Here is a 57671-nt window from a genome sequence, read left to right as displayed (position 1 = left end):
AACGGCGAGAAGAAGGTAAACGCGTGGCCGGTATGCGCCAGCGCTAACGCCAGCGTCGACGACAGGCCGGAGTAGTTCGAAATAAACGCGAACGCCAGCACCATGCCGATGGAGTAAATCGGCAGCATCAGCTCTTTAATCGTCGCCGCAAAGGTCTGCACCGCGGCGGCAGGCTTCATGCGCAGCCACACTACGGAAAGGATAGCGGCAAACAGGATGGCCGTGCCGGTGGCTGAGAACCAGTCGAACTTAAACACTGCCGCATATGGCGTGGCGTCGTGCACCACCGGTGGCATACGGGCGACCATTTTGTCGAGGAACGGCACGGAGATATTAATCACCATGTCGTACAGCGCGCCGCCCGGGGCGAACAGGGCTTTAAAAGGCGGAATGCTCCACAGCGTCACGGTGGCGGTCAGGAACAGGAACGGTGACCATGCGCGCACAATCTGTCCGGCGGTATAGCCGGTGCGCGCCAGAGTCTGATCCACATGTGAGGCACCCATATCGGCAAAGCGGAAGATGCGCACCGGCTGCCAGCGTTTCAGGAACAGCGTCAGACAGACCAGCGACACCAGGGAAGAGATGATGTCCGGCAGTTCCGGGCCGAGGAAGTTGGAGCTGAGATACTGGGCAATGGCGAACGAACCGCCCGCTACCATCACCGCAGGCCAGGTCTCCTTCACGCCGCGCCAGCCGTCCATAATCGCCATGATCCAGAACAGCACGATAATGGTCAGGAACGGCAGCTGGCGACCTACCATCTGGCCGATCTCGAAGCTGTCCAGCCCGGTCACCTGGCCCGCCACCAGAATCGGAATGCCCATCGCGCCAAACGCCACCGGGGCGGTGTTCACAATCAGGCACAGGCCAGCGGCATACAGCGGGTTAAAGCCCAGCCCGACCAGCAGAGCGGCGGTGATCGCCACCGGCGCGCCAAATCCTGCCGCCCCTTCAAGGAACGCCCCGAAGGAGAAACCGACAATCAGCATCTGTAAACGCTGGTCCGGTGTAATAGAGAGAATCGACGAGCGAATAATGTCGAACTGCCCGGTTTTGACCGAGATTTTGTAGACAAAGACGGCGGCGATGATGATCCACGCAATCGGCCACAGGCCGTAGAAGAAACCATACACCACGGAGGCCAGCGCGCGATCGACCGGCATTTTATAGAAGAACAGCGCCACCAGCAGGGCGATGGCAACGGTGTACGTTGCGGCAAGGTAGCCCTTCAGCTTGAGCTTTATCAGCGCAAAGAAGAAGAACAGGATCGGTAGCGATGCGATCAGGCTCGACAGCCAGATATTCCCGGCCGGATCGTAGTTTTGTTGCCAGAGGCTCATGCAGGTCTCCTGAGGACCACACAGGTGTTCGTCGGGTGAGTCTCTGCTCATCTCAGCGTCACACTTAGTGTAAAAGTGGTCCATCCAATATTGTGATGTAGGGTTAATGGCAATAAATGGTTAACCAAGTGTTGCTATTCGGCAATGGTTTTGTGAAGTGGAGCATCAAAACTGTGAACGATGGATAGCTTTGCGCATGATTGGTAGGACCAAAATCGCAAAATCAACTCACCGTGTGCGTTGGGAGCGGTAGTCAGGTGGAGGGCATTACTTTCGCCTTTTGAGCAGATACGGCGCGTAAAAGATGTTGAATAAAATGGGGAGGTGATAATATTACGTGAATTGAATGAGGTTTGTTTGCTTTATTTGTGTTTTTGAAAAGCTGTATATATGTGAGCAGAGTGATTTATTTCCTATAAATAAAATTTTTTTTGGTTAAAAATGCGAAATCTAAGCTGTAGCAAAAAATTTTAATTAAGGTAAATTTCACATATAGATTTTAACAGTGTATTACAAACGATCAATTGCTGATCGATAAAGAAATATCCTGTTTAACCGTGATTTTTCAGGATAAAGGGCAAGAATTTTTTGCTGAAGTGACATTTTTTGGCTAATAATATTCTGAAATAAATTGATCAAACAATGATCAGTTGGCTCTCTTGTAATTTAGTTACGGTATTAAAAGCAAATTAATAATTATCAGGGCAATCGAAAGGGGTTAAATTTGTTAGCTGAGTGTTAATTTTAGAGTGTTTACAGACGCGGCGTACTGCTTTTCAATACGTAGACGTTAAAAGGCATATGATTTACTATTTATTCAGAAGCAACGTTACAGAAGACATTAAATTTATTACTAACCACAACGTATTCAGTGTTATTTTCGGCCAGAAGTCATTTCCTCAGTTGCAGGATATCTGTGTATGGCCTTCTGAAAATATACGGATTATCACCATGGGATGGACCCTGCTTTATTCTATAAGGTCGCGTCACCCATTCTGCTAAAACCCTTTTGGTGGCGTTTTTAAATCCTTATAGCGGTTATTGTACCTGGTACAACAAGTCTATATCTGTTTAATTTACAGAGGGGAAAGTGTTCCAAATGAAAATCAAAAATGTGGCGCTGGCGATTGCCGCGGCGGGGCTGCTGTTATCTTCTCAATCAGTACTGGCAAGCAGTGATTCTGGCGTTAATGCTTCCCTGGATACAGGCGCTGGCTCGCAGAGCACAGGCGGCGTGATCAACTTTACCGGGAAAATCACCCTTATTTCCTGTGATATTACCCCTGCGTCAAAAAGCAAAACGGTAGACCTCGGCGCGTGGGCGAAAAGCTACTTCGACGATCATAGCGAAACGACGCCGCGTGAGTTCAAAATCAACGTAGAGAACTGCCCGGAGACGGTTGAATCGGTTGCGGTACTGTTTGACGGAACAAAAGATACGGTGAATGACACACTGCTACAGGTTACGCCAGGCGAAGGTATGGCGACGGGCGTCGGCGTGAAGCTTTATAACAGCGATCGCAGCACCGCGATTAAACCGGGTGCGGTATCTGAAACAACCGCACCGGATGCTGAAGGCAATGCTGAATTAACGTTTTATGCTTCTCTCGACAAAGACGGGTCGGAAATTAACGCGGGCGACGTCAATGCCGTTTCCAACTTCCTGATGGTTTATAACTGATTTCACTCTCAGCCACCTCCAGAGATAATAATGATGAAACGTTTATCGTATATTATGCTCACTGCATTAATGGTTAGTTCTGCGTCAGTTTCCGCTGGCGTTGTAATGGGGGGAACACGGATCGTATACCCACAACACAGCAAGGAGGTGGCATTTTCTGTTTCTAATATGGAAAGTGCGGTTCCCTATCTTATTCAGTCGTGGGTTGAAGGTGATGGGCAGGATAAAAATAACGCTGCGCCATTTATTGTCACGCCACCTCTGTTCAGACTTGATCCGGAGCAGACCAACACGCTGCGTATTCAATATACCGGCGCTCCGCTGCCCACAGATCGTGAATCTGTATTCTGGCTCGATATTAAAGCGATTGCGCCAAAGCCAAAAGAGAGCAGCAACGAATTACAAGTTAACGTTAAATCGAAATTTAAAATTTTCTACCGCCCGGACAACCTTAAAGGGGACGCTGCCACTGCCTGGCAGAAAATAACGTTTTCGCGGACGGGAAAAGGGCTTAAGGCCGCCAACCCGACGCCATACTACGTCTCTTTTTATCGACTGTCCGTTGGCGGGCATAAAATTGAGCAGCCGGGCATGATCGGTCCAGGGGAAATCCGCGAATGGCCTGTGTCCGCCTCCGGGGGCGTAAGCTGGTCGGCTATTAATGATTTTGGTGCCATCACCGCCACCCACACCCAGCCTCTTTAAGACCATGTCTTTTCGCCTGTTTCGTTACGCGCCGCTTTCGGTGTTGCTGCTTAGCTTCAGCCGCGCGGGGATGGCCGAGGATTACTTTGATCCCGCCGCGCTGGAGCTTTCCTCTACCGAACAGAAAACGGCGGATCTGCACTATTTCTCTGAAAAGGGCGGGCAGATGCCAGGCACCTGACTCGTGACGCTGGAGATTAACGGACGCGAGGAGCGGCATCAGGAGATCACCTTCGTCAATGAGAAAGGCAGCCTGCAACCCGTTTTTAGCGTATCGCTGCTGGAAGCGCTTGGGGTGAATGTCAGGGCCATTCCTGCATTCTCACGGTTGCGGGAGGGAGAAACGTTCACGCACCTCGCGGATTTCATTCCGGCAGCGCGAACCTCCTATGATTTCAACCAGCAGCGTCTCTTTCTCAGCCTGCCGCAGGCGGCGATGAAACACCGCAGCCGTGGCTACGTGCCGCAGTCGCAGTGGGACGATGGTATCCCGGCGGCATTTACTGATTACAGTCTGTCGGGCGGCCAGGCACATCATCAGCGTGGCGTCACGACATCCAGCTATCTGAGCCTGCGTAACGGTATCAATCTGGGGGCGTGGCGGTTGCGCAACACCTCCGCCTGGAGCCACAGCGACGCGGGCGGCGACCATTTTCAGTCGCAAAGTAGCTGGCTGACCCGGGATATTCGCCGTCTTAACAGCCAGCTACGGATCGGCGATGCCTGGACCGCAGGCGACGTCTTCGATAGCGTGGCGTTTCGCGGGGTACAGCTCACATCAAGCGAAAGCATGTTGCCCGACAGCCAGCGCGGCTTCGCACCAACCATCCGCGGCGTCGCACACAGCTTCGCTAAAGTCTCCGTTTCGCAAAATGGCTATGTGATCTATGAAACCTGGGTGGCCGCCGGGCCATTTATCATTAACGATCTGTTCCCCGGCGCACAAAGTGGCGATCTACAGGTGACGGTCACGGAAAGTGACGGCTCAACGCGCGTCTTTACCCAACCCTATTCTGCGGTGCCGTTTATGCGACGCCTGGGCAGCCTGAAATACAGCCTCAACGCCGGACGATTTCACTCCGGCTCCGGCGATGCGCGTTCACCTGAGTTTGTTGAAGGCGCTTTCTTCTACGGCCTGCTCTCGAGGATGACGGTGTATGGCGGCTTTCGTACGGCGAGCAACTATCAGGCCGGTGCAATTGGCGTAGGCAGAGGGTTTGGCGCATTTGGCTCGCTGGGCATTGACGATACGCTGGCAAAAAGCCGTTTACCCAATGGCAAAAGCGCGATGGGGCAGGCGTGGCGCATTCAGTATCAGAAAGATTTCAGCGCTACCGGCACCGCCTTCAACCTGGCGAGTTATCGCTATGCCTCGCGCAATTACTATGAATTCAGTGAACTGAATCAGTCTGACAGCCAACAGCTGCAACTCAATAATCGCCGTAGCCGCTCGCAGGTCACCTTCTCACAGACGCTGGGTCAGTTCGGCAGCCTCAGCGTCTCGGCATGGATGCAGGATTACTGGCATACGTCCGGGCAGGATAAAACCATCCACATTGGCTGGTACACCAGCTGGCGAGGCATTACCTGGGGCGCGGGGTATGACTACACCGACTCAGCGCTTGAGCAGCATCCCGATCGTACCGTGTCGTTTAACGTCAATGTTCCGCTTGGTCACTGGTTACCGGACAGCTCGGTCAGTTACTTCATCAACCACAACAATCGTGGGATGACCACTCAGCAGGTGTCACTCAACGGCAGTGCGCTGGCGAATCGCAACCTTAATTACAGCGTTCAGCAGAGTAAGGCCAGCGAGGGACAAGCCGACAGTACCAGCCTGGCGCTGCAATACAACGGTGGCTACGGCAACGTCAGCCTCGGTTATGACCACAGCCGAAGCGGTAGCAACGCGAGCCTCGGACTCGCCGGAGGCGTTATCGCCACGCAGTATGGCGTCACGCTTAGCCAGCCGCTGGGCGATACCGTCGCCCTGCTACGCGTGCCCGGCGCGGCGAACGTTGAGCCGGAGGGCTACAACGGGATCCACACCGACAGCCGCGGCTATGCGGTCATGCCAACGCTCTCGGCGTATCGCAAAAATACCGTCAGTCTTGATACGGCGACGCTGGGTGAGAACGTCGACGTTGAGCAGAGCGGTCTGACGCTCATTCCCACCAGCGGCGCGGTGGTGCTGGCCAATTACAAAACCCACATTGGTTATCGCGTTCTGTTTTCCCTGCGCTACCACGGCGAACCGTTGCCGTTTGGCGCGCAGGCTGAAGTGGTGGAGCAGAACCGCCATTCTGCAAACCGAAGCATGGTCGCTGACGGCGGTAGGCCTACCTGAGCGGGGTACCAGAGCGCGGCACCCTGCGCGTCAGCTGGTATCAGGACGGGGAGCAGCAGCAATGCCAGACACCTTTCAGACTGGGGAAAGCTCATATGGCCCCCGGTATCGCCACGCTATCCGTTGAGTGCCATTAGAGGAATATCATGCGTCGTTTTATTCACTGGTTTTTCTATCTGAGCCTTCTTTCGCTTTTTGGCATGCTGAGTTTTCATGCCCATGCTCAGACCTCATCTTGCCGCACCACGCGCGATCAGTGGGTCGTTCAGGTGCCCTACGCCATAGGGTATGCGCCCGGCACGGCGGACTGGACGCCGATATCTGCGCCGATACAATCTACCGGGGCGGATTTCTACAGCTGTGATGGCGGGAATGATGCCTGGCGTAGTATCGGCTTTGTCGACATGGATAACCCTGTCGGCAGCGTGGTTGGTGAAGACGGTGCGTCACGTCACGTCTATAAAACTCAGATCGACGGCATCGGCTATGCGCTGGGGTTCCGGGAACAGCAGTACTGCGGCGCCGATGCGGTACGCTATATTGACGGCACAAGTCAGGTGAATGGCAATGAGTCCCGGCGCATTTGCGACGCATCGCAAAACCCCGCCTTTGCCAGCGCCTCAATGTATAAAATGCAGTTCTGGGTGGTGTTTTACAAAATTCCAACGACCAGCGCCATGCCTGACGATAACGCCAATTCCCAGGAGCAAAATGTCGGATCGCTGATATTGCAGGCGGGAGAAAATCAAGCCAGCGCCACCAACGTGGCGACACCGGTACAGATCCATCTCGCCAGCTTCACCGTCAGGCGTACCAGCTGTTCAGTGGGCTCTCGCAGCATTCTTGTTCCCATGGGGAGCGTGAGCCAGCGTGAATTTCATGGCATAGGCTCCCGCGCCGGAGGCGGACGCTTCAGCATTCCGGTGACCTGCGAAAATAACACGGCGGTGAAGATGGGTTTCTTTGGCGATACCACGCCGGGCAACGATCGGGCACTGGCATTGACGAAACAGGAGGATAGCGCCAGCGGTGTCGGGATCGAACTGCTTTACGGTGACAATACCGGTTCGGTTCAGGGGCAGGTGGTACCGTGGAACACCCCACAGGTGTCAGCATTTGGGCAAGTGGGGGATAACCAGACGCAAACCTTCTGGTTTGATGCGCATTACCTTCAGACGGAAGAGAACGTGACGGCGGGAAAAGCGGATGCGATGGCGACGTTTAACCTGATTTACAACTGAGTTTCCCCTGCCGCAGCGGCAGGGGAGGACGATCAGAACGCGGTCTTACAAAAACCCGTCATCTCTTTCAGGCCCATTTCGCGACCAAGCTCAGTCATCGGGTGCACCACCACCAGGCCACGGACGCTTTTCTTCAGCTTGCCCATGTCGGCCTGCTCTTTTTTGGTGATCGCGCGGCGATGCGGCATGTTCATCAGCTTCTGCGCTTCTTTACTCAGCTTCTGGCCTTTCACTTCGCGCAGGCGTTCAATTTCCGCCTCCAGCTTCACGGACTCTTTTTCCAGCTCGGCATATTTCTCGGCAGAATCGACCAGGGAGAGGCCAGCCATCTGATGGCGGATCAGATCCAGACGGTCGCTCAGGCGTTTAATTTCGTTCTTTTCGACTTCTTTCATGACAAATAACTCTGAAAACGGGGAATTTACAGGGAAGGATACACCAATGTGTGCGGGCTTACTTCTGAAACGCTTTTTTTAAGCTGATTTTAGAAATCAGCTCAGTCAGGGAAAGCACCATGGTGGAGCGCACAACCTGTTGATAACGCAGCTTTTGCATCGCGTACAGCTCAGGGTCGCTGTTATCAAACTGAGGTGCGGGAGGGAGCGCGGATACGCAGTGCAGTTCGCCGAAGGGCCCCAGTATTTCATCATCGGTAAAGGTGTACTCATTACCGTCATGATTGAGCTCTTCGCGCAGCGCCATTAACAGCTCGGCGTCTTCATACTCCTGGCGGTTCAGCACGCCAAGACCGTAAATCAGCTTCAGCCGTACCGATAAATCGCCCAGCGGTCCGTCTCCGTCCAGTAACGGTTCTACAGCATACTTTACCGCGTAGTCGTCTTTGCGAAACACCTGAAGCACCAGAATGTTCACCGCCTCGGTTAACAGCTCGACGGCGGCAATCAGGAAACTCCGTACGGTTTTGCCAGCATTCAGACGCTCAAGCACACGATTTTCAAAGGCCTGGGTTTGTTCCATTATTGCCTGCATATCTGACAATCTGTTATTCGGGCGCAGGCTAACCTGCGCCGGACTCTGCATCATTTGGTTGCGTTGTATGCGCTGACCGCCTCCGCAACTACGTCACTGTTGGCATCCAGACCGGAGATCTGCGCCAGCGCAGCCTGCGCGCCTTTGTCATCAATCAGCTGAGCCAGCTCAATCGCCTGCGGGTCCTGCTCGCTGCGGTAGTGCATGGCGGCAGCGATGCCCTTCACCAGGTTAGCGTGCGGCAGGCCGTATTCCAGCGTGCCCAGCAGCGGTTTAATCAGGCGGTCGCCCGCGCTTAGTTTACGCAGCGGCTGACGACCCACGCGCTCAACGTCATCTTTCAGATACGGGTTTTCAAAACGACCGAGGATTTTCTGGATGTATGCTGCGTGTTTATCAGCATCAAAACCGTAGCGTTTGATCAGCACCGCGCCGCTCTCTTCCATTGCCCCTTTGACCACCGCACGGATGTTCTCATCGAGGATCGCGTCACGAATCGTCTGATGACCGGCCAATTTTCCGAGGTACGCGGTTATAGCATGCCCGGTGTTCAGCGTGAAGAGTTTACGTTCGACAAATGCCATCAGATTATCGGTTAATTCCATTCCCGGAATGGTCGGCAGCGCGCCCTTAAACTGGGTTTTATCAACGATCCACTCGCTGAAGGTTTCCACGGTCACTTCCAGCGGGTCGTTGGTGGCGGATTCTGACGGCGGAACGATGCGATCCACGGCGGAGTCCACAAAACCGACGTGCGCTTCAACCCAGGCTTTATCTTCGTCGGCGACGGCCGCAAGAACGTGGCCTTTCAGTTGCGTGGTGCCGCGCACCATGTTTTCACAGGCGATGATGTTCAGCGGCGTTTCAACGCCCTGTGCTTTACGTTTCGCCAGGCCTTTCGCAACCGCCGGGGCGATGCGCTCAAGCACCACCGGACCCACGGCGGTGGTGACCAGATCAACGCTCGCGATGAGGTCAATCACGTCGTCGCCAATGCTGCTTACCGCGTTGACGCCAGAGACCGTTTCAACCTGTTCGTTTTCACCCACCACGTGAACCTGATAGCTATGACGGGCATTCAGGGCATCCAGAACCACCTGATTCACATCGGCGAATGTCAGGGTAATGCCCGCGTCTGCCAGCAGTTTACCGATAAAGCCACGACCAATATTACCTGCGCCAAAATGTAATGCTTTCATAGTGTTAACCTTCATCAATGTTTTTACCCGAGAGGGCTGGGGTGAGGAACGTTTTCCCCTCACCCTAGCCCTCTCCCCGGGGGGAGAGGGAAGAGGCGCTGTTACTTGTTCAGCAGGGCCAGAACTTCTTCAACGCTGGTGGTGTTGGCCAGACGCTCAATAACCGTTTCGTCATCCAGCGCGTTGGTCAGGCTGGTAATCACCTGGATATGCTCGTTGTTGCGAGCGGCGATACCAATCACCAGACGGGCGATGTCGTCCTCTTCTTCACCGAAGCGCACACCATCAGGATACTGACAGAACACCACGCCGGTTTTCAGCACGCGGTCTTTGGCTTCCACCGTACCGTGCGGAACCGCGATGGATTCACCCAGGTAGGTTGGGGTCAGCTTTTCGCGTTCCAGCATCGCCTCAACGTACTCAGGCTGAACGTAGCCGCCTTTCACCAGCTGCTCACCGGCGAAGCGAATGGCCTCTTCTTTATTGGTCGCCGTGCGGCCAAGGAAGATGTTTTCAGCGCCCAGTTTGAACAGATGCGCGTTGCTCTCGTCGAAGCTGTCTTGCAGGCTGGTACGCACTTTCACTTCGTTATCTTCATGGCGCTGCGCCGCCACCAGGCGTTCGGTCAGGCTGGCGTACAGGCCGCTGTCGAGGAAGTTGGTCAGGGAAATGTGCTGTGCCTGCGGTACCTGACGCATAGCGCGTTCGGTCAGATCGCGGTGCGTGATCACCAGGTCAACGTCCGGCGGCAGGCTGTTAATCGCGCTGTTGGTGACGGAGATGTTGGTCAGACCCGCATCCTGCACTTTCTTCCGCAGTACGCCCGCACCCATTGCGCTGGAGCCCATACCGGCATCACAGGCCACGATGATTTTACGCACGTGGCTCAGGTCGTTAGAGACATCACCCGCCGCCAGCGGCGTTGCGCCTTTGGATTCGGCTTTCATGTCATGCATACGACGGGTTGCCGCTTCGATATCGTCGTCTTCTTTCACCTTGCTGGTTTTCAGCAGGATAGCGGAGGCCACGAAGGAGACCGCCATGGCCGCACAGATCGCCGCGATGTTCGCGAAGTAGGCGCCTTTCGGGGTCATCGCCAGCACCGCCAGGATAGAGCCTGGAGAAGCAGGAGACACCAGACCACCGCCCAGCACGCTCAGGGTGAACACGCCGGTCATACCGCCAAGGATAACGGCCAGGATCAGACGTGGGTTCATCAGCACATATGGGAAGTAAATTTCGTGAATACCGCCCAGGAAGTGAATGATCGCCGCGCCGCCAGCAGACTGTTTCGCGCTGCCGCGACCAAAGAACATGTATGCCAGCAGAACGCCCATACCCGGACCCGGGTTCGCTTCAATCAGGAAGAAGATGGACTTGCCGAGATCGTGTGACTGCTGAATACCCAGCGGTGAGAAGATACCGTGGTTGATGGCGTTGTTCAGGAACAGGATTTTCGCTGGTTCAACAAAGATAGACGCCAGCGGCAGCATGTCGTGCGCCACCATGAAGTTAACGCCCGCGGCCAGCAGCTTGGACAGCACTTCAACCGCCGGGCCAATGCCGAGGAACGCCAGAATCGCGAGGATCATCCCGATGATGCCCGCAGAGAAGTTGTTCACCAGCATTTCGAAGCCGGATTTGATCTTGCCATCAACCCAGACGTCAAATTTCTTGATCGCCCAGCCGCCCAGAGGACCGGCAATCATCGCACCGAGGAACATCGGCATATCCGCACCGACGATCACCCCCATGGTTGTGATGGCCCCCACGACGCCACCGCGGTCACCGCCCACCAGACGACCACCGGTATAACCGATGAGCAGTGGCAGGAGATAGGTAATCATTGGGCCAACAAGTTTTGCCAGCGTTTCGTTAGGCAACCACCCTGTCGGAATAAATAATGCGGTGATAATACCCCACGCGATAAACGCGCCGATATTTGGCATCACCATGTTGCTGAGGAAACGACCAAAGCTTTGCACTTTGATCTTGAAATCGGATGACATAAAACACCCCTTCTTATGTTTACGCTTAGGCTTGTGGCCCGAGGTTTATCGTTAATGTGCGGCGGCAGAGGTAGCCGGGCCCTGTTCTGATGCTGTGAAATCTGGCACTGAATCGTTCAACTGTCCAGACAGTGAAATTTTGTGTGATCTGAATCACATGAATGTAGGGGGTGAGGATATTAATGAAGTGATCGCGATCACAAAATGAGTGTGTAAAAAAAATACATCGCTCAGAAATACGCCATAATGGGCGGCGTTTTGTGATTTGCATCACAATGTTAAGTTGGTTGTTTGTTTCCAGATTGTGATTTGATTCACAAAATATTTTTATGCAGATTTCTCCCGTATCCCCTCATGGCAGGAATGCGATACGCACACCTGCCTTTTTCCACGGCTTGATCCATACTGACCTCTTTGTGGGCATTAAGGATAAGCAATGAAACTCATCGGCAGTTATACCAGTCCTTTCGTGCGTAAGATTTCGATTCTCCTGCTGGAGAAAGGGATTGAATTTGAATTCGTGAATGAACAGCCCTACAACGCAGAGAACGGCGTTGCGCAGTACAACCCGCTGGGGAAAGTCCCGGCGCTGGTAACGGACGAGGGCGACTACTGGTTTGATTCCCCGATCATTGCGGAGTACATCGAACTGCTTGGCGTTGCGCCAGCCATGCTGCCGGCGGACCCAAAAGCAGCGCTGGTGATGAAGCAAATTGAAGCCCTGGCGGATGGCATTATGGATGCGGCATTGACGTCCGTACGCGAGCAGGCAAGGCCCGCCGCCCAGCAGTCAGAAAATGAGCTGCTACGCCAGCGCGAAAAAATCAGCCGCAGCCTGGATATGTGCGAACAGCTGATCCGCGACGGGAAAATTCAGAGCGATAGCCTGAATCTGGCGACGATCGCCATCGCCTGCGCCATTGGCTACCTCAATTTCCGCCGCGTCTCGCCGGGCTGGTGCGTGGATCGTCCGCTGCTGGTCAAACTGGCGGAGACGCTCTTCCAGCGCGAAAGTTTTGCCCGGACTGAACCGCCAAAGGCTTGATGCGGGTTATAACACTTCCTGGCGGGAGGCGGTACAATCCCCCCACATGTTAACTCCCTCTCCCGTCGGGAGGGGGGAAGATATTTACTCGCCAGGCGCATTCATGACTACTCATCATTCCCTCTACAGCCAGATCCCCGCTACCGATCGTCTGCTTCGTGACCCGCGCATCACTGCGGTGCTGGAGCAGTTTGGCCATACTGCAACGGTCGACATGCTACGCCAGCTTCAGGACGATGCGCGTCGCCATATTCAGGCTGAGAACGCGCTACCCGGCTGGTGCGTGGCGTGGGAGCAGGAAGTTGAACGCAGGCTGAGCAAGCACGGGCAAAGCGCGTTGCGCCCGGTTATTAACCTGACGGGCACGGTTCTGCACACCAATCTGGGCCGGGCACAGCAGGCCGAAGAGGCAACAGAGGCCGTCACCCGTGCCATGCGCTCGCCGGTGACGCTGGAGTACGATCTGGACGGCGCCGGGCGTGGGCATCGCGATCGCGCACTGGCGGATCTTCTCTGCCAGATCACCGGCGCGGAAGATGCCTGCATTGTGAATAACAACGCGGCGGCGGTGCTGTTAATGCTGGCGGCCACCGCGAGCGGAAAAGAGGTTGTCGTCTCTCGCGGCGAGCTGGTGGAGATCGGCGGGGCGTTTCGTATTCCGGATGTCATGCGCCAGGCGGGCTGCACGCTGCATGAAGTGGGCACAACCAACCGTACCCATGCAAAAGATTATCGCGCGGCGGTGAATGAAAACACCGCCCTGCTGATGAAAGTGCATACCAGCAATTACCACATTGAGGGTTTCACCAAAACGGTGGAAGAGGCCGAACTGGCCGCCATCGGGCGCGAGCTAAACGTGCCGGTGATTGCCGATCTCGGCAGCGGGTCGCTGGTGGATATGCGCCAGTACGGTCTGCCGAAAGAGCCCATGGTGCAGGAAATGGTTGCCGCGGGCGTAAGCCTGGTCAGTTTCTCCGGTGATAAATTGCTGGGCGGGCCGCAGGCGGGGATTATCGTCGGCAGGCGCGAGCTGATTGCGCAGCTACAGCAGCACCCGCTGAAGCGCGCCCTGCGTGCCGATAAAATGACGCTGGCCGCGCTGGAAGCCACGCTGCGGCTCTATCTCCACCCGGAGAAACTGGCTGACCGCCTGCCCACGTTGCGTTTGCTGAGCCGTGATGCGGCCTCCATTCGCGCGCAGGCGGAAGCGCTACTGCCGCAGGTTGCTCCTCATTACCCTGAGTTTGACGTTCGTATCGAGCCTTGCCTGTCGCAAATTGGCAGCGGCTCGCTGCCGGTGGACAGGTTACCGAGCGAAGCGCTGACGTTCACCCCGCGCGACGGACGCGGAAGCCAGCTTGAGGCGCTGTCGGCGCGCTGGCGCGCATTACCGACGCCGGTGATTGGCCGGATCGGTGACGGGCGCATGTGGCTGGATTTACGCTGTCTGGAAGATGAAGTGCGGTTTCTGGAGATGATGTTGAAATGATTATTGCCACCGCCGGTCATGTTGACCACGGCAAAACCACGTTATTGCAGGCCATTACGGGCGTGAATGCCGATCGCCTGCCGGAAGAGAAAAAGCGCGGCATGACCATTGACCTGGGTTACGCCTACTGGCCGCAGCCCGACGGTCGCGTGCTGGGCTTTATCGACGTGCCCGGCCACGAGAAGTTTCTTTCCAATATGCTCGCGGGCGTGGGCGGGATCGATCACGCCCTGCTGGTGGTCGCGTGCGATGACGGGGTGATGGCGCAAACGCGCGAGCATCTGGCGATCCTCCAGCTGACGGGAAACCCGCAGTTGACCGTCGCCCTCACCAAAGCGGACCGTGTGGATGAGGCGCGTATCGACGAGGTGCGTGAAGAGGTGCTGACGGCGCTGAGTGAATACGGTTTTAAGGATGCCGCATTGTTTGTCACAGTGGCGACAGAAGGCCGCGGTATCGACGCTCTTCGTGACCATTTGCAGCAGATCCCGTCTCGTAAACAGGCCAGCCATCACCGCTTCCGTCTGGCGATCGACAGGGCGTTTACCGTGAAAGGGGCTGGGCTGGTGGTGACCGGTACCGCGCTGAGCGGCGAAGTGAACGTGGGCGACACCCTGTGGCTGACGGGCGTGAACAAACCGATGCGCGTGCGCGGGCTTCACGCGCAAAACCAGCCGGTGGAACAGGCCCATGCCGGGCAGCGTATCGCCCTGAATATTGCCGGTGATGCCGAAAAAGACCAGCTTAACCGCGGCGACTGGCTGCTGGCCGACGCGCCGCCGGAGCCTTCTGAACGGATCATCGTTTCACTCCAGACCCACACGCCGCTGACCCAGTGGCAGCCGCTGCATATCCACCACGCGGCCAGCCACATCACCGGACGCGTGTCGCTGCTGGAAAACGATCTCGCCGAACTGGTGTTCGACTCCCCGCTCTGGCTGGCGGATAACGACCGCCTGGTTCTGCGCGATATTTCGGCGCGGGAAACGCTGGCGGGCGCGCGCGTGGTCATGCTGGATCCGCCCCGTCGCGGCAAGCGTAAGCCCGAGTATTTACAGTGGCTGGCCGCACTGGCCCAGGCCCGCGATGATAAGTCTGCGTTAGATATCCACCTTGAGCGTGGTGCGGTGGATCTGGCGGCGTTCGCCTGGGCGCGCCAGCTCAGCAGCGAAGGATTGCGTCTTCTGACGCAGGAGCCAGGTTTTATTCAGGCCGGCAACAGCCTGCTGAACGCGCCGGTGGCGGCGCGCTGGCAGCGCAAAGTGCTGAGCACGCTGGCGACCTACCATGAACAGCATCAGGATGAGCCCGGCCCGGGCCGTGAACGTCTGCGGCGCATGGCGTTGCCCATGGAAGACGACGCGCTGGTGCTGTTGCTGATTGAAAACATGCGTGAAAGCGGCGTGATTGCAAGTCATCACGGCTGGCTGCACCTGCCGGAGCACAAGGCCGGTTTTACCGCTGAGCAGGACGCGGTCTGGCAAAAAGTGGCGGCGCTGTTTGGCGATGAACCGTGGTGGGTGCGCGATCTGGCGCGTGAAACCAATACCGATGAGCAGCTGATGCGTCAGGTACTGCGCCATGCGGCGCAGCAGGGGATGATTGTGGCGATCGTGAAAGATCGTTATTACCGCAACGATCGGATCGTGGCATTTGCGAACCTGATCCGGGAGCTGGATCAGGCGCGCGGATCAACCTGCGCCGCAGACTTCCGCGATCGGCTGAACGTAGGACGCAAACTGGCGATTCAGATCCTGGAGTATTTCAACCGCATCGGGTTTACGCGTCGTCGTGGCAATGACCATGTGCTACGCGACGCGCAGTTATTTCCCTAAGCGTTAAGCGCTGCGCGCCTGCTTCTGCTTAGCCAGCCAGACCGCACCCAGCCTTCCCGCCTGGTTACCCAGCTCGCAGGGAAGGATGGGCACCCGGAGCGCTTCCCACTCCTCGAATCGCTGTAGGTATTTATCCAGCAGGAGATAGATTTTCTCCTGCTCGCTAATGCCGCCGCCAATCAGCACCGCCTGCGGATCAAACATGGAGATCACGCTGTAGATGCCCCGCGAGAGGAAATGCGCCCACTCTTCTATGGCCTCACGCAGATGCACGTCGCTGTCCATGCGTCTAAACAGCTCCTCACCGTCAGGCATCTCATCTTCCGACACGGCCAGCGCGCGGCGGCAGGCTTTCATCAGGCCGCTGGCGGACGCCACTTCGTGCATCGGCTCGCCGTTGTTGCCAACGGGCAGCACGCCAAACTCACCCGCCCGGTAGTGCGACCCACGGTAGAGATCGCCCTCCATGACGATACCGCCGCCGATGCCGGTGCCGATGGTGATGCAGACAAAATGCTCATAATCCTTACCGGCGCCCTGCCAGCGTTCGCCCAGCGCCGCGCAGTTGGCGTCATTTTCGGTTGTTACGGGGAGATCGGTCAGCTGTGCGAAAAGCTCGCACAGGTTTTCACCGTCAAGGTAATCCAGCGCCCCGGCCTTGGCCGCTTCGCCGGTATGGTGATTGATGTGGCCCGGAAAACTCACGCCGATGCCGACGATCTCATGCTCCTGGCGGTACTTATCCACCACCGCTTTCCACTTCTGTTTGAAGGTGCTTTCATCGTCAGGCGTATCATATTCATCGGATGTCAGTTCTTCGCCGTTTTCGTTGATCACGCCGTGTTTGATGTGGGTTCCGCCCACGTCAAAGCCGATAAATAGCTGCATTGCATTGTTCCTCATGAGCCCCTGAGCTATTAAGTATGGCTCCGGCGGCAGAAACGAAACGTAAAGTACGGTAATCCGTGATACGGCTCGTAAACCCGTTACCGACTGGCGAGAAAATCACCAGCCGGAACTACCCTTGTTGTACACCTACTGCAAGGAGACGGTCATGACAAACAATCCTCCCTCATCGCGTATCCAGCCAGGCGAGTATGGTTTTCCTCTTAAGCTGAAGCCCCGCTATGACAACTTCATCGGCGGCGACTGGGTGGCGCCCGTCGACGGTGAGTACTATTCCAACCTGACGCCCGTTACCGGCCAGCCGCTGTGTGAAATTGCCAGTTCGGGCAAGCGGGATATCGATTTAGCGCTGGATGCGGCGCATAAGGCGAAAGATAAGTGGGGACAAACGTCCGTTCAGGACAGAGCGGCCATTTTGTTCAAAATCGCCGATCGGATGGAGCAGAATCTGGAGCTGCTGGCGACCGCGGAAACGTGGGACAACGGCAAGCCGATCCGGGAAACCATGGCGGCGGACGTGCCGCTGGCGATTGACCATTTCCGCTATTTTGCGTCCTGCATTCGTGCCCAGGAGGGGGGAATAAGTGAAGTTGACAAAGATACCGTGGCGTATCACTTCCACGAGCCGCTCGGCGTGGTGGGGCAAATTATTCCGTGGAACTTCCCGCTGCTGATGGCGAGCTGGAAAATGGCGCCCGCGCTGGCGGCGGGTAACTGCGTGGTGCTGAAACCTGCACGCTTAACGCCGCTTTCGGTACTGCTGCTGATGGAGGTGATTGGCGACCTGTTGCCGCCGGGGGTCATTAACGTGGTCAACGGGGCCGGGGGAGAGATCGGCGAATATCTGGCTACTTCAAAGCGTATTGCCAAAGTGGCGTTTACCGGCTCAACGGAAGTGGGTCAGCAGATCATGCAGTACGCGACCCAGAACATCATTCCGGTCACCCTGGAGCTGGGCGGGAAATCGCCGAACATCTTCTTTGCCGACGTGATGGATGAAGAGGACGCCTTCTTCGACAAAGCGCTGGAAGGGTTTGCGCTGTTCGCGTTCAACCAGGGTGAAGTCTGCACCTGTCCGAGCCGCGCGCTGGTGCAGGAATCCATTTATGAGCGCTTTATGGAGCGGGCGATCCGGCGCGTGGAGTCGATTCGCAGCGGTAATCCGCTGGATAACGTCACCCAGATGGGAGCGCAGGTATCGCATGGCCAGCTGGAAACCATCCTCAACTATATTGATATCGGTAAAAAAGAGGGGGCCGATGTGTTGACCGGCGGTCGTCGTAAGGTGCTGGGCGGCGATTTGCAGGAGGGTTACTACCTTGAGCCGACCATCCTGTTCGGTAAGAACAACATGCGCGTTTTCCAGGAGGAAATTTTTGGACCGGTGCTGGCCGTCACCACGTTTAAAACCATGGACGAGGCGCTGGAGCTCGCCAACGACACGCAGTATGGCCTGGGGGCGGGCGTCTGGAGTCGTAACGGTAATCTGGCCTATAAAATGGGCCGCGGCATTCAGGCCGGACGCGTATGGACAAACTGCTATCACGCCTATCCGGCTCATGCGGCATTTGGCGGCTACAAACAGTCGGGCATCGGGCGTGAAACCCATAAGATGATGCTGGAGCACTACCAGCAAACGAAATGTCTGTTGGTCAGCTACTCCGATAAACCGCTGGGGCTGTTTTAATCTCCGGGCTCAGGTCGTTCCGGGTAGGGTGACCTGAGCCGGGTTAAAGCCGGGTGGCGGCTTCGCCTTACCCGGCCTACTTTTTAACTCCCTCTCCCGTGGGAGAGGGCTGGGGTGAGGGCAACAGGCCGCAGTTATTCAGCTTTCATCCACCCATATCCGCATTTCCCCTTCTCCCCGGTTTGCCCAGCTGAACCACGGAATAAAGGTCAGCGTCCGGGGCTGACGTTCTACCGGCGAGTGGTCGTACTGCCACAGGGCATCAGTGCCCTTCGCCTGACACCCGATCCCTTCCGCCTGTATCAGCATCTTGTGCGCGAAAATGCCTTTGCCTTCGAAAACCCGAAACGCGCTGTCCTGGGGCAAAGAAAGGTTATGCAGATTTGCGCCGTTATCGGCTTCTTCCAGGCAGTAAACCAGCGGTCCACGCTGCAATGCGATTTTCCCCGCCTGCTGGCGCACCTGCGGGTTGCCGTACACGCGGCGGACCGGCATCGGTAACGTCAGCGTCAGCGTGTCGCCTTCCTGCCAGCTTCGGTTGAGGTATAAGTATCCACGGGAGACCTCGCCTGTAATGGCCTGACCATTGAGCGAAACAGCCGGTTCCGCACACCAGTCCGGCAGCCTCAGGGCCAGCGTGTGAGTCACCGGAACTGGTGAGGTAATCTCGATTTTCACCTGCTCATGCCACGGATAGTTCCCGCTAATCCGCAGCTGGAGGATGTTATCCCCAACCGGAATGGCGACGTCGTTTCCCACGTACAGGTTGATCAACAGCGCGTCCGGGCGAACGGTATAAATGTAGTGCCCCAGCGAGGTCAGCACGCGCGCAATATTCGGCGGGCAACAGGCGCAGCCGAACCAGCGCTGGCGCACCGGTTTGACGTGGTCATAGATATGGTTAAAGGCCAGGGTTTTCGGGTGCACTTCCAGCGGATTCACATAAAAGAAATGCTTACCGTCCAGCGCCATGCCGCCCAGCACCGTGTTGTACAGCGCGCGCTCCATCACGTCGGCGTAGTGGCCGTCCGCCTCCATTTCCAGCATCCGGCGGGCAAACATCATCAGGCCGATGGAGGCGCAGCTTTCGGCGTAGACCGTATCGTTGGGCAGATCGTAATCGCTGCTGAACGCCTCGCCGCTGCTTTGGGAGCCAATCCCGCCGGTGATGTACAGCTGGCGCTGTGCCATGTTGTTCCACAGCCGCAGGCAATCCTGACGTTTCCCCTCGTCGCTGCTCAGGCGCGCCAGATGCGCCATGCCCGCCATCAGATAGACAAAACGCACGGCGTGGCCGATGGCCGTTTGTTGTTCCGCAAGGGGCAGATGCGCCTGGCTGTAGGCTTTGTCCTTGACCATCCACGCCGGGCCATAGGTGTTCCAGTATGACGTTCTGCCGCGCTTCTCGTATTCGATATCGTAGAAGTGAGGCTGCGCGCCGCGTTCCTCAATAAAGTATTTCACCAGATTGAGATAGCGTTGCTCCTGCGTGACGTCGTACAGCCGCATCAGCGCCAGCTCGATTTCCGGGTGGCCAGGGTAACCGTGCAGCTGGTTTTCGCCCGGGCCAAACACGCTGTCGATATGATCCGCCAGCCTGCACACCACGTCCAGCAGGCGGCATTTTCCGGTTCCCTGGAAATACGCCACGCCCGCTTCAATCATATGTCCGGCGCAGTACAGTTCGTGGCATTCGGCCAGATTGGTCCAGCGCTCGGCCGGTGCTTTCACCGTGAAATAGGTATTGAGATAGCCATCTTCGCACTGCGCCGCTGCGACCAGCTCGATCACCTCGTCGGCGGTTTTTTCCAGTTCAGCATCCGGCTTCTGGCACAGCGACCACGCCACGGCTTCGAGCCATTTCGCCACGTCGCTGTCCTGAAAGACCATCCCGTAGAACTCCCCCTGTTCCAGACCGGCCGCAATGCGGAAGTTGGCGATGGCGTGGCTGGGTTCGGCCTCCGCCACGCGATCGTTAAGCGCATCCCACTGGTAGGGGATCACCACATCGCGGACCAGCCGTTGGTACTGACCAAGAAACGGGTCGTTGATTTTCAGCTGATGCAGGTCGGCTTCCATTATGGTCATATCGTTCTCCTCAGGACTGTAAATGACGCTGGCGCAAATCGGTGGCAATGCGCGACATCACGGGATTGTTAAGCCTGCACCAGCGGATAGCGACCGCCAGCAGCAGGTGGAAAAGGGCAGGAAGCAGCGTCTCCATGGCGGTGATGCCCTGCAATGAGGCGGGTGTCTGGTTACCTGCGCCTGGCTGATAGGCCACGGCAATAAACACCAGGCTGATGATCCCGGCGCTGGATGCCCACGCGAGCTTGATGAAAAACAGATTGAAGGCGAAGTTCATCCCCGATGAGCGCACGCCGGTTTTCCATTCGCCGTAGTCATCGGCAAAGGCCATCAGCGAGAAGTGCAGCGGCAGGGTGAAGCCCAGGATCACGCCGTTACTTAAAATCACGATCAACCAGAGCGTCTGGTGCGCCGGGCCATCCGGCAGGAACCACATTCCCACCGCAAGCGCAGCGAGTATCAGGTTGGTGTAGTAGTAGAGTTTGATGGTATCAATCCGCCGCGACAGCGGACTGACGATCACCGCGCCCAGAATAGCGGCAAAGGTCACCATGGTGAAAAACAGCGAGGTGTACGCCGTGCTGCCCTGAAGCACGTAGGTGATGAAGTACATGTATCCGCCGCCGCGAATGTTGAAGACGTTGATCAGCAGAAACGACATCACCAGCATCAACAGCAGCTGATCGTTTTTCCGCAGGCCCGTCAGGTGCTCGCGCAGGGTGAATTTACCCATCAGCGCAAGCGGGACGCGCTCGCGCACCCAGAAGAAGCAGCACAGGAACATCACCACGGCGATGGTGCACAGCACGCCGACGCCCAGCTGATAACCCCGGGCGGTATTGCCCTGTCCCAGCTCTGACACCAGCCACGGCAGGCCAACGGAGACCAGAAAGCCCGCCACGCCGCACAGTACGAAGCGCCAGGACTGGCAGGATATAACCTCGTTGTGGCGGGTGGTCATGGTGTTGATCAGCGCGCAATATGGCACGTTGATGGCGGTATAGCCCACTGAAAGCAACAGATAGGTGCCGAACGCCCAGGCGATTTTCACGCCCATGCTGGCGTCCGGGACGGTGAAGGTCAGCACGCCGACGATCCCGATGGGAAGCGCGACCCACAGCTGCCAGGGACGAAAACGCCCCCAGCGGCTCTGCGTGCGGTCGGCAATCACGCCCATCACCGGATCGGAAATCGCGTCAAATACCCGAAGGGCAATAAACAGCGTGCCCACCAGCGCGGGCGTCAGGCCAAATACATCGGTATAGAAAAAGGTCAGAAAGTTCATGATCAGGCAGGTAATTACCGTGCCGCCCGCGTCGCCCAGGCCGTAGCCAATTTTCTCGCGGACTGACAGCCGGTCATCGGCTGCCTGTTTTGCAACTTCTGCGTCTGTAATCGGTGTGGAAGTCATGGGGTAACTCCTCGATAAACGATTTTTTATCGTATTTGTGCAAGGTACCCCATTTATTCTGCATTCAACGGGCAGACCAACAAGGGAAGGGAAAAGTATAAAAAGGTGACGATTCCGACCTGATGGTGAAACTGTGAGTTTGATCGAGCCGTTCTGCTGATATTTATTAATAATCAAGGGATAAAGAAAATATTAGCCACCAAAAAAGCGGAAAAATGAATATCCATGCTTGAATTATCCATAGCACTTCCGATTAGAGTTCAAAATGGCGGGTTATTTATCTCCCGGGGCGTGGGCCGTCATCCCGCACGAAAATTATCTTCGTGGGAGATAATTTTTGTCGAAAAAGGGACATTAACGATCCAGGAGGAAAATACGCTGTTTGAGGTAAACGCTGGCGAGAGTTTGTTACTTTGGCCGAAGCGGCGGCATGTCGGCGTGGAAGATTTTCCGGGCGATCTCAAATTTTACTGGCTGCATTTTGAGGTGGATGAACGCTTGCCGGTGTTGCCAGGCGCGACGCCGCTGTCGATTGAGCAACACTGTAGCGTGCGGGATCCGCAATATGTTATTGCGTTATTCCGTCAGTTTTTAAGCGAGCAGGAAAAATTACAGCGTAGCCAGGCGCTGGAGATAATTTTGCTGTTAATTTTGCAGCAGATATCGCTCTCGCCGGGATATGAAGATAAAGCGGATGATGCGGGCGCGGCAATGGCGTGGAAGGCCAAGCAGATTATCCGCACGCACTTTCATTTGCCCCTGTCCACTTCGCAGCTGGCAAAAGAGCTGCACTGCAACGCAGATTACCTGGGGCGAGTATTTCGTCGGACGTTTCATTTAACCCTGACGGAGGCAATTCACCGCCAGCGCGTCAGGGCCGCTGAAAAACTGCTGCTGAACGATGCGGCCTCATTAACTGAAGTTGCCGCCCGGTGCGGTTTTAATGACGTGGGTTATTTCCGGCAAATATTCTCAAAACATACCGGGTTAACGCCCGCCGTCTGGAAACGGCGGTACTGTAAAGAGCATATTAATTCCGGATGATCACTGGCCGTAATAGGCATTTGCGCCATGCTTGCGCAGATAATGCTTATCCAGCAATTCCTGCTGGATAACCGGAAGCTGAGGTGCAAGCTGGCGCGAGAAAAGCCCCATATAGGCGCACTCTTCCAGCACCACGGCATTGTGTACCGCATCGGCAGCGTCTTTGCCCCAGGCAAACGGGCCGTGAGAATGAACCAGCACCGCCGGGACCTGCATCGGGCTTATGTCGCGCTCCTCGAAGGTTTTGATAATGACTTCCCCCGTCTGGTATTCATATTCACCCGCGATTTCAGCCGTGGTCATCAGCCGCGTGCAGGGGATCGCACCGTAAAAATAGTCCGCGTGCGTCGTTCCCCACGCGGGTAAATCTTGCCCCGCCTGCGACCAGATGGTGGCGTGGCGGGAATGGGTATGCACAATGCCGCCAATTTCCGGGTAACGACGATACAGCGCGAGATGGGTCGGGGTGTCGGAGGAGGGCTTTTTACTCCCCTCGACCACTTTACCCGTGGCGATATTTACCACCACCATATCTTCTGCGGTCATCACGTCGTACTCCACGCCGGATGGTTTGATCACCATCATGCCGCTGGCACGGTCAACCGCGCTGACGTTGCCCCAGGTGAACGTCACCAGCTGGTGGGCGGGCAGGGCGAGATTTGCCGCCAGCACCTCGGCTTTGAGTTGTTCTAACATGTCATGCCTCCTTCCTGCATTCGGGCTTCAATCCAGCGGCGCGCCTGGATGATCTCCAGCACCGGCTCTTTGGCTTTCTCGGTCCACATTTCAATCAGAAATGCGCCGCGATAATTAAGTTGATTCAGCGTGTTAAACACGCCAACGAAATCGACGCAGCCCTCGCCAAACGGCACGTCGCGGAACTGTCCGGGGCTTTGCTCGGTAACGGGCCGGGTATCTTTCAGGTGGATAGCGGCGATGCGGTCAATGCCCAGCGTCAGCTCGGCGGTGACGTCGTTGCCCCACGCGCTCAGGTTGCCGACGTCCGGGTAAACGCTGAACCACGGCGAGGCGAGCATGTCGTCCCACTTTTTCCACTTGCTGATGGAGTTCATAAACGCAGTGTCCATGATCTCTACCGCCAGCATTACCTGCGCGGCGGCAGCCTGCTCTACGGCCCACGCCAGCCCTTCGGCAAAGCGCTGTTGCGTGCCCTCATCGTGTTCCTCGTAGTACACGTCATAACCCGCAAGCTGGATGGTGCGAATACCCAAATCACGGGCCAGCCGGATGGCTTTGGTCATGATCTCGCGGGCGCGTTCGCGCACGATTTCATCGCGGCTGCCAAACGGGAAGCGACGATGGGCAGACAAGCACATCGACGGGATGGCCACGCGGGTCTCCAGCATCGCTTCCACAAGAGAGGCGCGCTGCGTGGTACTCCATTCAAGGCGCGATAAACGCTCGTCGGTCTCATCCACCGACATCTCCACAAAATCGAAGCCGCAGCTTTTTGCCAGAACCAGGCGCTCCGGCCAGGAGAGATCTTTTGGCAGCGCTTTTTCGTAAATGCCTAACGGATGCTGACGCATGGTTACTCTCCCCAGATGTCGCGGATTTGCGAATGGAATGCCTGTGCCACCTGCGGCGGATTATCGGCGCCTGCCAGCGCGCGCCCGGCAATGAAGGCTTTGACGTTGATCTGCTTAAACAGCGACAGGTCAGCGGGGGTGATACCGCCAGTTATAGAAAGCTGCAAACCGATATCGGACAGCGCCTTCATTTTGCTGAGATCCGCCTCACCCCACTGCTGGCCGCTGGCCTGTGCGTCGCGCCCGCGGTGGTAAATCGCCTGCTTCACCCCGATGCGATGCCACGCGCGCGCGTCGTCCAGCGTCCAGTTGCCAAACAGCTCCATCTGGATCTCGCCGCCGCCGCGCAGTGCGACCTCGTGGCCACGTTCAACGGTGGCCAGCGGGGCGGCACAGATGATGGTCATCCAGTTTGCGCCTGCGCCAAACGCCTGCTCAGCCAGCGTTTCTCCGGCATCGGCGACTTTCCAGTCCGCCACGATAATTTTATCCGGACACTGCGCGCGCAGGGCGCGAACAGCGTTTAGCCCTTCGGTCAGGCATAGAATGGTGCCGGCTTCGACGATGTCGACGTGATCGGAAAGCGTCGCGACATCGCGCTGCGCGGCCTGAAGCGAGGTGTGGTCGAGCGCCAGCTGCAATAATGGTCGGCTCATAGGTCGTACTCCTTAACACGGGCGTGATAGCCCTGTAATGCTGAAATCAGTAGCTGGTAACGGTGATATTTGCGCTGGTAGGCGGCATGGGCACGCATGTCAGGTTCAATCATCCGGATGTCATGCCTGAGAGCGCGCTGAGCGGCGTAAAAATCGGGATAGAGGCCTGTACCGACGAGCGCGGCCAGCGCCGCACCGGAACAGCCGGTCTCTTCCACCTGGGGGAGTTCAATCGCCAGGCCGCTGACGTCCGCGAGCATCTGCATCCACACGTCCGAATGGGTGGGGCCGCCCGTCACGCGCAGGGTCTGCACGCGGGGAAAGCGTTCGAGCATACGGTTGAGGTGGGTCATGTGGCTGAATACCACCCCTTCATAAACCGCCTGGAGGAGGTGCGCGCGGGTATGCAGCGCCTGCAAACCATAGAAACCGCTGGTCATCTCCAGCCCGGCGTTGCTGCCGTAGAGGAAAGGCAGGAAGAACACATCGCTTTCAGCTTTTGGCTGGCTGGCCACGGCGTGGTTAATCTCATCGAATGACATATCGCCCCATTGGGCCGTCAGCCATTCCAGGTTGCCGGACGAGGTGGGGCTGGCTTCATGAACGATGAACTGCTGCGGATGGACGTAGCGGCCATAGACGTAGGGGAACGGCTCGTTGTCGCGGATGCCGTGGGCAATCCCACTGGTTACGGCCCAGGTCCCCATTACGGCATTCAACGTATGTTCGTCATGCAGCCCGGCGCAGATCGCGGTGGAAACCACATCAAACAGTCCACCAACGACGGGAGTACCCGCCGTGAGACCGGTCAGTGCGGCTGCCTGAGCGGTGATTTCCCCGCAAATTTCTGCTGAACCGATAATGGGTGGCAGGGCACCGTCAATGTCGCTGATGCCGAGCCAGCGCGTGAGCTGCGGATCGTACTGCCCGGTATTCATGTTGTAGAGATTGGATTCCGAGATGTTGCTCTCTTCGCAGCCTTTGACGCCGGTCAGACACCAGCGCAGGTAATCGTGCGCCATCATCACGCTGCCGATTTGCTGATACCGCTGCGGCTCGTTCTCTTTAACCCAGCGCAGGAGCGAGGCCGGATGCCCCGTCCACAGCGTCTGGCGAGTATGCGGATAGAGCTTTTCGGGTATACCGTCCTGCTGCCAGCGTTGCACGATCTCCAGCGCACGGCGATCGGAGGAGAGTATGGCGTTACCCAGGGGGCGATCCTGTTTATCGAGCAGAAACAGCCCCTTGCCCTGGGCTGAAATGCCAACGCCTTTGATCTGACCGCCGTCAGCGCCTGAATTTTTAAGCAGCAGGGCGACGGTTTTGTGGCAGTGCTGCCAGAGCTGGTGCATATCCCGCTCGGCGTACCCGGCGCGTGGGCTGAGCGTGGCCACTGAGCGGCGTTCAATACAGACTTCTTTGCCCTGGCTGTTGTATAAACCGGCTTTCAGATAAGTACCGCCACAATCGATACCCAGCCAGAAGGGCTCTTTTTCACTCATCGTCTTCTCGCTTAATTGCCGGGTGGCGCTTCGCTTACCCGGCCTACGGTTTGGTTTAGTGGGTCAGGTGAGGGCCTCAGGCCGCACGCTTATGCGAGTTCACCGTGGGGTTGGGCTCTGCTCCGGCATCGCATTTCGCCGGTAACAGCAGGGCCAGCAGCGATGCCAGCGCCAGCGAAACTGCCAGGCAGTAAACGCCTGCGTCTTTGCTGTACAGGGTGATCAGTACGCCTACCGCATAAGGACCGCAGAACCCGCCGAGGTTGCCCAGGGCATTGATCACGCCGCGAGCGCCACCCGCCATCTCAGCGCTGAACAGACGCGCCGGGATGGTCCAGAACACCCCCGCTGCGGATTGCAGGAAGAAGCCACAGCCCACCAGCGCGGCATAGGCCAGCCAGGTGTGCTCTTTCAGCGCCACGGAGAGGAACATGCAGAGCGCAAAGCCAATCAATGGCAGGGAGACAAACAGCTTGCGCTTGCCGGTGCGGTCAGAGAGCGAAGAGAACAGGAACATGCCGGCAATGGCGCCGATGTAAGGCAGAATGGCGAGCATTCCCACCTGACCGATGCTGGTGTGCGTCAGCTCCTTAAGAATGGTGGGCAGCCAGAGGGTGTAACCGTAAATGCCGGTCTGATAGAAGAAGTTGAGGGCGATCAGTTGCCACATGGTTTTGTCAGACAGCACCGCGCTGAGCGAGGCGTTTTTCACCTCTTTACCCGCAATGGCCTGCTGCTCTGCCGCCAGGGTTTGTACCAGGTAGTTTTTCTCGGCCTCTGAGATCCAGCGTGCTTCCTGCGGGCGGTCATAGACGGTGAATGCCCACAGCACCAGCACAACAACGGACATCAGACCTTCAATAATGAACAGCCAGCGCCAGTCGAGGGCGGTAATAATCCATCCCGACAGCGGGGCGGTGATGATCCCGGCGATGGGCACGAACATGATCACAATCGCGTTGGCGCGGCCGCGCTCGGCATCCGGGAACCAGTTACTGATCATCGTGAGCACAACGGGCAGCATCCCGCCTTCCGCCACGCCGAGTAAGAAGCGCAGCACCAGCAGCTGATACTGGTTGGTTACAAGCCCGGTCAGAACCGAGATCACCGCCCAGGCAACCAGCGACCAGCCGATAAACTTCTTACCGCTGCCGTGCACGGCAATTTTGCCGCCGGGAACTTGCAGGAACAAATAGCCGATAAAAAAGATCCCCCCCGCCAGGCCCGCCATCGTGGCGGAAATGCCCAGCTCTTCATCCATACCGCCGGGCATCGCAAAAGCTATATTTACGCGGTCCATATAGGAAATAATGCAGGCGATAAGAATAGGGGGAATGATCCTTAGCCAGCGCTGGCGCGGAATGTCCGCGTGTAGAGCATTAGAAGAAATATTCATAGTTAATATCTCAGTGAAGGTAACCGGAAAATGTATTCTTTATTTTTATTGTGATGCTTTATTCATAGCGCTAATGCCGTCGCGCAAAATAGCGATGCGATGGCTGACGTCAGCATTAGCATTGATTTCCAGTAATTTAATACCGGAGAATTTCAATGTTGCGGCGCTCGCCGCAGTAAATAGCGTTTTTACATGTTCAGTGGACATGAGACTGTCGGCGCAGAACGAAGAAAACGGCGCGTGCAGATCCTGCCATTCTCCATACTCACCGTGAGGGGTCGTGCCCGAAAACATCAGCGCCCCCAGTTTCCCGGCAGCGAGTGCCGCCTGAACATGTTCCAGTGGAAGGGTGGTATTGCGACCTTCGATAGCCGAACGTGCCCAGTTGATACAGACGCTGATATCGGTCTCTTTCACAACCTCCAGCACCTGCTCTAAGGGCAAGAACCCTTTACGCGGCGCCGGACCGGTCATCGCATCACAGTGTTCCAGCACCAGATCGCAGCCCCAGTCCCAGCTCGCGATTTCCCGTACCGAGCGGGAGAATGCTTCTGTCGCTTGCTCGACAGAATCATTACCCGCCTGCGGTGCGGCCTGCATTTCCAGAGCGATCACTTTCCCGGGAAAGCGGGTATTAACGGCATCAATCTTTTGATGCAGATGGCGGTAATATTCAATGCACGCTTTACGCTGTTCTTCGTCCGCGGACGCCAGGCCAAACGCGCCGTTGCTGCCGCGGCGGCGCATGGTTTCCATAACGGCTGTGACAACGATCTGCCAGTTGCCCGGCGTATGACGAAACAGCCATTCATCACCAAACGGATGGAGGTTTTCAAGGCAAGGTTGTTCCAGCCCGCGAATATTTGGCGTGTCGGAAAGTTCCCGCCAGAAGGCGTGTTCTTCCTGCTCCCCTTTCTGGTGAAACGAAGGTGCGCAGGGGTACGCACCAATAATAAAACCGGTGTTGGTCATTTCGCATTCCTGTATTTATCAGAAAATTAATCTAATTCGCTGATGGCCACTTTCACCACAATTTTACGAATTGCGGATCCCTTGTTTTTAATACAGGCAGGACGATGCACATCCTGCGGGAAAAATATGGCGTAACTGCCAGGTATCATTTCGATAAATGACTCATGTTCGCTGTCGTGATAAAAAATAATATCCCGTTGTTCCAGCAATGATTCGCTGATTTTGTTATTCCCGGTATCAATAGCAATACCGATTTTTTCTTCGCCCCAGGCCAGAAACTGGATATCCAGATAGCGGCGATGGACTTCAGGGCGGTTCTCGTGCTGCTCCTTTGTGGTGAGGTCGAGAACCTGGGCAAAAATGTTGCGGCCTTCAATTTCGATCACGCCCGGCGCCAGGGTGGTGAAATCCGTGGTACGCAGAAAATTAAGCGCCTTTTCTATCGCCAGCGGCAGGCGACATGGATTTGGCTGTGCAATATGTCCGAATATCATGACCCACTCCTTACAGAGACTGGATTTTCGCCCACACGCTGTCGTCAACCGTGATGCCGTTGCGGCGATTCTCCTCCAGCAGGCGTGTGAACTCATGGCCTGGCAGACGGACGGCGACGTTTTCATCAGCGCGTTCTGCGGTGGTGATGAAGTCCATGATGCGCTGTAGTTTGGCATCGCGGGTTGGACCGTCGATCAGGCGATCCACTTCGATGGCGATAAAGATCTGCGATACGCCGTATTCGTCGCTGTTGTCCTGGGTCACTTCCGCGACGGACGCGCCGTCAGAGAGCAGGGTGGCGATCATGTCGAGCACAATCGATAAGCCGGAACCTTTCCAGTAGCCCATGGGCAGAATGCGACGGTTTTTCTCAATCACGCCCGGCTCTCTGGTCAGATTGCCTTCATCGTCAAAGCCGCCGTCTACCGGTAATTCGCGTCCGGCCAGGCGATTTACCTCCAGCATGCCGTAGGAGAACATCGACATCGACATATCGACCATGGTGATTGGATTCGACGGGATAGCGACGATCAGCGGGTTTGTGCCGATGCAGCATTCTTTTGATCCCCACGCGGGCATCACGGCAATAGAGTTAGTCCAGCAGATGCCGATATAGCCTTTCTCCGCCGCCTGCCAGCCGTAGCTGCCGCCACGCATCCAGTGGTTAGCGTTACGCAGCGCCACCAGGCCGATACCGTGATCGGACGCCAGCTCGGTAGCACGGTCCATCATCTTCTTCGCCGTCAGGTTGCCGATGGAACGCTGGGCATCCCACTGTTCGATGGCACCTAATGTCGTTACGCGTTTCGGCTGGGCGTCAGGGATGATGTCGCCTGCGTCAAGCTGCTGAATAAATCGCGGGAAGCGGTTGACGCCGTGTGAATAAACGCCGGACTCCGTGGTGCGGGCGAACATCTCGGCGCAGGCGTCTGCGGTATCCGCTTTTACACCGCGATCGAGCAGAACCCGATTGAACGCCGCTTTCAACTCTTCGAAGGTCACTTTCATCCCTGTTCTCCTGTTTTTTTAGGGGCAAGTGCGAGTGCTTTTTTATCGCTAAATTTCACTATACGAAATCTGATTTCAAATATAACGATCAAATTTTGTCAGATCAACGACATTCACGTTTTTCAAAATCGATTAAAATCAAATGGTTGTGTTTTTTCTGTTGAGATCGTGAACTAAACCACACTTTGCGCTACCATCAGGGCGCGATAAACAGGAGCCATTTGATGAGCATAAAAGAGAGCGAAATGACGCAAGAAAAAGAGAGGCCAGCAGGTAGCCAGAGCTTGTTTCGCGGCCTGATGCTGATTGAAATCCTCAGTAACTATCCGAACGGGTGTCCGCTTGCGCATTTATCAGAACTGGCGGGGCTGAATAAAAGCACCGTGCACCGGTTATTGCAGGGGTTGCAGTCGTGCGGGTACGTGACGCCGGCGCCGGCGGCAGGGAGCTATCGTCTGACCACTAAATTTATCGCCGTCGGGCAAAAGGCGCTTTCATCGCTCAATATTATTCACGTGGCGGCGCCGCACCTCGAGGCGCTGAACATTGCCACCGGCGAAACGGTCAACTTCTCCAGCCGTGAAGATGATCACGCGATCCTGATTTATAAGCTTGAGCCGACAACCGGTATGCTGCGCACGCGCGCATATATCGGCCAGCATATGCCGCTCTATTGTTCTGCGATGGGCAAAATCTATATGGCGTTTGGTCATCAGGATTACGTGGCGAGCTACTGGGAAAGCCACCAGGAACAGATCCAACCTTTGACCCGCAACACCATCACCGAACTGAGCGCGATGTATGATGAGCTGGCGGAAATTCGCGATCACAGTATGGCGATGGATAAAGAAGAGAACGAGCTGGGGGTGTCATGTATCGCCGTGCCGGTCTTTGATATTCACGGGCGCGTGCCCTATGCCATCTCCATTTCGCTGTCGACGTCGCGCATGAAGCAGGTGGGTGAGAAAAACTTGCTAAAACCGCTGCGTGACACGGCGGAAGCTATCTCGAAAGAACTGGGGTTTAACGTGCGCGAGGCGTAACTGATGAACCGATTTATTCTGACGGATCCAGAAAAATGTATCGGGTGCCGCACCTGTGAGGTGGCGTGCATGATGTCGCATCAAAGCAGCGCCACGCCAGAAGCGCTTACGTCACGGATCCGCGTGGTTAAGGGGGGTACCTTCACCACGGCCGTGGGCTGCCACCAGTGTGAAGATGCGCCCTGCGCGAATGTCTGCCCGACGGGGGCCATTCACCGTGCTGCGGGAGCCTGGCTCGTTGAGCAGGCTCGCTGTATCGGCTGCAAAAGCTGTATGGTGGCGTGCCCGTTCGGGGCAATGCAGGTTCGGGTCGTGGAAGATCGCGTTCAGGCGCTGAAATGTGATTTGTGCGCGCATCGCGAGGGCGGTCCCGCCTGCGTCGAAGCCTGTCCCACCCACGCGCTGCGCTGCATAGACCCCGCCAGATTACGCGCGGAACGGCTGCGTAATCTGGCCTGAGGTTTTATTAACCGGCCTCGCGGCAGGCGTTCTCAATCTCTTCGGCGAGAATTTTCACACCCGCTTCGATTTTTTCCGGATCCGGGACGTAGTTCATGCGCATGCACTGGTGCGTGTGCGGCCACGGCTTATCCAGCCCCGGGAAGAAGTAATCCCCTGGCACCATCAGTACGCCACGTTTTTTCAGACGCTGATAAAGCAGCTCTGTCGTAATGGGCAGATCCTTAAACCACAGCCACAGAAAAATTGCCCCTTCCGGTTTATGGATCAGGCAGCGTTCTTCCGGTAAGTAGCGGCGAAGGATGGCGATGGTTTCCTGAACGCGCTGAGAGTAAAACGGCTTGATCACCTCATTCGACAGGCGCAGCAGGTCGTTACGCCTGATCATCTCGCACATCATCGCCGGGCCGATGCCGCCAGGGGAAAGGCTGATAATGCCGTTCATGTTGGTAATGGCGGTGATGATTTTCTCGTTAGCAATGATAATGCCGCAGCGGCTGCCCGGCAGGCCCAGCTTGGAGAGGCTCATGCAGAGGATGATATTCGGGTTCCACAGCGGACGCGCTTCGCTGAAGATGATCCCCGGGAACGGTACGCCATAGGCGTTATCGATCACCAGCGGGATGCCGTGCTGATTCGCCAGCGCATCCAGCTTCATCAGCTCGTCGTCGGTGATCACGTTGCCCGTCGGGTTGGTGGGACGTGATACGCAGATCATGCCCGTCTCTTCACCGATATGCAGATGTTCAAAATCGACGTGGTATTTGAACTGGCCCTCTGGCAGCAACTCGATATTCGGACGTGCGGAAACAAACAGGTCTTCTTCGAGGCCAGCATCGGCATAGCCGATATACTCCGGTGCCAGCGGGAACAGCACTTTTTTCGTGGTGCCGTCGGCGCGGCGTCCGGCGAACAGATTGAATAAGTAGAAAAACGCGCTCTGACTGCCGTTTGTCAGTGCAATATTCTGTGGTTCGATATCCCAACCCAGCGCTTCCCGCAGCATTGCCGCCAGAAGCGTCAGTAGTTCTGTTTTACCCTGAGGGCCGTCGTAATTACATAGCGCATCGGTTGCTTTACCGTTTTCCAGCATCTCTGCCAGCAGCGTCTGGAAGTAGGTGTTCATCTCCGGAATTTGAGCCGGGTTTCCGCCACCAAGCATGATAGCGCCTGGGGTGCGCAGCCCGTCGTTGAGATCCTCCATCAGGCGGGTAATGCCTGAATGGCGGGTAAATTTGTCGCCGAATAGTGAAAACGTCATAGCAGGTGATCTGTCGGGCTTAATATGAAAGGCAGTAACCATAACGCCAGCACCGTGTTGGTGCAAATCGGCGGATGTGGTCGGATTTGTTGTTTTATGTGGTAGGTTTGTATTTGTGTGGTGAATTGTTCTGGTGAATGCCCCTCACCCCGGCCCTCTCCCCAAAGGGGCGAGGGAGAAAGAGCGCACCGTGCGATCCCCTCTCCCCCTGGGGAGAGGGTTAGGATGAGGGGGTCTATTGATTACCCGCCCACACCACCATCACCTTATCGCCCTTGTGCTCGCGCACAAAGCCGTAGCCCTCTTTCATTGACAGCGTTGTTTGCTTGCCTTCACCCACCGCCGGATGACGGGCGCGGAACTGCCCCAGAAGCTGCCAGTGGGCGACAGTTAACGCCTGTTTACCCGTGACGTCCTGCCAGTTCATATCCGAACGGGTTCCCTGTAGCGGATCGGAGCCCGTCGGGCCGAATGGACGCTCTGATTCATCGCCGTAATAGATCTGGACGCTTCCCGGTGCCAGCAGCAGTAACTCAGCGGCGCGCTGGCCCCCTTCACGGAACAGACGCGTATCATGGGAGGAGAGATAGCTCAGCACATTAAAACTTTGCAGCTTTTCTGCCATTTGCTGCCAGGTCAAATCCATATCGGCCAGACAGTCCACCGCTTTCGCCGCCTGCTCCTGATAGTCAAAGTTGATCATCGCATCGAAGCCGTGGCGGTAATAATCGCTCTGCATCACGCCGTGGCCCCAGGATTCACCGGTCATCCAGAATGGCGCATTGTCGAGTTTTTTGTCCGGGTTGGCGGCTTTCCACGCGGCCAGCGCCTGGCTGGCCTGGTTTTTCAGTTGCTGCCAGGCTTCAGGCTCAACGTGCTTAGCGGTATCGACCCGGAAGCCGTCGATGCCGTAGTCACGTACCCACTGGCTGAGCCAGTGGGTCAGGTAATCTCGCGGCGTGAAATTCGTCATCACTTTCGCGTTGGTGTCGGGCTTGTGTTGATAAAAGTTCGGCAAACCTGACGGGATCTTAGATTCCGTTTTCAGATCCGGCAGGAAGGCCAGCGACATGGTCAGATCGTCAAAGCCCGGGTTGTCATAATCACCGATATCGGTACGGATCCATTTTTTACCCCACCATTTTTCCCATGCGGCTTTGTCACTGAAGTTGATGTAATCGTTGAAGCTGTGCCAGCTTTGACCGGCGCCTGGCTTCCAGTCAGTCCAGCGCTCGCCGAGGGTTTTTTTCAGCTCATCGCCCTGCAAATAGAGCGCGCCAAACTGATACTCCTGCATATCTGCAAGCGTCGCATAACCCGCGTGGTTCATGACAATGTCAAACAGGACGCGGATACCGCGCCTGTGCGCGTCGTCGACAAGCTGGCGTAAATCATCTTCGCTGCCCATGTTGGCGTCGAGTTTCGTCCAGTCCTGAGTGTAATAGCCGTGATAGGCGTAGTGGGGGAAATCCCCTTTGGTGCCGCCGCCAACCCAGCCGTGGATTTGCTCCAGCGGTGAGCTTATCCAGAGCGCATTCACGCCCAGTTGCTGAAGGTAATCCAGTTTGCTGGTAAGCCCTTTCAGATCGCCGCCGTGGAAAGTACCAATCTCCTGCATACCGTCTTTATGGCGGCCATAGCTGTTGTCGTTGGTGGGGTCGCCATTTACGAAGCGATCGGTCAGCACGAAATAGACGGTGGCGTTTTGCCAGCTGAATGGCGCGGGTTTGTCCGTCTCGGCGCGCTCAAGCAGCAGCAGGCCATTGCTGTTGGCGGCTGGCTGAAGAATTACTTTGCCGTTTTGAACGGTCGCGGTCTGTTTGCTGTAAAAATCACGCACCACCGTGCCTTCCGGAAAGGTGTTAACGACATCGATCGTGAGCGGTTTGCCGTCCCACTTCGGGCACTGGCGGGTAACGTTTGCGACAGGCTGTGGCGCCGCACTTTGTACCGTCAACATCAGCGTCGGCGTTCCCGAGCGCGTATCAATACGCATCTGATAAACGCCGTCACGGAATAACCGCCACTGCGGTGGGGTCCCTTCGCAGGGTTTGAGCGACAGCATCTCGTTGAGCTTAATGGCACCTGTCGGCTGCCAGCACGCGTTATCAAGACTCAACGTCAGCGGGCGGGTACCCTTCGCAAGCGTTGCCTGGCTGGTAAAGACGCCGGTACCTTCAGCGCTAAACGCGTTAAATCCCGGCGATGACCAGTCGGCATGCGCGAATGCGGGTAACATCAGAACAGCTAATGCAGTGCGTTTCATTCCATTTTCCTGTCGCGGCATTTTTGACCAGTGTGCCACTCGGCTCAGGGGAAAAACTCCTCCTCTGAGGCTTTCTGCCAGGAGGACGCGAAGGGATGAGTGATCCCACGCAAAATTAGGCAGTTATCTGCGATATCGCGCACATTTTTCCAGTGCTGGTGATTTAATGAGCATGTTCCGGATGACATAGTTTCGGAATTGGACTATTTGTATACGTGCTCTTGAGGACTATTTTTGGTATGATTTGAGATTCCGCTCTCAAATTTTTGAAGAAAATAAGGTGTTGGAATGTTTATATCCGACCAGGAGACCTAATGATATCGACTCCCATTCGACGATATGGGGCCGCGATACTCATGTTACTCACCATGGCATTTTCAGGTGAGGTGCTTGCAAAGACGCACGCGGATACAACGAGTAAGAAAGCCCACGTAATAAAGACGACAAGCAGTAAGGTTAGCAGTAAACAAGAGTATTCTCGCAATAGTGCAAAGAGTAGTTCACTTCCTGATTTGCGAAAATACCCTTCCGGGACACCAAGGAAAAAAGCGTTTCTCCGGACGGTAATGCCTTACATTAAAAGTCAAAATGCCGCGATTACTGCGGATCGTAACTGGCTGATCTCCAAACAGTACGATAGCCGCTGGTCGCCGTCTGAGCGCACTCGCCTGAAAGACATCGCCAAACGCTATAAAGTGAAGTGGAGCGGGAACACGCGTCGTGTGCCGTGGAACACTCTGTTAGAGCGTGTGGACATTATTCCAGGCAGTATGGTCGCGACAATGGCCGCCGCCGAAAGCGGTTGGGGCACCTCGAAGCTGGCGCGCAACAACAACAATCTGTTTGGCATGAAATGCGCAAAAGGTCGTTGTACTAATGCACCCGGCAAGGTGAAGGGCTATTCACAGTTTGAATCGGTGAAAGATTCCGTGAATGCCTATGTGGTGAACCTGAACACCCATCCGGCCTACTCCTCGTTCCGTAAGTCACGCGCTCAGCTGCGTAAGGCGGATCAGGAAGTAACGGCTACGGCGATGATCCACAAGCTGAAAGGTTATTCCACTCAGGGACAGCGTTATAACAATTACCTGTTCTCCATGTATCAGGATAACCAGCGTCTGATTGCCGCACATATGTAATGAAAAACGCCTTCCCCTGGAAGGCGTTCTTTTTTCTAGAGCAGGACTTCACTGTACCGTTCCCGGTACTCCTTCGGCGTGGTGTCATACTCTTTTCTGAACACCGAATAGAAATACTGAAGCGACGGATAGCCGCACATCTGTGAAATCTCGTTGATCGACAGCGAGGTGGAGATCAGCAGACTGCGCGCTTTCTCCAGCTTTTCCGCATGGATCACGGCGTGAATCGTCTCACCGACTTCCTCTTTGAACCGCTTCTCCAGATTCGAACGTGAAATGCCGACCGAATCGAGCACCTGATCGACCTTAATCCCTTTGCAGGCATGATTGCGAATGTAGTGCATCGCCTGAATCACGGCCGGATCGTTTAAGGAGCGGTAGTCAGTTGAGCGACGCTCGACCACGCGAACGGGCGGAACCAGCAGACGCTGGAGCGGCAGGGATTCGTTGTCTAACAGTCTGTGCAGCAGCTTTGCGGCCTGATAGCCCATCTGACGGGTACCCTGAGCCACGGATGAGAGCGCCACGCGCGACAGATAGCGCGTAAGCTCTTCGTTATCAATACCAATCACGCACAGCTTTTCAGGCACCGGAATATGCAAATGTTCGCATACCTGTAATACGTGGCGGGCGCGGGCGTCCGTCACGGCGATAATCCCTGTCTGGGGTGGCAGCGTTTGCAGCCAGTCAGCCAGGCGATTTTGTGCGTGCTGCCAGTTTTCTGGCGCGGTTTCCAGCCCCTGATAAACGACGCCGCGATATTTCTCCTGGGCAACCAGCTGGCAGAAGGCATATTCACGCTCCATCGCCCAGCGCTTTCCGCTGGTGGCGGGCAATCCGTAAAACGCAAAACGATGTACGCCTTTCTCCTTTAAATGGAGGAAGGCGGTCTCGACCAGAGCATGGTTATCCGTGGCGATATAGTGAACGGGGGGGTAATGTTCCGGTGTATGGTAAGAGCCGCCAACGCCCACGATAGGCACGTCGACGCCACTCAGCAACTGTTCAATCACGGGGTCGTCAAAGTCAGCGATGACCCCATCTCCCAGCCAGTCTTTGATGTTCTCCAGACGGGTACGAAAATCTTCTTCGATGAAAATATCCCATTCGGATTGCGACGCCTGCAAATATTCGCCAACCCCTTCAACCACCTGCCGGTCATAGGCTTTGTTGGCATTGAATAACAACGTAATGCGGTGACGCTTTTCAAACATGGCTCATTTCCCAAATTAGTCACGATAGTGTTATCAGGCGCGCCGCTTGGTGGCAGAGTCCATCCAGACTGCCAGCAAAAGAATGGCACCCTTGACGATATACTGCCAAAACGTCGGCACGTCCATCATACTCATCCCGTTATCCAGCGAAGCCATAATAAATGCGCCCATCACCGCCCCCGCCACGCTGCCAATGCCCCCGGCGAGGCTGGTCCCGCCAATCACGCAGGCGGCGATGGCGTCCAGCTCGGCAATGTTACCCGCAGACGGGGAGCCCGCCCCCAGTCGCGAACTGAGGATCAGCCCCGCGATGGCCACCATCAGGCCGTTGATGGCAAAGACGGCGAGTTTGGTGCGTTCTACGTTGATACCAGATAAACGCGCGGCTTCCAGATTGCCGCCGATGGCATAAATACGGCGACCGAATGCGGTACGTGTGGCCATAAACATCCCACCTAACAGCAACAGCGCCAGCAGCAGAACGGGCGTTGGGACACCGCGATAATCGTTTAACAGCCAGATGGCCCCCAGCACAATCACCGCAGTAAGCGCCTGACGGCCGACAACCGAGGTTGAGGCAGGCGAGGTCAGCCCCAGCGCCTGGCGACGCATGCGTCCTCGCCATTGCCACGCGACAAACGCCATCAGCCCAACCACGCCGATCGTAAAACCGACGCCATCAGAGAGGTAGCTTTGGCCAATCTGGGACATCGAGGCGCTGGTCGGGGAGACGGTGGTGCCGTTGGTGATCCCAATCAGAATGCCGCGGAAGGCCAGCATCCCCGCTAAGGTGACGATAAACGACGGGACTTTACGGTAGGCCACCCACCAGCCATTCCACGCCCCCAGCAGCAGACCCAGCACCAGCGTGACCGCAATCGTCAGCGGCAGCGGCCAGCCTAGCCAGACGTCAAAAATTGCCGCCACGCCGCCGAGCAGACCCATCATCGACCCTACCGACAGGTCAATTTCCGCTGAGATAATCACAAAGACCATCCCCACCGCCAGGATCCCGGTGATGGCGGTCTGACGCAGCAGGTTAGAGACGTTACGTGCGCTTAAATAGGAGCCATCGGTCATCCAGGTAAAGAACAACATGATCACGATAATGGCGGCAATCATTACAAAAACTTGCAGATTCAGCGATTTAAGTCCTGCGAACGCACCGGGCGTCGGAACAGCGACTTTAATATCAGACGGGTTGCTTTTCGACATGGCGTTCGCTCCTTAAGGCAGCTTCCATCACCTGCTCTTGCGTCAGGTTTTGGTTGTTCAGGTTGGCTTTGAGTTTCCCTTCATGCATGACCAGCACGCGGTCGCTCAGCCCCAGCACTTCAGGCAATTCGGACGAGATAACAATGACGGCAATCCCTTGCTGTACAAGCTGGTTGATCAACTTGTAGATTTCATACTTCGCGCCGATATCGATCCCGCGGGTGGGTTCGTCCAGAATTAAAATGCGCGGATTAAGCAGCAGGCAGCGCGCCAGAATCGCTTTCTGCTGGTTGCCGCCGCTCAGGCGTCCTATCGCCAGCTCCGGCGAGGAGGTTTTCACCTTGAGCCGGGCAAGCGACTGGAGAATACACTGCTGTTCTGCGGCATCATCCAGGCTGCTCAGCGCGCCGGAAAACTGGCTGAGCGCCGCCAGCGTGATATTTTTTCCCACCGCCATTACCGGCACGATGCCGTCTTTTTTGCGGTCTTCTGGCACCATGGCAATGCCCTTAGCAATAGCCTGCTGGCAGTTGTCGATTTTTACCGGCTGACCGTCGATATAAATTTTGCCTTCCCAGCGCCCCGGCCAGACGCCAAAGAGACACTGCACGGCCTCGGTTCTTCCCGCACCCACTAAACCCGCAATGCCGAGAATTTCGCCGCGGTGCAGCGAGAAGGAGAGGTTATCCACGCGCTTGATATGGCGGTTAACGGGATGCCACGCCGTCAGGTTTTCCACGCGCAGGAGCTCTTCGCCGATGGTGTGCGGTTCGTTGGGATACAGCGCGGTGAGTTCGCGACCCACCATCATGGTGATGATGTCATCCTCGCTCATGCCTTCTGCTTCACGCGTGCCGATGTGCTGCCCGTCGCGGATGACGCAGATGGTGTCGGAAATGGCTTTCACCTCATTGAGCTTGTGCGAAATATAGATGCAGGCGATACCGTGGTTTTGCAGATCGCGGATGATATTGAGCAGTACGGCGGTTTCCTGTTCGGTGAGTGAGGCGGTTGGTTCGTCGAGGATCAGCAGGCGCACCTGTTTGTTCAGCGCCTTGGCGATCTCGACCAGCTGCTGCTGGCCTAAACCTAAGTCGCCCACGCGCGTATCCGGTGAGATAGCCAGGCTCACCTGAGCCAGCAGTTTTTCGCAGCGCAGCGTCATGGTGTCGTAATCCAGTACGCCGTGGCGTGAGAGTTCGGCACCGAGAAAGATATTTTCCAGCACGGTAAGGTGCTTCACCAGCGCCAGCTCCTGGTGAATGATAGCGATGCCTTTACGTTCGGTATCGCGAATGTGCGTGGCCTGGAGCACCTCACCGGCAAAAACGATTTCGCCCTCGTAGCTGCCGTGCGGGTAGATCCCGCACAACACTTTCATCAGCGTGGATTTTCCCGAGCCATTTTCGCCGCACAGCGACATCACTTCGCCGGGATTCAGCCGCAGGCTTACGTTATCGACTGCTTTCACCGCTCCGAAGGCTTTGGTGATGCTTTTCATTTCAAGTAAATAAGACATAACTGCTCCGCATAGCCCAACAGATGAACAGGGCAGGTCAATGCGCCCCTGCCGGGCAGGGGCTGCGCTGGATTACAGTTCACTCTTCTTATGGAAACCGTCTTTCACCACGGTGGCGTCAATATTCTCTTTGTTGACTTCGATAGGGGTAAGCAGGCGAGCAGGTACGTCTTTCAGGCCGTTATTTAACGTCGCGTCTGCTTTAGGTTGCTGGCCATTGCCCAGTTCAACGGCAATTTCGGCGGCCGTATTGGCAAGCTCGGTAATGGGCTTATACACCGTCATGGTCTGGGTACCCGCGATGATGCGTTTTACACCCGCAAGGTCGGCGTCCTGGCCGGAAATAGCGACTTTCCCGGCCAGGCCCTGCGCGCTCAGCGCCTGAATGGCGCCACCCGCAGTGGCATCGTTAGAGGCCACCACCGCATCGATTTTGTTGTTATTTGCGGTCAACGCGTTTTCCATAATTTTCAGCGCGTTTTCCGGTAACCAACCGTCAGCCCACTGGTCGCCGACGACTTTAATTTTGCCCTCGTCGATATACGGCTTCAGCACTTTCATTTGTCCCTGGCGGAACAGTTTGGCGTTGTTATCCACAGGCGAGCCGCCCATCAGGAAATAATTCCCCTGAGGCACTTTTGCGACCAGGCTTTTAGCCTGTAATTCACCCACCTTTTCATTGTCGAACGAAATATAATAATCAATATCGGCATTATTAATCATGCGGTCATAAGCCAGGACTTTTATCCCTTCCTGTTTCGCTTCTTTCACCACGTTGCTTAATACCTGGCCGTTATACGGGATAATGACCAGCACATCGACGCCACGGTTGATCATATTCTCGATTTGCGACATTTGCGTCTCTTCGTTGCCGTTAGCGGACTGAACGAACACCTCCGCGCCGAGAGATTCCGCTTTTTTAACAAAGATATCGCGATCTTTTTGCCAGCGCTCCAGGCGTAAGTCATCAATCGCCATGCCGATTTTGACCTCTTTGGCGTGTCCGGCAAAGCTTGCAAGCAGGAGAGTAGTGCAGAGCGTTAGGGTCAGGTTCTTTATCTTCATAATTATTAGGCCTTTTTGTAGGGGTATGTGTAGCTGAGATAAAAGAAACGTTCACTGCTGAGACGCAGCAAATTTTTAACGTGGAAAGGCCTGCTGGCAATTACAGATTTTTATCTTCTCATTACGATATTTGGTTTATTTCTGAATTTATGACCGCGATCGGATTTTAAAAAGCGTAACCTATTAATTACATTTGATTCTGGAATGCGCGCCGAAAAATAGTTTGTCTGCGCATTATTTTGCGAGCCAGCGCACAATTGCGCATTATCTCAATAGCAGTGTGAAATAACGTAATTGAGCAACCTCCAATGTCTATTCACTATTACTCCAGAAGCAAGACCACGCCGCATACCCTGATTATGGAGCTCAATATGCAAGCTTATTTCGACCAACTCGATCGCGTTCGTTTCGAAGGCACGAAAACGACCAATCCTTTAGCATTTCGTCACTACAACCCGGATGAGCTGGTGCTGGGTAAGCGCATGGAAGATCACTTGCGCTTTGCCGCCTGCTACTGGCACACCTTCTGCTGGAACGGTGCCGATATGTTCGGCGTGGGCTCTTTTGACCGTCCATGGCAACAGCCGGGCGAGGCCATTGAGCTGGCGAAGCGTAAAGCCGACGTCGCGTTCGAGTTCTTCCATAAGCTGAACGTGCCGTACTACTGTTTCCACGATGTGGACGTGTCGCCGGAAGGGGCATCGCTGAAAGAGTATCTGAACAATTTCGCGCAGATGGTCGACGTACTGGCTGAAAAACAGCAGCAAAGCGGCGTGAAGCTGCTCTGGGGTACGGCTAACTGCTTTACCAATCCTCGCTATGGCGCGGGTGCGGCAACCAACCCGGACCCGGAAGTCTTCAGCTGGGCGGCAACCCAGGTCGTGACCGCGATGAACGCCACGCATCAGCTGGGCGGTGAGAACTATGTACTCTGGGGCGGTCGTGAAGGCTATGAAACGCTGCTGAATACCGACCTGCGTCAGGAGCGTGAGCAGATTGGTCGCTTTATGCAGATGGTTGTGGACCACAAACACAAAATCGGTTTCCGCGGCACGCTGCTGATTGAGCCAAAACCACAGGAGCCAACCAAGCATCAGTATGATTATGATGTCGCCACCGTGTATGGCTTCCTGAAGCAGTTTGGTCTGGAAAAAGAGATCAAAGTGAATATTGAGGCTAACCACGCTACCCTGGCGGGCCACTCGTTCCATCACGAAATTGCCTCTGCGATTGCGCTGGGCATCTTCGGCTCTGTCGATGCTAACCGTGGTGATCCACAGCTGGGCTGGGATACCGACCAGTTCCCGAACAGCGTGGAAGAGAATGCGCTGGTGATGTACGAGATCATCAAAGCGGGCGGTTTCACCACCGGCGGCCTGAACTTCGACGCTAAAGTGCGTCGCCAGAGCACCGACAAATACGATCTGTTCTACGGGCATATTGGCGCGATGGACACCATGGCGCTGGCGCTGAAAGTAGCGGCCCGTATGATTGAAGACGGTGAGCTGGATAAGCGCGTGGCGAAGCGCTACAGCGGCTGGAACAGTGAGCTGGGCCAGCAAATTTTGAAAGGTCAGTTATCGCTTGTGGAGATCGCGAAGTACGCTGAACAGCATCAGCTTGCGCCGCAGCATCAGAGCGGCCATCAGGAGCTGCTGGAAAACCTGGTCAATCACTACCTGTTCGATAAATAACAGCATCCAGGCCCGGTAAGCGCAGCGCCACCGGGCATTTTCGTCAAAGGAGCCACCACATGTATATCGGGATCGATCTTGGCACGTCGGGGGTGAAAGCCATCCTGTTAAGCGAGCAGGGCGATGTATTAGCCACGCACACTGAAAAGTTGCAGGTTTCACGTCCGTATCCGCTTTGGTCGGAACAAGATCCGGAGCAGTGGTGGCAGGCGACGGAGCGTGCGATGAAAGCCTTAGGCGAGCAGCACAGCCTGCGCGACGTGAAAGCGCTGGGCATTGCCGGGCAAATGCATGGCGCAACGTTGCTGGATAGTCAGCATCGCGTTCTGCGCCCGGCTATTCTCTGGAACGATGGCCGCTGTGCGGAAGAGTGCGCGATCCTTGAGGAGCGTGTGCCTGCATCCCGTGAAATTACGGGCAACCTGATGATGCCCGGTTTTACCGCGCCAAAACTCCTGTGGGTGCAGCGCCATGAGCCTGAGATTTTTCGTCAGGTGGCGAAGGTTCTGTTGCCGAAAGACTACCTGCGTTTTCGCATGACAGGGGATTTTGCCAGCGACATGTCTGACGCCGCGGGCACGATGTGGCTCGACGTGGCGAAACGGGACTGGAGCGAGGCGATGCTGGATGCCTGCCAGCTGACGCGCGACCATATGCCTGCGCTGTTTGAAGGCAGTGAAATCACGGGGGCTTTACAGCCTTCTGTTGCTGAACGCTGGAACATGCCAGCCGTACCTGTCGTTGCCGGCGGCGGCGATAATGCGGCGGGTGCGGTCGGCGTGGGGATGGTCGAGGCAGGGCAGGCCATGCTCTCACTCGGTACCTCCGGCGTCTATTTTGCCGTCAGTGACGGGTATCGTAGCAACCCTGGAAGCGCCGTACACAGCTTCTGCCACGCGTTGCCGGGTAAATGGCATTTGATGTCGGTGATGCTGAGCGCGGCTTCCTGCCTCGACTGGGCGGCAAAGCTAACCGGAATGGCGGACGTCCCGGCGCTTATCACAGCGGCACAGCAGGCAGATGATAATGCCGGTGCGGTTTGGTTTTTACCGTACCTTTCCGGCGAGCGGACGCCGCATAACAACCCGGAAGCGAAAGGGGTGTTCTTCGGTCTTACCCATCAGCACGGCCCGGCAGAGCTTGCGCGCGCGGTGCTTGAAGGCGTTGGCTATGCTCTGGCGGACGGAATGGATGTCGTGCATGACTGTGGACTGACGCCATCCAGCATTACGTTAATTGGCGGCGGTGCACGAAGCAGCTACTGGCGGCAAATGCTTTCCGATATCAGCGGGTTGCAGCTGGACTATCGTACGGGAGGCGATGTCGGCCCGGCGCTCGGTGCGGCACGGCTGGCGCAAATTGCGCTGAACCCGGATAAACCACTGCACCAGCTTTTGCCCCAGCTGCCGCTTGAACGGCAGCATCGTCCTGATGCGAAAAATCATGCTCGCTATGCTGAAAGACGAGACGTGTTCCGCAAAATCTATCAGCAGCTTTTGCCGCTAATGTTATAAACAGGAGCCGGGTGGCGCTAACGCTTACCCGGCCTACCAGCCTTCAACCGGGTTAGCTTACAAACCTGCGCGTATCGATTCTTTGCAGCAACATTGACAGCAGCAGGCTGACAACCAGCGTAACGGTAAATATCCAGACAATATCCAGCACCGGCCAGCTTTTAAGCTCAACGCCGCGGGTGCGCAGGGCGTGGATCACCAGCGCGTGAAAACCGTAAATGCCCAGCGAGTGGCGAGAGATAAACCCCAGCACCGGAAGCGGGCGGGCATTCAGGGTGTTTTTAACCAGCGTCAGCAGAGAGATCGCGCAGATAAAGACCATCGGCCCGCAGTAGAGATACCAGGTATCGGCAAAGTTGCCGCGCCATTGCAGCTCATGCAGCGTCCCGCGAGAGATAATAAACACACCGACGAGAAACGCGGCCGCGCATAGCCAGTTTATTCCTCGCTTTTGCGTCTCCATCATGCCAATGGCGCGCCCCAGCATGCCGTACAGCACGTAATAAAACGTATCCCCGGTGATATAAAGGTTAACGGGCAGCCATTCAAAGCCATCAATTTTCTGTGAAACGGTATTCGGGTTGGCCACGATCCCGATTATTACCATCAAGGCCAGCAGCATTTTACCGCTGACGTTTTTTACCTGAATTAACGGTGACACCAGATAGATAACGATTATCGCGAAGAAAAACCACAGATGATAGAACACCGGTTTTTGCAACAAATTGAGCAGGGAACGTTCAGCGTTAATTGAAGTGAACAGGATGATATAGAGCAGCGAAAAGGCGCTGTAAAACAGCAGACAGGAGACAATACGGATGAAATGTCTTGGCTGCGCGCTACGCTCGCCAAAAAAGAGAAAACCGGAAATCATAAAGAACAGCGGGACGCTCACGCGGGAGGCCGAGTTCAGAATATTGGCGACATCCCAGTTAACAGGGCTGATACTGTGCGCGTTCGTGACATACCAGGTCGTTGTGTGGATCATCACCACCATCAGACAGGCTATTCCCCGCAGGTTATCAATCCAGTTAATTTTTGACTGCATCAGTTCCTCTGTATTCCTGATAAAAAAAGTGTGACTGCGATTGTGTAAAACTTTTCCCTTGGAAAATTCTGAGTTTAGCCAGGCTAACTTGTAGGGAGCTGGCGAGATTCGCAGAATGACGGACTTTAATCTATAAACGTGTTGCTACTAAAAATAACAGCCACTGACCAGGGCGGTAATAAAAATGATGATGAAGCGTGGGGTGTCACTCTTTCTGCTGCTCTTATTAACAGGATGCAGTGCTTCTGAGGAGATACCTGTCCAAAAAGCGCAGCAGGGGAAAATGAGCCCGGAGCGTTCTCTGAATATGGAACAGCTGTGCAGGGATCAGGCGGCTCACCGCTATAATTCCGAAGCACAGAAAATTCATATAAACGGCTTCGAGCGCTTTCAGGGCAGCTATGAACTGAAAGGCTATACGGCGCGTAAAGAGGGCTTTGTCTGCTCTTTTGATGCAGACGGCCAGTTTTTACATCTCTCAATGCGTTAAATTGCTCGTATAAGCAGCAACCAGAGCCTTCGCAGGTTCTGGCTGTAGGGCTTATTCCCCAATTTTCCCTAAACAACCCCGTTTCGTACTGTATATCTTGCAGCCAGCGGGTATACTGATCCCTTCCATTTAAAACCACACGTATCCAGCACGAAATACTATGCAAAAGTTTGATACCAAGACCTTCCAGGGCCTGATCCTGACCTTACAGGATTACTGGGCTCGTCAGGGCTGCACCATTGTTCAACCTTTGGACATGGAAGTTGGCGCAGGCACCTCACACCCGATGACCAGCCTGCGCGCGTTAGGGCCAGAGCCAATGGCGACCGCCTATGTGCAGCCATCCCGTCGTCCGACCGATGGCCGTTACGGCGAAAACCCGAACCGTTTGCAGCACTACTATCAGTTCCAGGTGGTGATTAAGCCATCACCCGACAACATTCAGGAACTGTACCTCGGGTCACTGAAAGAGCTGGGTATGGATCCAACCATTCACGACATTCGTTTCGTGGAAGATAACTGGGAAAACCCAACGCTGGGTGCCTGGGGTCTGGGTTGGGAAGTGTGGCTGAACGGCATGGAAGTGACCCAGTTCACTTACTTCCAGCAGGTTGGCGGTCTGGAATGTAAACCGATTACCGGCGAAATCACCTATGGTCTGGAACGTCTGGCCATGTACATTCAGGGCGTAGACAGCGTTTACGACCTGGTCTGGAGCGACGGCCCGCTGGGTAAAACCACCTACGGCGACGTGTTCCATCAGAACGAAGTGGAGCAATCCACCTATAACTTCGAATACGCGGACGTGGACTTCCTGTTCACCTGCTTCGAGCAGTACGAGAAAGAAGCCCAGCAGCTGCTGGCGCTGGAGACTCCGCTGCCGCTGCCTGCCTATGAGCGTATTCTGAAGGCTGCCCACAGCTTCAACCTGCTGGATGCCCGCAAAGCGATCTCCGTGACTGAACGTCAGCGCTACATTCTGCGTATTCGTACCCTGACCAAAGCCGTTGCAGAAGCTTACTACGCGTCCCGTGAAGCCCTTGGCTTCCCGATGTGCAACCGAAACAAATAAGAGGCGGCCATGTCTGAGAAAACTTTCCTGGTGGAAATCGGCACTGAAGAGCTGCCACCAAAAGCCCTGCGCAGCCTGGCTGAATCTTTCGCTGCGAACGTCACTGCTGAGCTGGATAACGCTGGCCTGGCGCACGGTAAAATTGAGTGGTTTGCTGCGCCGCGTCGTCTGGCGCTGAAAGTGGCAAACCTGGCGGCGTCCCAGCCGGATCGCGAAGTTGAAAAACGTGGCCCGGCCATTGCTCAGGCGTTCGACGCGGAAGGCAAGCCGAGCAAAGCGGCAGAAGGCTGGGCGCGCGGCTGCGGCATCACCGTTGATCAGGCTGAGCGTCTGACCACCGACAAAGGTGAATGGCTGCTGTACCGTGCCCATGTGAAAGGCGAAAGCGCCGAAGCGCTGCTGCCTGACATGATCGCGACCTCGCTGGCAAAATTGCCGATTCCTAAGCTGATGCGCTGGGGCGCGTCCGACGTACACTTTGTGCGTCCGGTTCACACCGTCACCCTGCTGCTGGGCGATACCGTTATCCCGGCGACCATTCTGGGCGTGGCGTCCGATCGCGTGATCCGCGGCCATCGCTTTATGGGCGAGCCGGAGTTCACTATCGACAATGCTGACCAGTACCCGCAGATCCTGCTGGAGCGCGGTAAGGTCATTGCTGACTACGAACAGCGTAAAGCCAAAATCAAAGCGGACGCAGAAGACGCGGCGCGCAAAATTGGCGGTAATGCCGATCTGAGCGACAGCCTGCTGGAAGAGGTGACTTCGCTGGTCGAATGGCCGGTTGTACTGACCGCGAAATTCGAAGAGAAATTCCTGGCCGTTCCGGCAGAAGCGCTGGTTTACACCATGAAGGGTGACCAGAAGTACTTCCCGGTTTACGCCAACGACGGCAAGCTGCTGCCAAACTTCATCTTCGTGGCGAACATCGAATCGAAAGATCCGAGCCAGATTATCTCCGGTAACGAGAAAGTGGTGCGTCCGCGTCTGGCGGATGCCGAGTTCTTCTTCAATACCGACCGTAAAAAACGTCTGGAAGACAACCTGCCGCGTCTGCAAACCGTACTGTTCCAGCAGCAGCTGGGTACGCTACGCGACAAGACCGACCGTATCGCGGAGCTGTCCGGCTGGATTGCCCGTGAAATTGGCGCCGACGTTAACCACGCTACCCGCGCGGGCCTGCTCTCCAAGTGCGACCTGATGACCAACATGGTGTTCGAATTTACCGACACCCAGGGCGTGATGGGCATGCACTACGCGCGTCACGATGGCGAAGCGGAAGACGTGGCGGTAGCCCTGAACGAGCAGTATCAGCCGCGCTTTGCCGGTGACGATCTGCCGTCTAACCCGGTTGCCTGCGCCGTGGCGATTGCCGATAAGATGGACACCCTGGCGGGTATCTTCGGTATCGGTCAGCATCCGAAAGGCGATAAAGACCCGTTCGCGCTGCGTCGTGCTGCGCTGGGCGTGCTGCGAATCATCGTAGAGAAGAACCTTAACCTCGATCTGCAAACGCTGACCGAAGAAGCGGTACGTCTGTACGGCGATAAGCTGACCAACGCGAAGGTTGTGGATGATGTTATCGACTTTATGCTCGGTCGTTTCCGCGCGTGGTATCAGGACGAAGGTTACTCCGTTGATACCATTCAGGCGGTGCTGGCGCGTCGTCCGACCCGTCCGGCAGATTTCGATGCGCGTATGAAAGCGGTATCCCACTTCCGTACGCTGGAAGCGGCGTCTGCGCTGGCCGCGGCCAACAAGCGCGTATCCAACATCCTCGCGAAATCCGACGAGACGCTGAACGAGCGCGTCAACGCTGCAACCCTGAAAGAGCCGGAAGAGATTTCTCTGGCGATGCAGGTGGTGGTGCTGCGCGACAAGCTGGAGCCGTACTTCGCGGAAGGTCGCTACCAGGAAGCGCTGGTGGAGCTGGCGGAGCTGCGTGACGTCATCGACGCCTTCTTCGAGAAGGTGATGGTGAACGTGGAAGATAAAGAGCTGCGGATTAACCGTCTCTCGATGCTTGAGAAACTGCGTGAGCTGTTCCTGCGCGTGGCGGATATTTCGCTGCTGCAATAACGTAAAAAACCCGCCCCTGACAGGCGGGAAGAACGGCAACTAAACTTTTTCTCTTCGTAGGCCGGGAAAGCGTAGCGCCTCCCGGCAAAAGCCCGATGGCGCGATGCTTATCGGGCCTACGTTACTTTGAGATACTTTTCCTTATTTACACCCTCTCAAACACCGTCGCGATACCCTGACCCAACCCAATACACATCGTTGCCAGTCCGAACTGGGCATCTTTGCGTTCCATCAGGTTAATCAGCGTGGTACTGATACGCGCCCCGGAACAGCCCAGCGGGTGACCGAGGGCGATCGCGCCGCCGTTGAGGTTAATCTTCTCGTCGATCTGATCTATCAGCCCCAGATCTTTAATGCACGGCAGGATCTGCGCGGCGAACGCTTCGTTCATCTCAAAGAGGTCGATATCACTTGCGCTCAGCCCCGCTTTTTTCAGCGCCAGTTTTGATGCCGGAACCGGGCCGTAGCCCATGATGGAAGGATCGCAGCCCACGACCGCCATCGAACGCACGCGGGCGCGTGGCGTCAGGCCTAATTCGCGGGCGCGGCTTTCGCTCATTACCAGCATCGCGGCGGCACCGTCGGACAGGGCAGACGAGGTGCCCGCCGTTACCGTACCGGTGACCGGATCAAACGCCGGACGCAGGGTAGAAAGCGCTTCGACCGTGGTTTCCGGGCGGATAACTTCGTCGTAGCTGAACTGCTTCAGTACGCCGTCTGCGTCGTGACCGCCGGTTGGGATGATCTCATTCTTAAAGGCACCAGACTGCGTGGCGGCCCAGGCGCGGGCATGCGAGCGTGCGGCAAACGCATCCTGCATCTCACGGCTGATGCCGTGCAGACGGGAGAGCATCTCGGCGGTCAGGCCCATCATACCGGCGGCTTTCGCCACGTTGCGGCTCATGCCAGGATGGAAATCGACCCCGTGGCTCATCGGCACGTGGCCCATGTGCTCCACGCCGCCCACCAGACAGGCCTGCGCATCGCCGGTCATGATCATCCGCGCCGCGTCGTGCAGCGCCTGCATCGACGAACCGCAAAGACGGTTGACGGTGACGGCCGGAACCGAATGCGGGATCTCCGCCAGCAGGGACGCGTTACGGGCAATGTTGAAGCCCTGCTCCAGCGTCTGCTGCACGCAGCCCCAGTAGATATCGTCCAGCGCTGCTGGGTCCAGCGCCGGGTTACGCGCCAGCAGGCTACGCATCAGATGCGCGGAGAGGTCTTCCGCGCGCACGTTACGGAACGCACCGCCTTTTGAACGGCCCATCGGGGTGCGAATCGCATCAACAATGACAACCTTTTCCATTGTGACTCCTTAAGCCGTTTTCAGTTCGCCAACCGGACGGGCTGGCTCAACTGCTGGGTAGTAGGGTTCGTTATGGCGCGCTTTGTTACGCAGCCCTTCCGGCACCTCATAAAGCGGGCCGAGGTGCTGGTACTGCTGAGCCATATCGAGATAGCGGGCGCTGCCGAGCGTATCCAGCCAGCGGAACGCGCCTCCGTGGAACGGAGGGAAGCCGAGGCCGTACACCAGCGCCATATCCGCTTCTGCCGGGCTGGCGATAATGCCTTCTTCGAGGCAGCGCACCACTTCGTTGACCATCGGGATCATCATCCGGGCGATGATCTCATCGTCGGTGAAGTCGCGTTTCGGCTGGCTTACATCGGCCAGCAGGCCATCCACCGCCGGATCTTCTTCTTTCTTCGGTTTGCCTTTGCTGTCTTCTTTATAGCGCCAGAAGCCCAGGCCGTTTTTCTGACCGAAGCGGTTGGCGTCAAACAGTGCGTCAATGGCGTCGCGATAATCTTTCTGCATGCGCTGCGGGAAGCCCGCCGCCATCACCGCCTGCGCGTGATGGGCAGTGTCGATGCCGACAACGTCCAGCAGATACGCCGGGCCCATCGGCCAGCCGAACTGTTTTTCCATCACTTTGTCGATTTTGCGGAAGTCTGCGCCGTCGCGCAGCAGTTGGCTGAAACCGGCGAAGTACGGGAACAGCACGCGGTTAACGAAGAAGCCCGGGCAGTCGTTAACCACGATCGGCGTTTTGCCCATCTTGCTCGCCCACGCCACCACTTTGGCGATGGTTTCGTCGGAGGTTTTTTCCCCTCGGATCACTTCGACCAGCGGCATGCGGTGCACCGGGTTAAAGAAGTGCATCCCGCAGAAGTTTTCCGGACGCTTCAGCACGCTCGCCAGTTCGCTGATAGGAATGGTGGAGGTGTTAGAGGCCAGCACGGTTTCCGGACGCACCTTGTCTTCGGTTTCGGCCAGCACCGCTTTTTTCACTTTCGGGTTCTCGACGACCGCTTCAACCACCACGTCCACACGGTCGAAACCGCTGTATTCCAGCACTGGCTGGATGGTGGAGATCACGCCTGCAAGCTTCAGACCATCAATTTTGCCGCGCTCAAGCTGTTTATTCAGCAGCTTGGCCGCTTCGGTCATGCCCAGCGTCAGGGATTTCTCGTTGATGTCCTTCATCACCACCGGCACGCCTTTCCAGGCAGACTGATAGGCGATGCCGCCCCCCATAATGCCCGCGCCGAGTACCGCCGCGTGTTTTGGCGTTTCAACGTTTTTGGTGAGTTGTTTGGCTTTGCCTTTCACGAACTGATCGTTAAGGAAGATACCAACCAGCGCGCGGGCTTCGTTGGTGTGCGCCAGCGGGACAAAGCTCTGGTTTTCAAGCTTCAGAGCGTCATCACGGCCCAGACGGGCTGCCGCTTCAATGGTTTTCACCGCCGTGATCGGCGCCGGGTAGTGTTTACCCGCCGTCTGCATCACCATGCCTTTGGCGATGGTGAAGCTCATGGTGGCTTCAATTTTGCTGAGCTTTAATGGCTCCAGCTTTGGCTGACGTTTGGCTTTCCAGTCGAGATCGCCGTTAATCGCCTGACGCAGAATGGCGATAGCACCCTCAATCAGTTTTTCAGGCTTAACCACGCCGTCCACCAGGCCGATTTTCTGCGCCTGTTCTGCGCCGACATCTTTACCCGCGGCAATGATCTCCAGCGCGCTGTCGGCACCCAGCATGCGCGGCATACGCACGGAACCGCCAAAGCCCGGCATGATGCCCAGCTTGGTTTCCGGCAGGCCGATGCGCAGGTCCGGCGTCGCCAGACGGTAGTCGGTCGCCAGCACGCACTCGCAGCCACCGCCCAGCGCGTAGCCGTTAACGGCGGAAAGGGTCGGGACAGGCAGATCTTCCAGACGATTAAAAACGCTGTTGGCAAAGTGCAGCCACTGGCTCAGCTGTTCTTCGGGCACCAGGAACAGCGACAGGAATTCGGTGATATCCGCGCCAACGATAAAGGCCGCTTTGTTGGAGCGCAGCAGCAGCCCTTTCAAATCTGATTGCTTTTCAAGTACATCCAGCGCCTGGCCAAGACTGGCCACCGTCGCGGTATCAAGCTTGTTCACTGAGCCGGGGGCATCGAACACCAGTTCGGCAATGCCATCTTCCAGCCAGTCTACGTACAGGGTGTCGCCTTTGTAGAGCATGTCGGTCTCCTGAATCCAGCAATTGGATCTGGTCATACCAGATGAGACGGAGTGTGGAATTTATGTTAATAAAATGCAAATTAGTCATTAAGAAATTGCTGCGCTGATCACGGTCGGTGGAAATCACGCAGCCGGAGTGAGGTGTGCTAAGATGCGATGACTTGAGGTCAAAAAAACGAAAGGAAGAATGATGGACTCACTGGCTTCGCTTTATAAAAATCATATCGTTACCCTACAGGAACGTACCCGCGATGTACTGACCCGCTTCAAGCTGGATGCCCTGCTGATCCACTCCGGCGAGCTGATGAATACTTTTCTTGATGACCATGCTTATCCCTTCAAGGTTAACCCGCAGTTTAAAGCCTGGGTGCCTGTCACGCAGGTTCCAAATTGCTGGCTGCTGGTGGATGGCGTGAACAAGCCGAAACTGTGGTTCTACCTGCCGGTCGATTACTGGCACAACGTGGAGCCGCTGCCGACCTCATTCTGGACCGAAGAAATTGACGTGATTGCGCTGCCAAAAGCAGACGGTATTGGCAGCCAGCTGCCAGCGGCGCGCGGCAACATCGGCTACATTGGTCCGGTTCCTGAGCGTGCGCTGGGTCTGGATATTCCGGCAGATAAACTCAACCCGAAAGGCGTGCTGGATTATCTGCACTACTATCGCGCCTACAAGACCGACTACGAACTTTACTGCATGCGTGAAGCGCAAAAAACGGCGGTGAATGGCCACCGTGCGGCGCACGAAGCGTTCCAGTCCGGTATGAGCGAGTTCGATATTAATCAGGCCTACCTGACGGCGACCGGCCACCGCGATACCGACGTGCCGTACAGCAACATCGTGGCGCTGAATGAACATGCCTCGGTTCTGCACTACACCAAACTGGATCATCAGGTTCCGGCTGAGATGCGCAGCTTCCTGCTGGACGCGGGGGCTGAGTACAATGGTTATGCGGCAGACCTGACCCGTACCTGGGCGGCGAATGCGGACACCGATTTTGCGCAATTGATCAAAGACGTGAACGACGAACAGCTGGCGCTGATTGGCACCATGAAGGCCGGAACCAGCTACGTGGATTATCACATCCAGTTCCATCAGCGCATCGCTAAACTGCTGCGTAAGCATCAGATTGTCAAAGACATGAGCGAAGAGGCGATGGTTGAGAACGATCTGACCGGGCCATTTATGCCGCATGGTATCGGTCACCCGCTGGGTTTGCAGGTTCATGACGTCGCGGGCTTTATGCAGGATGATACCGGTACGCACCTGGCGGCACCGTCTAAATATCCTTATCTGCGCTGCACCCGCGTTCTGGCGCCGCGTATGGTATTGACCATCGAGCCGGGCATCTACTTTATTGAATCCCTGCTGGCGCCGTGGCGCGAAGGGCAATTCAGCAAGCACTTCAACTGGGAGAAAATTGAAGCGCTGAAGCCGTATGGCGGCATTCGTATCGAGGATAACGTGGTTATTCACGAGAACAGCATTGAGAACATGACGCGAGATCTGAAGCTGGCCTGATGGAAAGCTGGCTGATACCGGCCGAGCCGGTCACCTTTGTTGAGGAAATCAAGAAAAGCCGCTTTATCACGCTGCTGGCGCATACCGACGGCGTGGAGGCGGCGAAGGCGTTCGTCGAGTCCGTCCGCGCGCAGCACCCCGATGCCCGCCATCACTGTGTGGCGTGGGTCGCAGGGCCGCCAGACGACTCACAGCAGCTCGGGTTTTCTGACGACGGTGAACCGGCGGGTACGGCCGGAAAACCGATGCTATCCCAGTTAATGGGCAGCGGCGTGGGTGAAATCACCGCCGTTGTTGTCCGCTACTACGGGGGCATTTTGTTAGGCACCGGAGGGCTGGTTAAAGCCTACGGAGGTGGTGTCCAGCAAGCGCTTAATCTGCTGATAACAACCCGCAAAACGCCACTTACGGAATATACTTTGTTATGCGATTACGCCCAGCTCTCGGGTATCGAAGCACTGCTTAAACAGTTTAACGGTGTCATCGCACACAGTGATTATCAGGCAATGGTGCAATTACGCGTGGCGCTTCCTCAGGCGGAACTGGCTGCTTTTTCAGCAAAACTCGCTGATTTTAGTCGCGGTTCATTGCAATTACTGCCGATTGAAGAATAATCCCCACCTCACAATTTTGAATACCTAAGGAAGCGGCAGAGATGCATTTTCGTGCCATTACCCGAATCGTTGGATTGCTGGTCATACTTTTCTCCGGGACAATGATCATTCCCGGACTGGTGGCGCTCATCTACCGGGACGGCGCGGGGCGTGCATTTACGCAAACCTTTTTTGTCGCGCTGACGATTGGCTCCCTGCTGTGGTGGCCAAACCGCCGTGAGAAAGGTGAACTGAAATCCCGGGAGGGGTTTCTGATTGTGGTCCTGTTCTGGACGGTACTGGGAAGCGTGGGTGCGCTGCCGTTTATCTTCTCCGAACAACCGAATCTCACCGTCACGGATGCGTTTTTTGAATCGTTCTCCGGATTAACGACCACCGGCGCCACCACGCTTGTGGGGCTGGATTCGCTCCCGCATGCGATTCTCTTTTACCGGCAGATGCTCCAGTGGTTCGGCGGTATGGGGATCATCGTCCTGGCGGTGGCTATCCTGCCCATTCTGGGCGTCGGGGGGATGCAGCTTTACCGGGCGGAGATGCCCGGCCCGCTGAAAGATAACAAGATGCGCCCGCGTATTGCGGAGACGGCGAAAACCCTGTGGCTTATCTATGTCCTGCTGACGGTGGCCTGCGCGCTGGCGCTGTGGTTTGCCGGGATGCCTGCGTTTGATGCCATTGGGCATAGCTTTGCGACTATTGCTATCGGCGGGTTCTCCACCCACGATGCCAGCGTCGGCTACTTCGACAGCCCGACAATCAATACCATCATTGCCATCTTTTTGCTGATCTCAGGCTGTAACTACGGTCTACACTTCTCGTTGCTTAGCGGACGGAGCCTGAAGGTGTACTGGCGCGACCCGGAATTCCGGATGTTTATTGGCGTCCAGCTGACCCTGGTGGTTATCTGTACCCTGGTACTGTGGTTCCACGATGTTTATAACTCGGCGGTCACGACCCTGAACCAGGCCTTCTTCCAGGTGGTATCAATGGCGACAACCGCTGGTTTCACCACGGACAGTATTGCGCGTTGGCCACTGTTCCTGCCGGTGCTGCTGTTGTGCTCTGCGTTTATCGGCGGTTGCGCCGGGTCAACGGGCGGCGGTCTGAAGGTGATCCGCATTCTGCTGCTGTTCAAGCAGGGGAACCGTGAGTTGAAACGTCTGGTCCACCCGAATGCGGTTTACAGTATTAAGCTGGGGAACCGCGCGCTGCCGGAGCGCATCCTCGAAGCGGTGTGGGGATTCTTCTCCGCTTATGCACTGGTCTTTATTGTCAGTATGCTGGCGATTATCGCCACGGGCGTGGATGATTTCTCTGCCTTCGCCTCTGTGGTGGCAACGTTAAATAACCTGGGGCCGGGGCTGGGCGTCGTGGCGGATAACTTCGCCAGTATGAACCCGGTGGCGAAGTGGATCTTAATCGCCAATATGCTGTTTGGGCGTCTTGAGGTCTTTACGCTGCTGGTGCTGTTTACCCCAACATTCTGGCGTGAGTAAGGAGACATTGGTGAAAACGTTAATTCTTTTCTCAACGCGTGACGGACAAACGCGTGAGATTGCTTCATATCTGGCTTCTGAACTCAAAGAGCTGGGCATTTATTCTGATGTGGTGAACCTGAATCGCACAGAGCAGATTGCCTGGCAGGATTACGACCGCGTGGTCATTGGCGCTTCAATTCGTTACGGCCATTTCCATCCGGCGCTGGATCGCTTTGTGAAAAAGCATACGGCGGAGCTCGCTCAACTGCCTAGCGCGTTTTACTCGGTCAACCTGGTTGCCCGTAAAGCGGAGAAGCGTACGCCGCAGACCAACAGCTATACGCGCAAGTTTTTGCTAAGTTCGCCATGGCAGCCCGATATCTGTTCTGTCTTTGCTGGCGCGCTGCGTTACCCGCGTTACCGCTGGTATGACCGCTTTATGATCCGCCTGATCATGAAAATGACGGGCGGGGAAACGGATACGCGTAAAGAAGTGGTTTATACCGACTGGGCCCAGGTCGCCAGTTTTGCCCGTGAAATTGCGCGTTTAACGGACGATGCGCGGGATAAATAAGCGTTGAGTTTGAAAAGTGAGCGAACGAAATTTTTTTTGTATTTAGTGCTTGTCACTTCAGAAGAACTCCCTATAATGCGCCTCCACTGACACGGAACAACGGCACGCAAGCCGCCGGGTCAGCAGAGAAAAGCAAAACAAACGCTTGACTCTGAAGCGGGAAAGCGTAATATGCACACCCCGCGTCGCAGCGAAAACGAAGCGGCACTGCTCTTTAACAATTTATCAGACAATCTGTGTGGGCACTCAAAGTGACATGGATTCTTAATGTCTTCGGACACTAAATGAATACCAAGTCTCA

Annotated in this window: 46 protein-coding genes and 1 pseudogene (1 of these 47 running past the window's edge); 22 read left to right on the top strand and 25 right to left on the bottom strand. The window is 56.0% G+C overall.

Annotation, left to right across the window (positions count from 1 at the left end; all coding sequences use genetic code 11):
• A protein-coding gene (gene lldP / locus ACOTWU_RS21795) for an L-lactate permease (protein WP_003860175.1) crosses the window boundary here: on the bottom strand, positions 1-1343 show its 5' portion. The gene continues 313 nt to the left of window position 1, outside the view; 1343 of the gene's 1656 nt are visible here — the first part of the coding sequence; its start codon is at positions 1341-1343; its stop codon lies off the left edge, out of view.
• Positions 1344-2442: 1099 nt separating this feature from the next.
• Between lldP and ACOTWU_RS21790 the strand changes: the two genes are divergently transcribed.
• From ACOTWU_RS21790 to ACOTWU_RS21770, 5 genes and pseudogenes are all read left to right on the top strand, one after another.
• The gene (locus ACOTWU_RS21790; RefSeq protein WP_126499284.1) at positions 2443-3024 is read left to right on the top strand and encodes a fimbrial protein; all 582 of its coding nucleotides are present in this window, start codon (positions 2443-2445) and stop codon (positions 3022-3024) included.
• A gap of 30 nt (positions 3025-3054) precedes the next feature.
• Complete coding sequence (locus ACOTWU_RS21785; RefSeq protein WP_023295610.1) at positions 3055-3729, top strand: fimbrial biogenesis chaperone; 675 nt, start codon at positions 3055-3057, stop codon at positions 3727-3729.
• A gap of 4 nt (positions 3730-3733) precedes the next feature.
• On the top strand, positions 3734-3910 hold the full coding sequence (locus tag ACOTWU_RS21780) for a hypothetical protein (protein ID WP_232964484.1): 177 nt from the start codon (positions 3734-3736) through the stop codon (positions 3908-3910).
• A gap of 3 nt (positions 3911-3913) precedes the next feature.
• Positions 3914-6213, top strand: a pseudogene (locus ACOTWU_RS21775) (fimbria/pilus outer membrane usher protein).
• Positions 6214-6222: 9 nt separating this feature from the next.
• Positions 6223-7317, top strand: a complete 1095-nt coding sequence (locus ACOTWU_RS21770) for a fimbrial protein (RefSeq protein WP_126499283.1) — start codon at positions 6223-6225, stop codon at positions 7315-7317.
• Between the two features lie 32 nt (positions 7318-7349).
• Here the strand turns inward: ACOTWU_RS21770 and ACOTWU_RS21765 are convergent, their stop codons facing one another.
• The 4 genes from ACOTWU_RS21765 to ACOTWU_RS21750 all read right to left on the bottom strand — a co-directional run bounded on the left by ACOTWU_RS21765 (position 7350) and on the right by ACOTWU_RS21750 (position 11515).
• Positions 7350-7712, bottom strand: a complete 363-nt coding sequence (locus ACOTWU_RS21765; RefSeq protein ID WP_015572767.1) for a YibL family ribosome-associated protein — start codon at positions 7710-7712, stop codon at positions 7350-7352.
• A gap of 58 nt (positions 7713-7770) precedes the next feature.
• On the bottom strand, positions 7771-8361 hold the full coding sequence (gene mtlR, locus ACOTWU_RS21760; RefSeq protein WP_015572766.1) for a mannitol operon repressor MtlR: 591 nt from the start codon (positions 8359-8361) through the stop codon (positions 7771-7773).
• The gene (gene mtlD, locus ACOTWU_RS21755) at positions 8358-9506 is read right to left on the bottom strand and encodes a mannitol-1-phosphate 5-dehydrogenase (protein WP_038416916.1); all 1149 of its coding nucleotides are present in this window, start codon (positions 9504-9506) and stop codon (positions 8358-8360) included. Before mtlD ends, mtlR begins: the two co-directional genes overlap by 4 nt.
• A gap of 101 nt (positions 9507-9607) precedes the next feature.
• Entirely contained in the window at positions 9608-11515 is a 1908-nt protein-coding gene (locus ACOTWU_RS21750; RefSeq protein ID WP_015572764.1) for a PTS mannitol transporter subunit IICBA, read from the bottom strand.
• A 436-nt stretch (positions 11516-11951) separates the two neighbouring features.
• Here ACOTWU_RS21750 and ACOTWU_RS21745 point away from each other — a divergent pair, with 436 nt between their 5' ends.
• The 3 genes from ACOTWU_RS21745 to selB all read left to right on the top strand — a co-directional run bounded on the left by ACOTWU_RS21745 (position 11952) and on the right by selB (position 15884).
• Complete coding sequence (locus ACOTWU_RS21745) at positions 11952-12560, top strand: glutathione S-transferase (protein WP_045339422.1); 609 nt, start codon at positions 11952-11954, stop codon at positions 12558-12560.
• 103 nt (positions 12561-12663) lie between these two features.
• Positions 12664-14049, top strand: a complete 1386-nt coding sequence (gene selA / locus ACOTWU_RS21740; RefSeq protein ID WP_023304616.1) for an L-seryl-tRNA(Sec) selenium transferase — start codon at positions 12664-12666, stop codon at positions 14047-14049.
• Positions 14046-15884, top strand: a complete 1839-nt coding sequence (gene selB / locus ACOTWU_RS21735; RefSeq protein WP_047731287.1) for a selenocysteine-specific translation elongation factor — start codon at positions 14046-14048, stop codon at positions 15882-15884. The genes selA and selB overlap by 4 nt, the downstream gene beginning before the upstream one ends.
• Positions 15885-15887: 3 nt before the next feature.
• Here the strand turns inward: selB and ACOTWU_RS21730 are convergent, their stop codons facing one another.
• Entirely contained in the window at positions 15888-16772 is an 885-nt protein-coding gene (locus tag ACOTWU_RS21730) for an ROK family protein (RefSeq protein WP_015572761.1), read from the bottom strand.
• A gap of 166 nt (positions 16773-16938) precedes the next feature.
• On the opposite strand from ACOTWU_RS21730, the gene aldB reads away from it, so the two are divergent.
• Positions 16939-18477, top strand: coding sequence for an aldehyde dehydrogenase AldB (aldB, locus tag ACOTWU_RS21725; RefSeq protein ID WP_006808612.1), 1539 nt, complete (start codon positions 16939-16941; stop codon positions 18475-18477).
• Positions 18478-18615: 138 nt separating this feature from the next.
• On the opposite strand, the gene ACOTWU_RS21720 is transcribed toward aldB, so the two are convergent.
• Together ACOTWU_RS21720 and ACOTWU_RS21715 are read right to left on the bottom strand one after the other, a co-directional pair.
• A complete protein-coding gene (locus tag ACOTWU_RS21720) occupies positions 18616-20565 on the bottom strand; it encodes a beta-L-arabinofuranosidase domain-containing protein (RefSeq protein ID WP_252049384.1) in 1950 nt (649 codons plus the stop codon).
• A gap of 10 nt (positions 20566-20575) precedes the next feature.
• The gene (locus tag ACOTWU_RS21715; RefSeq protein ID WP_126499281.1) at positions 20576-21976 is read right to left on the bottom strand and encodes an MFS transporter; all 1401 of its coding nucleotides are present in this window, start codon (positions 21974-21976) and stop codon (positions 20576-20578) included.
• A gap of 225 nt (positions 21977-22201) precedes the next feature.
• Between ACOTWU_RS21715 and ACOTWU_RS21710 the strand changes: the two genes are divergently transcribed.
• Positions 22202-23020: an AraC family transcriptional regulator gene (locus ACOTWU_RS21710; RefSeq protein WP_023295603.1), complete on the top strand. Its 819-nt coding sequence runs from the start codon at positions 22202-22204 to the stop codon at positions 23018-23020.
• Here ACOTWU_RS21710 and araD read toward each other — a convergent pair whose 3' ends face one another.
• From araD to yiaK, 8 genes are all read right to left on the bottom strand, one after another.
• Positions 23021-23716 carry an L-ribulose-5-phosphate 4-epimerase gene (araD, locus tag ACOTWU_RS21705; RefSeq protein ID WP_048246698.1) on the bottom strand — a complete coding sequence of 232 codons (696 nt, stop codon included), beginning with the start codon at positions 23714-23716 and terminating at the stop codon, positions 23021-23023.
• Complete coding sequence (locus tag ACOTWU_RS21700) at positions 23710-24570, bottom strand: L-ribulose-5-phosphate 3-epimerase (RefSeq protein ID WP_048246700.1); 861 nt, start codon at positions 24568-24570, stop codon at positions 23710-23712. Before ACOTWU_RS21700 ends, araD begins: the two co-directional genes overlap by 7 nt.
• A gap of 2 nt (positions 24571-24572) precedes the next feature.
• Positions 24573-25226 carry a 3-keto-L-gulonate-6-phosphate decarboxylase UlaD gene (gene ulaD / locus ACOTWU_RS21695; protein ID WP_017693795.1) on the bottom strand — a complete coding sequence of 218 codons (654 nt, stop codon included), beginning with the start codon at positions 25224-25226 and terminating at the stop codon, positions 24573-24575.
• Positions 25223-26728 (bottom strand): FGGY-family carbohydrate kinase, encoded by a 1506-nt coding sequence (locus ACOTWU_RS21690; RefSeq protein WP_126499280.1) that lies wholly within the window; start codon positions 26726-26728, stop codon positions 25223-25225. The genes ulaD and ACOTWU_RS21690 overlap by 4 nt, the downstream gene beginning before the upstream one ends.
• 76 nt (positions 26729-26804) lie before the next feature.
• The gene (locus ACOTWU_RS21685) at positions 26805-28124 is read right to left on the bottom strand and encodes an MFS transporter (protein WP_017382592.1); all 1320 of its coding nucleotides are present in this window, start codon (positions 28122-28124) and stop codon (positions 26805-26807) included.
• Positions 28125-28169: 45 nt separating this feature from the next.
• Positions 28170-29096, bottom strand: a complete 927-nt coding sequence (locus ACOTWU_RS21680) for a DUF4862 family protein (RefSeq protein WP_126499279.1) — start codon at positions 29094-29096, stop codon at positions 28170-28172.
• Between the two features lie 26 nt (positions 29097-29122).
• A complete protein-coding gene (locus ACOTWU_RS21675) occupies positions 29123-29590 on the bottom strand; it encodes a YhcH/YjgK/YiaL family protein (RefSeq protein ID WP_015572753.1) in 468 nt (155 codons plus the stop codon).
• Positions 29591-29600: 10 nt separating this feature from the next.
• Positions 29601-30599 carry a 3-dehydro-L-gulonate 2-dehydrogenase gene (yiaK, locus tag ACOTWU_RS21670; RefSeq protein WP_015572752.1) on the bottom strand — a complete coding sequence of 333 codons (999 nt, stop codon included), beginning with the start codon at positions 30597-30599 and terminating at the stop codon, positions 29601-29603.
• 224 nt (positions 30600-30823) lie between these two features.
• On the opposite strand from yiaK, the gene yiaJ reads away from it, so the two are divergent.
• On the top strand, positions 30824-31642 hold the full coding sequence (gene yiaJ / locus ACOTWU_RS21665; RefSeq protein WP_015572751.1) for an IclR family transcriptional regulator YiaJ: 819 nt from the start codon (positions 30824-30826) through the stop codon (positions 31640-31642).
• Between the two features lie 3 nt (positions 31643-31645).
• Positions 31646-32101 carry a 4Fe-4S dicluster domain-containing protein gene (locus ACOTWU_RS21660; protein ID WP_023295598.1) on the top strand — a complete coding sequence of 152 codons (456 nt, stop codon included), beginning with the start codon at positions 31646-31648 and terminating at the stop codon, positions 32099-32101.
• Between the two features lie 7 nt (positions 32102-32108).
• On the opposite strand, the gene avtA is transcribed toward ACOTWU_RS21660, so the two are convergent.
• Both avtA and ACOTWU_RS21650 read right to left on the bottom strand, forming a co-directional pair.
• Positions 32109-33362 carry a valine--pyruvate transaminase gene (avtA, locus tag ACOTWU_RS21655; RefSeq protein ID WP_252049385.1) on the bottom strand — a complete coding sequence of 418 codons (1254 nt, stop codon included), beginning with the start codon at positions 33360-33362 and terminating at the stop codon, positions 32109-32111.
• A 235-nt stretch (positions 33363-33597) separates the two neighbouring features.
• A complete protein-coding gene (locus ACOTWU_RS21650) occupies positions 33598-35628 on the bottom strand; it encodes an alpha-amylase (RefSeq protein ID WP_015572748.1) in 2031 nt (676 codons plus the stop codon).
• Between the two features lie 314 nt (positions 35629-35942).
• On the opposite strand from ACOTWU_RS21650, the gene ACOTWU_RS21645 reads away from it, so the two are divergent.
• Positions 35943-36767, top strand: a complete 825-nt coding sequence (locus tag ACOTWU_RS21645) for a protein bax (protein WP_023295596.1) — start codon at positions 35943-35945, stop codon at positions 36765-36767.
• A gap of 35 nt (positions 36768-36802) precedes the next feature.
• Here ACOTWU_RS21645 and xylR read toward each other — a convergent pair whose 3' ends face one another.
• The 4 genes from xylR to xylF all read right to left on the bottom strand — a co-directional run bounded on the left by xylR (position 36803) and on the right by xylF (position 41780).
• Entirely contained in the window at positions 36803-37981 is a 1179-nt protein-coding gene (xylR, locus tag ACOTWU_RS21640) for a D-xylose utilization transcriptional activator XylR (RefSeq protein ID WP_003860152.1), read from the bottom strand.
• A gap of 33 nt (positions 37982-38014) precedes the next feature.
• Entirely contained in the window at positions 38015-39196 is a 1182-nt protein-coding gene (gene xylH / locus ACOTWU_RS21635; protein ID WP_017693799.1) for a xylose ABC transporter permease XylH, read from the bottom strand.
• A complete protein-coding gene (locus ACOTWU_RS21630; RefSeq protein WP_015572746.1) occupies positions 39174-40715 on the bottom strand; it encodes a xylose ABC transporter ATP-binding protein in 1542 nt (513 codons plus the stop codon). Before ACOTWU_RS21630 ends, xylH begins: the two co-directional genes overlap by 23 nt.
• A gap of 72 nt (positions 40716-40787) precedes the next feature.
• Positions 40788-41780, bottom strand: coding sequence for a D-xylose ABC transporter substrate-binding protein (gene xylF / locus ACOTWU_RS21625; protein WP_006808602.1), 993 nt, complete (start codon positions 41778-41780; stop codon positions 40788-40790).
• Between the two features lie 371 nt (positions 41781-42151).
• Between xylF and xylA the strand changes: the two genes are divergently transcribed.
• Together xylA and xylB are read left to right on the top strand one after the other, a co-directional pair.
• Entirely contained in the window at positions 42152-43474 is a 1323-nt protein-coding gene (gene xylA / locus ACOTWU_RS21620) for a xylose isomerase (RefSeq protein ID WP_220719769.1), read from the top strand.
• A 59-nt stretch (positions 43475-43533) separates the two neighbouring features.
• Complete coding sequence (gene xylB / locus ACOTWU_RS21615; RefSeq protein WP_126499277.1) at positions 43534-44988, top strand: xylulokinase; 1455 nt, start codon at positions 43534-43536, stop codon at positions 44986-44988.
• 52 nt (positions 44989-45040) lie between these two features.
• On the opposite strand, the gene ACOTWU_RS21610 is transcribed toward xylB, so the two are convergent.
• Entirely contained in the window at positions 45041-46036 is a 996-nt protein-coding gene (locus tag ACOTWU_RS21610) for an acyltransferase (RefSeq protein WP_015572742.1), read from the bottom strand.
• A 184-nt stretch (positions 46037-46220) separates the two neighbouring features.
• Between ACOTWU_RS21610 and ACOTWU_RS21605 the strand changes: the two genes are divergently transcribed.
• The 3 genes from ACOTWU_RS21605 (at position 46221) to glyS (ending at position 49677) form a co-directional block, all read left to right on the top strand.
• Positions 46221-46526, top strand: a complete 306-nt coding sequence (locus tag ACOTWU_RS21605; RefSeq protein WP_017693801.1) for a YsaB family lipoprotein — start codon at positions 46221-46223, stop codon at positions 46524-46526.
• Positions 46527-46686: 160 nt separating this feature from the next.
• Entirely contained in the window at positions 46687-47598 is a 912-nt protein-coding gene (glyQ, locus tag ACOTWU_RS21600; RefSeq protein WP_003860141.1) for a glycine--tRNA ligase subunit alpha, read from the top strand.
• Between the two features lie 9 nt (positions 47599-47607).
• Positions 47608-49677, top strand: a complete 2070-nt coding sequence (gene glyS / locus ACOTWU_RS21595; protein WP_006808596.1) for a glycine--tRNA ligase subunit beta — start codon at positions 47608-47610, stop codon at positions 49675-49677.
• A gap of 145 nt (positions 49678-49822) precedes the next feature.
• Here the strand turns inward: glyS and fadA are convergent, their stop codons facing one another.
• A complete protein-coding gene (gene fadA, locus ACOTWU_RS21590) occupies positions 49823-50986 on the bottom strand; it encodes an acetyl-CoA C-acyltransferase FadA (protein WP_023295589.1) in 1164 nt (387 codons plus the stop codon).
• A gap of 9 nt (positions 50987-50995) precedes the next feature.
• Complete coding sequence (gene fadB / locus ACOTWU_RS21585; RefSeq protein WP_023295588.1) at positions 50996-53185, bottom strand: fatty acid oxidation complex subunit alpha FadB; 2190 nt, start codon at positions 53183-53185, stop codon at positions 50996-50998.
• Positions 53186-53375: 190 nt separating this feature from the next.
• Between fadB and pepQ the strand changes: the two genes are divergently transcribed.
• The 4 genes from pepQ to hemG are packed head-to-tail and all read left to right on the top strand — an operon-like array spanning position 53376 to position 57370.
• Positions 53376-54707 (top strand): Xaa-Pro dipeptidase, encoded by a 1332-nt coding sequence (gene pepQ, locus ACOTWU_RS21580; protein WP_045616116.1) that lies wholly within the window; start codon positions 53376-53378, stop codon positions 54705-54707.
• On the top strand, positions 54707-55321 hold the full coding sequence (locus tag ACOTWU_RS21575) for an IMPACT family protein (protein WP_015572737.1): 615 nt from the start codon (positions 54707-54709) through the stop codon (positions 55319-55321). Before pepQ ends, ACOTWU_RS21575 begins: the two co-directional genes overlap by 1 nt.
• A gap of 41 nt (positions 55322-55362) precedes the next feature.
• Complete coding sequence (trkH, locus tag ACOTWU_RS21570) at positions 55363-56814, top strand: Trk system potassium transporter TrkH (protein ID WP_006808591.1); 1452 nt, start codon at positions 55363-55365, stop codon at positions 56812-56814.
• Positions 56815-56824: 10 nt separating this feature from the next.
• The gene (gene hemG, locus ACOTWU_RS21565; protein WP_252049386.1) at positions 56825-57370 is read left to right on the top strand and encodes a menaquinone-dependent protoporphyrinogen IX dehydrogenase; all 546 of its coding nucleotides are present in this window, start codon (positions 56825-56827) and stop codon (positions 57368-57370) included.
• Positions 57371-57671 lie beyond the last annotated feature (301 nt).

The organism is Enterobacter cloacae complex sp. GYL001, from assembly GCF_049237125.1.
Lineage (GTDB): Bacteria > Pseudomonadota > Gammaproteobacteria > Enterobacterales > Enterobacteriaceae > Enterobacter > Enterobacter hormaechei_C.
The sequence above is the reverse complement of the archived record's forward strand: the minus strand, read 5'-3'. Positions and strand labels throughout refer to the sequence as shown.

Bases quoted from the DNA above. Each gene is read 5' to 3' on its own strand.
- ACOTWU_RS21790 (WP_126499284.1), top strand. From the start codon at position 2,443: ATGAAAATCAAAAATGTGGCGCTGGCGATTGCCGCGGCGGGGCTGCTG.
- ACOTWU_RS21785 (WP_023295610.1), top strand. From the start codon at position 3,055: ATGATGAAACGTTTATCGTATATTATGCTCACTGCATTAATGGTTAGT.
- ACOTWU_RS21780 (WP_232964484.1), top strand. From the start codon at position 3,734: ATGTCTTTTCGCCTGTTTCGTTACGCGCCGCTTTCGGTGTTGCTGCTT.
- ACOTWU_RS21770 (WP_126499283.1), top strand. From the start codon at position 6,223: ATGCGTCGTTTTATTCACTGGTTTTTCTATCTGAGCCTTCTTTCGCTT.
- ACOTWU_RS21765 (WP_015572767.1), bottom strand. From the start codon at position 7,712: ATGAAAGAAGTCGAAAAGAACGAAATTAAACGCCTGAGCGACCGTCTG.
- mtlR (WP_015572766.1), bottom strand. From the start codon at position 8,361: ATGATGCAGAGTCCGGCGCAGGTTAGCCTGCGCCCGAATAACAGATTG.
- mtlD (WP_038416916.1), bottom strand. From the start codon at position 9,506: ATGAAAGCATTACATTTTGGCGCAGGTAATATTGGTCGTGGCTTTATC.
- ACOTWU_RS21750 (WP_015572764.1), bottom strand. From the start codon at position 11,515: ATGTCATCCGATTTCAAGATCAAAGTGCAAAGCTTTGGTCGTTTCCTC.
- ACOTWU_RS21745 (WP_045339422.1), top strand. From the start codon at position 11,952: ATGAAACTCATCGGCAGTTATACCAGTCCTTTCGTGCGTAAGATTTCG.
- selA (WP_023304616.1), top strand. From the start codon at position 12,664: ATGACTACTCATCATTCCCTCTACAGCCAGATCCCCGCTACCGATCGT.
- selB (WP_047731287.1), top strand. From the start codon at position 14,046: ATGATTATTGCCACCGCCGGTCATGTTGACCACGGCAAAACCACGTTA.
- ACOTWU_RS21730 (WP_015572761.1), bottom strand. From the start codon at position 16,772: ATGCAGCTATTTATCGGCTTTGACGTGGGCGGAACCCACATCAAACAC.
- aldB (WP_006808612.1), top strand. From the start codon at position 16,939: ATGACAAACAATCCTCCCTCATCGCGTATCCAGCCAGGCGAGTATGGT.
- ACOTWU_RS21720 (WP_252049384.1), bottom strand. From the start codon at position 20,565: ATGACCATAATGGAAGCCGACCTGCATCAGCTGAAAATCAACGACCCG.
- ACOTWU_RS21715 (WP_126499281.1), bottom strand. From the start codon at position 21,976: ATGACTTCCACACCGATTACAGACGCAGAAGTTGCAAAACAGGCAGCC.
- ACOTWU_RS21710 (WP_023295603.1), top strand. From the start codon at position 22,202: ATGCTTGAATTATCCATAGCACTTCCGATTAGAGTTCAAAATGGCGGG.
- araD (WP_048246698.1), bottom strand. From the start codon at position 23,716: ATGTTAGAACAACTCAAAGCCGAGGTGCTGGCGGCAAATCTCGCCCTG.
- ACOTWU_RS21700 (WP_048246700.1), bottom strand. From the start codon at position 24,570: ATGCGTCAGCATCCGTTAGGCATTTACGAAAAAGCGCTGCCAAAAGAT.
- ulaD (WP_017693795.1), bottom strand. From the start codon at position 25,226: ATGAGCCGACCATTATTGCAGCTGGCGCTCGACCACACCTCGCTTCAG.
- ACOTWU_RS21690 (WP_126499280.1), bottom strand. From the start codon at position 26,728: ATGAGTGAAAAAGAGCCCTTCTGGCTGGGTATCGATTGTGGCGGTACT.
- ACOTWU_RS21685 (WP_017382592.1), bottom strand. From the start codon at position 28,124: ATGAATATTTCTTCTAATGCTCTACACGCGGACATTCCGCGCCAGCGC.
- ACOTWU_RS21680 (WP_126499279.1), bottom strand. From the start codon at position 29,096: ATGACCAACACCGGTTTTATTATTGGTGCGTACCCCTGCGCACCTTCG.
- ACOTWU_RS21675 (WP_015572753.1), bottom strand. From the start codon at position 29,590: ATGATATTCGGACATATTGCACAGCCAAATCCATGTCGCCTGCCGCTG.
- yiaK (WP_015572752.1), bottom strand. From the start codon at position 30,599: ATGAAAGTGACCTTCGAAGAGTTGAAAGCGGCGTTCAATCGGGTTCTG.
- yiaJ (WP_015572751.1), top strand. From the start codon at position 30,824: ATGAGCATAAAAGAGAGCGAAATGACGCAAGAAAAAGAGAGGCCAGCA.
- ACOTWU_RS21660 (WP_023295598.1), top strand. From the start codon at position 31,646: ATGAACCGATTTATTCTGACGGATCCAGAAAAATGTATCGGGTGCCGC.
- avtA (WP_252049385.1), bottom strand. From the start codon at position 33,362: ATGACGTTTTCACTATTCGGCGACAAATTTACCCGCCATTCAGGCATT.
- ACOTWU_RS21650 (WP_015572748.1), bottom strand. From the start codon at position 35,628: ATGAAACGCACTGCATTAGCTGTTCTGATGTTACCCGCATTCGCGCAT.
- ACOTWU_RS21645 (WP_023295596.1), top strand. From the start codon at position 35,943: ATGATATCGACTCCCATTCGACGATATGGGGCCGCGATACTCATGTTA.
- xylR (WP_003860152.1), bottom strand. From the start codon at position 37,981: ATGTTTGAAAAGCGTCACCGCATTACGTTGTTATTCAATGCCAACAAA.
- xylH (WP_017693799.1), bottom strand. From the start codon at position 39,196: ATGTCGAAAAGCAACCCGTCTGATATTAAAGTCGCTGTTCCGACGCCC.
- ACOTWU_RS21630 (WP_015572746.1), bottom strand. From the start codon at position 40,715: ATGTCTTATTTACTTGAAATGAAAAGCATCACCAAAGCCTTCGGAGCG.
- xylF (WP_006808602.1), bottom strand. From the start codon at position 41,780: ATGAAGATAAAGAACCTGACCCTAACGCTCTGCACTACTCTCCTGCTT.
- xylA (WP_220719769.1), top strand. From the start codon at position 42,152: ATGCAAGCTTATTTCGACCAACTCGATCGCGTTCGTTTCGAAGGCACG.
- xylB (WP_126499277.1), top strand. From the start codon at position 43,534: ATGTATATCGGGATCGATCTTGGCACGTCGGGGGTGAAAGCCATCCTG.
- ACOTWU_RS21610 (WP_015572742.1), bottom strand. From the start codon at position 46,036: ATGCAGTCAAAAATTAACTGGATTGATAACCTGCGGGGAATAGCCTGT.
- ACOTWU_RS21605 (WP_017693801.1), top strand. From the start codon at position 46,221: ATGATGATGAAGCGTGGGGTGTCACTCTTTCTGCTGCTCTTATTAACA.
- glyQ (WP_003860141.1), top strand. From the start codon at position 46,687: ATGCAAAAGTTTGATACCAAGACCTTCCAGGGCCTGATCCTGACCTTA.
- glyS (WP_006808596.1), top strand. From the start codon at position 47,608: ATGTCTGAGAAAACTTTCCTGGTGGAAATCGGCACTGAAGAGCTGCCA.
- fadA (WP_023295589.1), bottom strand. From the start codon at position 50,986: ATGGAAAAGGTTGTCATTGTTGATGCGATTCGCACCCCGATGGGCCGT.
- fadB (WP_023295588.1), bottom strand. From the start codon at position 53,185: ATGCTCTACAAAGGCGACACCCTGTACGTAGACTGGCTGGAAGATGGC.
- pepQ (WP_045616116.1), top strand. From the start codon at position 53,376: ATGGACTCACTGGCTTCGCTTTATAAAAATCATATCGTTACCCTACAG.
- ACOTWU_RS21575 (WP_015572737.1), top strand. From the start codon at position 54,707: ATGGAAAGCTGGCTGATACCGGCCGAGCCGGTCACCTTTGTTGAGGAA.
- trkH (WP_006808591.1), top strand. From the start codon at position 55,363: ATGCATTTTCGTGCCATTACCCGAATCGTTGGATTGCTGGTCATACTT.